This window comes from Cytobacillus sp. Bac17 (assembly GCF_024519925.1).
Classification (GTDB): domain Bacteria; phylum Bacillota; class Bacilli; order Bacillales; family Cytobacillaceae; genus Cytobacillus; species Cytobacillus pseudoceanisediminis.
On sequence record NZ_JALJRC010000004.1, the window covers coordinates 1 to 55,842 of the forward strand.

The window sequence follows — 55,842 nt, forward strand, 5'->3', positions numbered from 1 at the left end:
TCATGAACTCTTCATGGCGACCATTTTCTACTCAAGTTATCAATTTTCGGCTTCATGAACCCTTCATGGCGACCTTTTTCTTTTCTGGTTTTCGATTTTTGGCTTCATGAACCCTTCATGGCGACCCTTTCTTCCCTGGTTCTCGATTTTCGGCTTCATGACCTCTTCTTGGCGACCTTTTTCTTCTCTGGTTTTCGATTTTCGGCTTCATGAACTCGTCATGGCGACCTTTTTCTTTTCTGGTTCTCATTTTTCGGCTTAAAACTCGTCATGGCGACCATTTTCTTCTCTGGTTCTCAATTTTAGGCTTCATGAACCCTTCATGGCGACCTTTTTCTTCTCTGGTTTTCGATTTTCGGCTTCATGAACTCTTCATGGCGACCATTTTCTTTTCTGGTTCTCATTTTTCGGCTTCATGAACCCTTCATGGCGACCTTTTTCTTCTCTGGTTCTCATTTTTCGGCTTCAAAATCTCCTCACAGCTCAAGCCTACTTATCAATATAATAAGAATACTTTCCATGCCCCTGAATTTTATAATTCTTACCTAGTATCCTCTGCACCACTTTCCCGGAACCAATACCACCGCACCAATCTACTATTGTATTTGTAGTAATTTTCCTATCCGGAAACAAAACCGCAAATTCCTTTACACTTCTCAGTACTGCAGTATCCACCTTTTCTTTCGATCCACATTCCCCGCAGGTTAAGTAACCTTGAGTAAAGGGGGCTAAAAACGAAGTACACGAACTGCATATAATCCCTTTCCTCAAAAGGTCATAAGTGTATTCTGGAATCCGAACATAGGGATTCTCCTTCAAGCAGCGGGCATTTAACTGTTCAGCCAGCTTCAGGTTTCTCGATTTCGCCGCATTAGGAATAGTTTTTAATTTCTCCAGGAATCGATTAAGCTGCGAAGGAAATACTGCAGGAATATTGATAGGAGCTTGATAAAGCTGAAAGCCGGGATTAATGAATATCAGATGTGATTTGATGGGAAGATGGTAGCCGAATTCTTTAAGGAGGCCCCGTAAAAGGGTTTCGCTTCTTTGCAGCTGGAGGAGGGGATTTTTTATTTCTGTTTTGGATAGCAGGGAATACCATCTTTCATTTTCTATGTAATAGTCCCCTTCATAGTTTTTTTACTTCAAAGATGAATATAGTGCCGCCGGCGATAAGGAGAGTATCGATTTGGAAATGGGTATTGCTGTTTTCCAGCAATAGATCATTTAGAATAATGCAAGAGTCTGGCAAGTCCTGAAGCTCCCTATCAAAATGCTGCTCGCCTGCATAGCCCTTCTCTAAATGCAGATACTGATTTTCATTTTTCAAAGGCAGTTCCAGGCGGCGGGACAGAAAGCGGAGCATTTCCAGCTCCTTTGGTTCGAAACGGAGTCTGTTTATCATCACTCACATCCTTTATCAAGATAATTTAATTTTATGAAAATTCCACCTGAACTACAAGCAAAATCCCCTTGGTTATACTAGCAAGGGGATTTATAGTACATATTCAGCAAGCACACTCTGCACTTCGTATATGTTCAAGTTTTTATTAAAATGCTTTTCAATTGGTTCGTCTGATCCTGAGATCCAAATTTTTAATTCGGCCTCCAGATCGAAGCTGCCTGCGGTTTCAATGCTAAAATGGGTGATGTTTTTGTAAGGGATGGAATGATACTCGATTTTTTTCCCTGTGATTCCTTGCTTATCCACCAGAATCAGACGCTTGTTTGTAAAAATGAATAAATCGCGGACGAGCCTATAGGCTTTTTCAACCTGTTCACTCGGGGCAAGGACTGCTGAAAATTCCTCCTGAACCTCATTAATGTCCGCTTCAGATGCATTGCCGATAAAACCATCGAAAATTCCCATTTAACCAACCTCCATGATAAGGTTTAACTCCATTATACGGATCGTTCGGAAAAATTCCCAGTGATAAAGGCTCCCCTGCCAGGAAAGCCTTCAATTATTTATTCTTCTGTTGATTGATCGTCCTGTGCTTTTTTCTGTCCTTCTTCTTCTTTATCTTTTGAAATACGGCCGCAGGCAATGCGTTCTCCTGAATCTCCTGCCGGCTGAGTCATGCCATCATCTGGTCCATCATGGATAACAATGGAAGTCCCTTCCTTTGTCAACAAAGAATTTTTGTCTTCTTTTAACGTGACTTGGGGCGCCATAAAGTCAATCTTAGCCTTGCCGTCATCCTCAACAATCAGGTTGGGAAGATCACCCGCATGTGATCCTTTGGGATGAAGCAGCCCATGTTCCTTATTGTCAGGATTGAAATGATTCCCTGCCGATTTAAAGTCAGGAGGCTCGCATTTTGCTTCTTCATGGATATGGATGGCAAGTTCCCCCGGAGGAAGTCCGCTCAGACCCCCGCTCAACTTTACTCCGCTCGCCTGTTCCTGCACCTTAATTGTCCCTAATGAATCACCTGCAGCGTTAAACATTTCAACTTCCGTATTCGTAATGTTCTCTTCCCCGCAACCGGACAGAAGAAGAACAAAACCAAGCATCAGCGCTTTTTTCATGATTGAATCCTCCATCAAGACATTTTGTCTTTAGTGTTGCCCAATCACTTTATCAATAAACAAGAAAAGCGCAAGCTCCTTGCTCACCTAAGGAACGCAGACTAAGATCGCCTCGTCCTGTGGCAACGTCTGCATGACCCGCATCCTCCCAAAAGCTGTCGCTTTCGGTCATGCGATGTTTATGCTGACGAAGCCTTCCCTGTCCTGCGGGCCTCAGGCATAAGACGGTTCCTGTAAGAAGGCGTTCTTCCTTCTGAAAGGAAACGGCTTATGACCCCGAGTCCCTAGGAGCCGAAACTAGACAAGGTTGTGACCTCGAGGGGGTAGGCTGCTTGCGCTAGACAGTTATCAAAGTTATAATTTCTTAACAAAAAAAGAAGAACAGCTGCTCAGCTGTTCCCCCCTTGTCTATTTTGCCTATCGATGCGCTCTTCAAGCTCTTTCGCCTTGGCTGCTTCGCGCTTTGACACACGGATAATTAATCTCATTGTAAGAATGGCCGCAACTAAAAAGATGGCAAACGTTACAGCTGCAGGGCCATATTCTGATTTATCTTCCGGAAAATATAGAAACAGCGACAGTACATACCATTGCAACATCCTAATCAATCCTTTCTGCTAAAAGCAGTGTCCACCCGAATTATTATATCAGCAATGATTACACAGTCCAATGTTTATACACTTATTTTAAAACCTCTATCTTTTCAATGACCACATCTTCCGCTGGCTTGTCCTCTTCGGCAGTTTCAACTTCTGCGATACTGTCGACTACATCCATTCCCTCAACAACCTGTCCAAAAACGGTGTGCTTATGGTCAAGCGTTGGTGTACCACCATTTTCATAAGCTTTAATAATATCTTCCGGATAACCGGCCTTTTCCATTTGCCCTTTCAAGCTTGGATCAAGTCTCGTGTTCTGAACAATAAAGAATTGGCTACCGTTTGTATTCGGACCTGCATTTGCCATTGATAGCGCACCGCGAATGTGAAAGAGCTCGTTGGAGAATTCATCTTCAAACGCTTCACCGTAAATGCTTTCTCCGCCCCTGCCGGTTCCCTCAGGGTCGCCTCCCTGGATCATAAATTCCTGAATGACACGGTGGAAAGTCACCCCATCGTAATAGCCATCTTCACTATGCTTAATGAAGTTTTCAACCGCTTTGGGAGCCTGATCCGGGAAAAGTTTAATTTTAATATTCCCTTTTGACGTCTGCATTTCCACCAGTCTTTCATTTCCCTCAACTTCTTCTGTTAATTGCGGAAAGCTGTCCGGTGCTTCTTCACTTGCCTGGTTATCTGTTTGGCTTTCTTCAGCAGCAGAACCATTTGCCTTGTCCTCTTCTTTTTCAGTGCTTGTCCCGCATGCTGCCAGGATCAGCATCAGAAAAAGAAGCGGTGCTAGAAAACGACATTTCATTTTCTCATCCTCCTATGAAAAAACTAATCATTTTTTAGCTTACCTGATTTATTGAAAATTTGCACTTTGTTTTTTCAAGCTTCATAATAGGGCTAAAGAAAAATGAAAAGGAGAGGTTAGATTGGCAGAAGTAAAGATCGGCGATAGAGTAACAGCCATCTATAAAACAGGCAAGTATATCGGGGAAGTTACAGACATCCGGCCACAGCATTACCTGGTCAGAGTGCTTGCGGTCTTAAAGCATCCAATGCAGGGCGACTTGCATAATCCTAAAGAGGCGGACGTGATGCTTTTCCATGAGCGCCGCGCGCTTGCATACAGAGAGCAGACCAATGTGCCTAAGCAGATGGTAAAGCCCTTTAGTGAAGAAATACCAGATTATAAGGATTCGCTGCAAATAGCTTTGGATAAAATGAGAACGGAGCTGGAAGGAGATTCTTCTCCCTGGGCAGAACAAAGCATAAGGAATCTTGACTCATTGGAAAAGGATTATTTTAAGTAAAATGAAAACAAGCCAAATCATTTTGATGGATTTGGCTTGTCAGGCAAATTTATTAAACAGTTTCGAGAAGTCCACCCGATCGCCAATTGTAGTAGGTTCCGGCTTCTGCAGATATTTCTTATCTTTTTCTACCAATCTGAAAATATTGTAAGTCGTTAAGGCATCATCCAAAGCCCGGTGATGTTTTCCTGTTCCTTCCTTGCCATATTCCTGAACGGCTTTCCATAATCCTGTCTGGTTTTGATCCCCGAAGAAACGCTTATATTCCATCGAAAGATCCACTTCCCTGCCTCTGAACGGAAAGTCAACTCCAGCGTGGGTACAATTATTTCTAAGCACCTTCATATCCATATTTCCCCACGTAACAATCGTGCATGGACGGTTTCTGTTCATATCTATCATTTTTTTCACGAGTTCAAGAAAATCGATGCCCTGGTCTACCTGTTCCTGTGTTATATGCAGAAAGGATTTGCAGCGCTCGGACAATTTCGGAAACCGGACGGGAGTTACATATGAAGAGAACTCTTCACAAACTTGATTGCCGATGACTGATACAATTCCCGCTTCGATAATTTCCGGAAAAAACCCTCTGAAAGCACTGCCTTTCTCAGGCATGGTAAACTCAAAATCAATAAATAGGTATTGGTGTTCCTCCCCCATGTTTTCACCTGCTTTCCATTAGAAATTCACGCACATAATTTCTTATATTATAGCATGAAATATTTCAATTTTCTGAGTAAATTGCATTTAAGCCGGAATTTTTCAGCAGCGTCTGCCTTCTTAAAAAAAGCTTAACTCCTCAGAAAAAAAGCCGAAAAATAGGATAGAAGTTTAAAATAACGGAGGCGGATTCCTTTGCGTTCCTGGTCTGGATTTATGATCATCATTCTCTTGCTTCCTATTTTTTCTTTACTGGTATTTGCTGTCTCTGCTGAATCGCAAAAGGTTCAGGGATTTCATGAGCTGCTGGATGAAAAGCTTGAAATAAAAGAAGTCAGCCTGCCCCAGACAAGTTATATTAAAGCAGGCAACGGCCAGGTAATCTCTGAAATGGATCATCCGGTAAACAGAATCAGCCTATCGTCAGGTGACATTTCCCCTTTTCTTAAGGATGTTTTTATCACAGCGGAGGACCAGCACTTTTATGACCATGCCGGATTCGATGTTGCTGCCATTGGACGTGCCCTGGCCATCAACATCCAATCGGATGATATTGAACAGGGGGCCAGCACCATTACCCAGCAGCTGGCTCGTAATATCTTTCTGAATCATGAACAATCCTATAACCGCAAGCTCAGTGAACTCCTATATGCATATGAACTGGAGAGGAAATTATCCAAAGAAAAAATTCTGGAATTGTATATTAACGCAATTTATTTCCATAATGGAGCTTACGGAATTGAGGCTGCTTCCCAGCTCTATTTTAAAAAAAGCGCCAAAGACCTGACCAAAGCTCAAGAAGCTTTTTTGGCTGCCATCCCAAACAACCCATCTTTATATGATCCTATGAAACACTTTAACCATACAAAAGAAAGGCAGGAGCGGCTGATTGATCAATTAAAGGAAGAACAGCTGATTTCGCCAAAGGAAGCAGAGAAGATGAAAAGTGAACGGATTCAGCTTCAGGTCAAACAAAGAATAGACTTATATCCGGATTATGTTTCATATGTAGAAGCGGAGCTGCGTGAATTAATTTCTGTTAAAGAAGGCTATCAGGATAAGCTCCTAAAAGCAGGAGAGCAGGAAAAAGCATCATTGAGCGCCAAGCTTGATAAGAGAATATCCCAAATAATGGAGCAAGGCATAATCATTGAAACTGCCCTGAACCCTGCCCTTCAGGAAAAGGCTGCAAATTCCCTAAATAAGCGCCTGTCCTACAAGGATGTGGAAGGTGCAGCAGCCGTGATAGATAATGGATCACATGAAATAACAGCGCTTGCAGGCGGAAAGAATTATAAGAAATACAACTTTAATCGAGCTTTCCAGGCATACAGACAGCCCGGTTCCGCTATTAAGCCGCTGCTTGTTTATGCACCATACTTTGAGCACACCAGCGCAGTCATTCATGATCAAGTGAATGCAGGACCTTTCTGCAAAAATGGATATTGCCCCCAGAATTATGGCGGTGCCCGCTATGGATCGACAACACTCGAAAAAGCCTTTATTTATTCGTATAATACACCTGCAGTAAGACTGCTGGACGACATTGGAATTGAAAATGGTTTTCGTGATTTAGATAAGTTTGGTTTTAAAAAGGTTACAGATAAGGATCATGCCCTTTCTGCAGCTATAGGAGGTTTTACATACGGAATGACACCGCTTGAACTCACATCAGCATATACTGTGTTTGCAAATGATGGTTATTACCAGCCGGCAAGAGCCATCCGTAAAATCACTGACCTGAAAGGAAAATTGCTTTATAGCTGGGATGATTCTAAAACGCAGGTTTGGAGCGAAAAAACGATAGAAAAAATGAGGAATTTAATGGCCAGGACCGTTCAATCCGGCACTGCACGGAAAGCACGTCTGCCATTTGGATATGCCGGCGGCAAAACAGGAACCACTAATGGCTATCATGATTTCTGGTTTGTGGGCTTGACTGGCCAGTATACAGCAGGTGTCTGGGTTGGAAAGGATCGGCCCGGAAATCTGGCTGCTATCGAATCGGCTTCTCCCCAGCTGCTGATTTGGAAGGATATAATGTCTGATTAAAATGATATGTTTACTTTAAAGGAGGCCCTTTACTGCGGCCTCCTTTTACTATATCGGCAGACTTGCCATGATGCTGTTGTGTATTTTCAAAGAAAGATAGAGTATCCCTGTTAAAAGAGAAGTCCAGACCATAACCTGAAAAAAAATCACACCAGCAATGCCGGATGCAGTCAATGAAGAACTGGCTTTATAAACAAAGTAACTGAAATAAATAAAGGTAGCGGCCGCAAAAAGGATGGCAATCCCGATATAACTGAACAAACTCAGAAGCGACAAAGCGCCTCCAATAAAATAGATGGCCGAACCTTGCCTCGACTTTGTCAGACTTTCCCCTTCCAGATCTTTAGAAAAGAACAGAAGTGACAGTCCATTGATCGTATCTGCCACCAATTTCAAGGCTGCAAACACCATAAAAAAAAGGACCAGGAGGAGGACCGTCAGTGACATCTTTACGCCGCCTTCTGAAAAGAACTCTAGCATCCCCTGGAAAATTCCTGTCTTTTTCAGAAAATAAACTAACTCCATCTGGGTTTTTAATGCCAGAGAAGTACTAAACAAAATAATCGCCAAAAGCGGAAAATAACTCGTCAGATATGTATTTTTCATTTTTCCCCATCCATATTTGTCTTTCTTTACTCTAGCTATCTATTATCAGTGATTTTCATAATTTTTACAACAGCTTATCCCTTCTGTATATTTTAGTGTTTCCTAGCATAGACATAAACCATATTCTAGCAAATCTTGCATTAAATAGAGAAAAAGGGGGAAGGAAATGAAAAAAGGAATATGCTGTTTTTTGTTTGCCGTATTGCTGTCAGTTCAGTACATTATGCCTGCAAAAGCTGCTGATGCTGAAAAAGAGTTCGAGGACATACTTGAAGAACAGCTTCGCAGCACTATCCATTATTACAGCGAAGACTCCTTTTCAGTCATTGATGCATACGGGATGCAGGGGCAAGTAACAAAGATTGTTACACCTGATGACCCGCAAACATCAGAAAATGAAGAGGAAACTGAAGAATATTCATCTCACATTGGCATTGTTTTTTTGGAATTAGAACAAAAAAGAGATGGCTTATTTATTTTTAAGAAAAAAGATTTCTTTTACTATGATTATGACAAAAATGAATTCCTGACAGCATCCAATGTGCTCGGCAATGAATCAATCAGGGATTTTTTTGAAATGTATGCGGACGATATTAAAAAAAATATTACGCCCTTCTCCAAATTTCTCTTCTTATTCTTTCTTTCCTTCATCATTACGGTCCCTCTATTCATCATGATTTTTCATAACCGTGGCCAAAGTAAACTTTAAAACAGCAGTAAGAGAGGATGAGCCATTTCTCATCCTCTTCTTGTTGTCTGGCTTCAAAAGGAACGCTTAGCCAGCTTTATCATCGCACTACTAAAAGCGGCAGCTTTTGGGAGGAGCGACTGCCCCCTCGAGGGGAGTCCGCTTTTCTTATGATGCTGTCTGTATCCTCACATATTCTCTCGGTTCAAACACCTTCAGCTTTTGCTTTTTTTCAGCTTCCATTTCGTAATTTGCCGGTAATAATTCGACCACTTCTTCTTCGTCTGCCGGAATATAGAATTCCCTTTTGGTTTGGTGGTCCAATATCCAGGCGCCTGCAAACAGAAGGGCAAAGATTGTAATGGCTGCTGAAATTTTATGCTTAATCATACACAACACCACCTATGAGTAGTGTGCGTAAATTAATGTTTTTTTATACAAAGATGCTGTTTTGGGAGACATTTTTTCAAAAAAATTTTTCCTGATTAATTCGTGTTTCTACCTATTTAATAAGAATGGATAAATCCTTTACTGATAAGGGTTTGAAGAATGCACAGACTTTATTTTTAGGTTATAATTTGTTCTGAGGTGCATGAGCGGATAGTAATGATGATTATGGCACGCCTGTCTTGCCTCCCTTGGCTGGATAATATGGGGGAAGGTGGAAAAACTTTTATTAAGCGCTTTACGTATTGCGAAAAAAGTTTTATACATGCTGCGGAGGAAAAATACAGTTTTCTAAATATACTGAACTGTTAGATGCCATATAGCCGCTACATCAAGCTGCATACTAGGATACTTTTTCGAGTAACAACAATTAATTTAAAAGGGGGTAATGTTTTGTCTCTGCTTCACCTGGCAATAATTTCACCATTTTTGCTTGCCATCCTTGTGCCTATTGCGTACAAGCTGTTTAGGCAGATACATACGGGTTGGTTCGTACTTCCTCTGCCAATCCTTTTATTCAGTTATTTTATCTCTTATTTATCCATCACCTCCAATCAGCAATCCGTCACAAAATCTTTTGCATGGATTCCCGCTCTTGGGATCGATTTCACGGCAAAAGTAGACGGACTTGGTTTGCTTTTTGCTTTGCTGATCACCGGAATAGGAGCCTTAGTTGTTCTGTATTCCATCTATTACTTGGATAAAAACAAAGAAAAACTGAACACCTTCTATGTTTACTTGCTTCTATTTATGGGGGCTATGCTGGGAGTTGTCCTTTCGGATAACTTGATTGTGCTTTATACTTTCTGGGAATTTACGAGCTTTTCTTCATTCCTGCTAATCGGGTACTGGTACCACAGAGAGAAATCAAGATATGGTGCACAGAAGTCGATGATCATCACGGTTTTCGGCGGTCTTTCTATGCTTGGAGGCATCATACTTCTTTATATGATGACTGGTACTTTCAGCATTTCCGAAATTATTGCTCAATCAGATGAGATATTTTCACATGCATTATTTGTTCCTGCTTTGCTTTGCATTTTGCTTGGGGCCTTTACCAAGTCTGCACAATTTCCATTTCACATCTGGCTGCCGGATGCCATGGAAGCTCCAACACCTGTCAGCGCATATCTTCATTCGGCAACAATGGTTAAAGCAGGCATTTATTTAGTTGCACGTATGAGTCCGGTATTTGCGGAGCACTCGCTCTGGCTCTGGCTCATTGCAGGATTTGGCATTACAACATTATTCTGGGGTTCCTTCTCAGCTGTCAAACAGACTGACCTTAAAGCCATCCTGGCTTTCTCAACGGTCAGCCAGCTGGGGATGATCATGTCCCTTCTCGGCATTGGTGCTGCAGCACTTCACTTCGAAACAGTAGAAGACAGTATTTATACGGTTGCCACTACAGCTGCTGTCTTTCATTTGATCAACCATGCCACTTTTAAAGGAAGTCTATTCATGGTAGCTGGAATCGTAGACCATGAAACCGGCACCCGTGATATCCGCAAGCTTGGCGGTCTGATGAACTTTATGCCGATTACTTTTACTTTGGCGGTCATCGGGACATTTTCTATGGCCGGGCTTCCGCCTTTTAATGGGTTCTTAAGTAAAGAAATGTTCTTCACAGGAATGGTCCGTGTTCTGGAAATGGATATATTAAATTTGGATACATGGGGATTCTTGTTCCCTGTTCTTGCCTGGGTGGCAAGTGTATTCACCTTCATTTACAGCATGATTCTTGTATTCAAAACGTTCACAGGCAAGTTCCAGCCTGAACAATTAGAAAAGAAACCGCACGAAGCTCCAATCGGTATGCTAATATCACCCATTATCCTGGCTTCACTAGTGATCATTATCGGTTTCTTCCCTAATATTATTTCAAACACGCTCATCTCTCCTGCACAGGCCGCCATCATGCCTGTTGAAGGGTATGTGTATGATACTCATATATACTTCTGGCATGGATTTACACCTGAATTGTTTATGACATTGGGTGTTATTACATTGGGAATTCTGCTTTTTGTCACTCTGCCGAAGTGGAGAAGTGTGTATAATCTTTTCCCTGAGAAATTGGCGCTAAATCGTTTTTACGATTCTATGCTGGAAGTATCACAGAGGGCTTCCTTCAACTTAACAAGATTATATATGAACGGATTCATCAGAACCTATCTTGTGTATATTTTTTCATTTTTCATTGTAGCTTTGGCTACCACACTGGTTCTGAAAGATGCGTTTAAATTTGACACGGAGCATGTGGCCGACATCCATTATGCGGAGGTTCTGCTGGCATTAGTCATCGCTGCTGCATCTGTTTCCATTCTTTTTGTAAAATCCAGAATGACATCCATCATTCTGCTGGGAGCAGTCGGATATACCGTTTCATTGTTCTTTGTTATTTTCCGTGCTCCTGACCTTGCATTAACACAGCTTGTAATCGAGACTATTTCTGTCTCTTTATTCCTGCTTGCTTTCTACCATCTGCCTAAGCTTCGGCATGAGGAGCGGATGAGATTTAAAATGACGAATGCCCTTATTTCTGTCGGGGTGGGTGCGATTGTCACGCTGATTGCCCTATCTGCCCACAGCAATAAGATGTTTCCTTCCATTGCGCAATATTACGTCGAGAATACGTATAAGGAAGCAGCCGGGAAAAACATGGTAAACGTAATACTTGTTGATTTCCGGGGCTTTGATACCATGTTTGAAATTACGGTTCTCGGAATTGCAGCCCTTGGAATTTTCGCTATGATTAAACTTCGCCTGGAAGGAGGAAAGAAAAATGAAAACAAATGATATTATTCTGCAGACCGCTACGAAAGTAGTTTTGTTTCTCATTGTTCTTTTCTCTATCCATATCTTTTTTGCCGGTCATTATACACCAGGGGGCGGATTCGTCGGCGGTTTGCTGACATCGGGGGCAATCGTTCTGCTGCTGCTGGCTTTTGACATGAAAACTGTCTCAAAAATCCTTCCTGTCAATTATATTCACATGATTGCAGTTGGACTGCTATTTGCAATTGGTACAGGGGCGGGAGCATTGCTATTTAATGTCCCTTTCCTTACCCATGCTTTTGGACATGTTGACTTGCCAGTCCTGGGGGACACTTCCCTCCATACAGCTACACTGTTTGACCTGGGTGTTTTTCTGGTTGTTGTTGGCGTTACGATGACCATTATTCAAACGATAGGGGAGGATGAATAATGGAAATATTAATGGCTTTTGTAATTGGAATTTTATTCATGTCAGCTACTTATCTCATGCTGTCAAAAAGCTTGCTTCGCATTATTGTCGGAACCGGGCTTTTAAGTCATGGGGCACATATGCTGATATTAACGATGGGCGGTTTAAAAACAGGATCTGCCCCGCTGCTGGGTGAAAACGCACCCTCATATACCGATCCGATTCCCCAGGCTCTTATCCTGACGGCAATTGTAATCAGCTTCGGGGTCACTGCGTTTTTCCTTGTACTGGCATACCGTGCCTACCAGGAGCTTGGCACTGATAATATGGATCGAATGAGAGGAACTGAAGGAAATGATTAACTTTTTGATATTGCCCATCCTGATCCCTTTAGTTACGGGTGTCCTTCTCATCTTCACCGCTAAAAGAATCATGCTGCAAAGGTGGATTTCAGGCATTTCATCAGTGATTGCGATCATTTTTTCTGCCTTGCTGGTTCAGAAGGTTCGAGTTGACGGGATACAAACGCTGGATGTTTCAAGCTGGGAGGCTCCGTTTGGGATCACGCTTGTTTCTGACATGATGTCAGCTCTGCTGGTGCTGACAACCAGTATAATAGCATTTCTGTGCTTGATTTATTCATTTTGGAGCATTGGGGAAGCCAGAGAGAAGTTTTACTATTATGCTGCCTTCAACTTTTTAATTGTTGGCGTGAACGGTGCTTTTACAACAGGAGATATCTTCAACCTTTTCGTATTTTTTGAGGTTATGCTGATGGCTTCCTATGTATTGCTTGTACTGGGAGGAAAGAAGGCACAGCTTAGGGAGTCCATTAAATATATCCTTGTAAATGTTATATCTTCCGCTTTGTTTGTTATTGCTGTGGCCTATCTATATTCTGTTGTTGGAACGCTCAATATGGCGCATATATCCGTCCGCATCAGCGAAGCCAGCCAAGGGAATCCCCCTGGAATCATTACAGTGATTGCTGTGCTGTTTTTAATCGTATTTGGATTGAAAGGAGCCATTTTTCCTTTATATTTCTGGATGCCGGGCTCTTACTATGCACCGCCTGCTCCTGTTTTGGCTTTATTCGGAGCGCTCCTGACAAAAGTCGGAGTTTACTCCATTACAAGAACCTATACGTTGTTCTTTTATCATGATACTGGCTTTACCCATCAGCTCTTGAGCTTTTTGGCGGTTATGTCGATCATCGCCGGAGTCATTGGAGCAATTGCCTACTGGGATATTAAGAAAATTATCATCTACAATATCATTATTGCTGTAGGGGCGATTTTGTTTGGAGTATCAGCGATGACGACTGATTCCCTTACCGGGTCCATCTTCTATTTGATTCATGATATGATTATTAAGGCGGCTCTATTTTTACTTGCCGGCATCGTTATAGCGATAGCCGGTACAAGCAACCTGCATAAGATAAGCGGGTTGATCAAGCGCTATCCTGGTCTGGGCTGGACCTTTTTCATCGCAGCGCTTGCTCTTGCGGGAATCCCGCCGTTAAGCGGATTTGTTGGAAAGCTTCTAATTGTTAAAGGCGGTTTCGAAGCAGAACATTACTGGGGAGCAGGGATTGTTTTAATGTCCAGTCTTCTTGTGCTGTTCTCAATCATGAAAGTCTTCATCAATGGCTTTTGGGGTACACCCCGCGCCTATAAAGGGGAAGACAAAGTACCTGTCGGCAAAATGATGATTGCCCCGGTTATCCTTGTTGTCATTGCCGTTTTCTACGGAGCCGGCTCGGAGTATGTTTATCCGTATATCTTACAGGCTGCTGAAACTCTTGCAAATCCAGAAATTTATATTGAAGCAGTTTTAAAGGAGTATTGAGTATGGCATTTCAAATATTATTAAATGTGTTCCTTGGGTTTATGTGGATGTTTTTAACAGGATCATACGAACCGGTTGCGTTCCTTAAAGGATACCTTTTTGGCCTGCTCATCATCTTTACTTTCAGAAGATTTTTCGATTCACGCTTTTATCTATTAAGAGTTGTGGCGGTAATCAATCTTTTGTTTCTTTTCATCAAAGAGCTTATCTTAGCGAACATCGGGGTGCTCAAAGTATTGTTAAGACCCAAGCTTGATATGCGGCCAGGCATTTTTGCCTACCCCACTGTCCTGAAAAAGGACTGGGAAATTACAGTGCTATCGAATTTGATCACACTGACTCCGGGGACATTGGTTGTAGACGTTTCCCCGGATAATAAGATTCTTTACATTCATGCAATTGATATTGAAGATGCAGAGGAAACCATTGATTCAATCAGGAACTCGTTTGAAAAAGCAATCTTGGAGGTGAGCCGGTAATGCTGAATACTATTGTTCTAAGTGCCATCCTTATCATTTCGGCTGCCACCATCGGTTTGATTTACAGAGTGATAAAAGGGCCGACCACACCAGACCGTGTGGTTGCACTTGATGCTATTGGCATAAATCTTGTTGCAATTGTTGCATTGATTTCTATCGCCCTTAATACAAGTGCGTTTGTGGAGGTTATCCTTCTGATCGGGATCCTTGCCTTTATAGGGACCGTAGCCTTCTCTAAATATCTGGAGAAGGGGGTTATTATCGAAAATGAACGAGATCGCTAATATTGTCATTATTGTGCTGATTATTTTGGGAGCCTTTTTAAGCCTTGTCGCAGCATATGGAGTTATCAGGCTTCCTGATATCTATACCAGGAACCATGCGGCATCAAAGTCCGCTACACTGGGGGTTATGTCCATTCTGCTCGGAGCCCTGCTGTTCTTTTATGTTAAAGATGGCTTTTTCAATTCCAGAGTGCTGCTCGGAATTATATTCATCTTCATGACATCACCTGTAGCCGGGCATTTAATTGCCCGGGCAGCTTATAACTCCGGTGTAGAGCTATGGGATAAAAGTGTACAGGATGACTTAAAAGATGCACCACATATGAAAAAGGCAGGCAGCAAGGAACAATAAATGGAAAACCGCAAGAAATCCTCTTGCGGTTTTGTTATTTTTTATTTTCTTTTTATTACGGCCATTGTGCATCTGGATGTGCATATCAGCTTGTCATTTTCATCCGTTATTTTGATATCCCATACCATTGTGGTTCTTCCCTGATGCAGCACTGTTGCGACAGCCGTTACAATTCCATCCTTTTTAGCACGTATATGGTTGGCATTGATTTCAAGCCCTGCAACAGATTCCGTTTCTTTATCGCAAAGTTCAAAAGCTCCTATGCTTGCAACAGTTTCCGCAAGGGCGACAGACGCCCCTCCATGCAGCAGGCCAAACGGCTGGCGGGTGCGTTCATCAACAGGCATGGTAGCAACTACACGGCCCTTTTCAAGTGACACAATTTCCATTCCGAGTGTTTCGATTAATGTATCTTTCAACTCCATTCCCCTATCCCCCCTTTCCATATGTAAAATGTTGTCATACTATACTTCATTATATAAGAACAAACTATGTATGTCCTGTAGGACAATCAAAAAATAAGAGGTGACCGTCATGAATCGCGTTCGCGAAGGATTAATTCCAACTGTTCTCGGCACCGCTGTTACTGCGGCTGGATATGCAATGAAACAAAACCGCAGAACCAATAACATGTTATCAGATACCATCGTTGGTTTCGGGCTCGCCCATATTGTACTGGGAGCCATCGACCTGGTAGAGCACCGCAATCAGTATTAAATAAAAAAGGCAGCTTTCCAGGCTGCCTTTTTATATTTAAAGTCCCAACCCCTGATCATGCAGTTTTTCTTGCTCCTTCCCGCGCTTTCTTCTGGTGAAGCGAAAAATGAGGAAGAGCAAAGTCAAGCCTGCCAGGCTAAGCAGTAATTCTTTTTCATGTTTGATGATGGCATCAATATGATCTCCAAATACATAGCCGATCGTAAAAGTCACAGACAGCCATAACAGGGCGCCGCTATATGCAAACAAAGCGAATTTTTTAAATGGCAATTTACTGAAGCCGTATAAGAAAGGGAGGAAATTTCTGATACCCGGAACAAAATAACTGAAGGAGAGGGAAAAGGCATGATACTTCTCCATTAGTTTTAAAGAAGCATCAATCGTTTTAGACATTCTTTTACTTTTTTGAAAGTATTTCAGCAATGGCCTGCCGATCAAACGTCCGATTGTATAACAGGTTGACAGTGCAGCCAGGATGCCAAGATAAATGACAATGAAAGCAAGCAAAGGGTGAAGTGTTTTTAAAGAGGAAGAAAGTCCAACAGTCATCACGATTAATTCATTTGGCACAGGAAAAATAAAGACCCCTACCCAAAGCCAAAGAAACAGCCCCAAATATCCGTTATTCTCAATAATTTCCAATATCAGTTCCAGTTCCATCCGGGGCCTCCCATCTATGTAAGCAGTGCTCACTTATTTATATTCATTACACTAATATATTCTTCATGCGGTTCTTTTACCCCTTTTCTAATTATATCAATCCTTATAAAAATTGCCTTTCTAATGCACCTTATGCAAACCCATTTTATCTATGCAGGGTGCAAGCCACATTTTTGCGAGAAAGCATTTCATTTTGTTTTCTCATAGGAAAAGCCTTCGTTTCATATATTGGGAATGAGTGCATTAATTATTAATCGAAAGGGGCAGATCCGGATGTACCCCTATTATTATTTTCGCTACCCAAAGCCTGGATACAACCCTCAGCTTCAAAACTGCTGGAATTATCCGCATGCATATCAGTCTTATTATCATCCTGTCCATTTCTACAGAACCTTTCCAGCTGTCGATCCTCAAATGTTCATGAGCTCCGCTAAAAAAATGGAAGTCCTCATGAGGGACGCCAGTACATTGCTTGTAAATATGGCAGAGTCAAAAAAGTTTTCTTATGAACTGATGTCAGCCGCTCAGCAGTCAAAAAAGGATGCAGTCGAAAAAATGATAAAATCAACAGGAATTTCCCGAATTCCTGCGGTGTCCTATACACCTGACGGGCTCAGCCTCCATTTCGAGTCTGATAAAGAGGATTCCCAGAAATGCTGTGATCTTACATTAAAGCTGAGATGGATGTAAGAAAACATAAATAAAAAAGCTCTCAAAAGAGAGCTTTTACCTGTTCAGCGATAATAAGGGTTTCCATATGGTCCATAGCCAGGGTATCCGCCTCCGCCATAAGGAGCATATGGTGCAGCTGGCGGGCCATAGAATGGCGGCGGAGGGCCGTAAAATGGACGGGGAGCAAATAATGCTGCTCCCAGCCCCCCTCCCAGGAAACCGCCGAGCAGGCCGCCGACAAAAGGAGCTCCTAAAAAGAAGAACCTTTCGCCCCCGTTTCTATATTGGCCTCTATAATAATACATGCAGGGTAACCTCCTTAATTTTCAATGCCTTCTCTATTTAATATGCAGATGTCCGCATTTTGAGTGGGCTAACAGAAAAGCGGAAGGCGCCCGCTTTTAAAGGAACGCAGACTAAAACCGCCACGTCCTGTGGCAACGTCTGCATGACCCGCATCCTGCGGGCCTCAAGCATAAGACGAGCCGGTTAAAAGGTTGTTCTTTATCCTTTTGGACGGATTGGCTTATGACCTCGAGCCGATGGCGCCTGGAGCTGGACAACATTAGAAATGCGGAAGCGCCTTGCCCACCCCCGACAAGCACAAGACGGGCCTCACGGAAAGGCGTCCTTTGCCTTTTTGGGAGGACTGGCTGAAATGTGGAGGCGACTGTTCAGGGACGACAGGCATAAGACGGTTCCTGTAAGAAGGCGGTTTTCCTTCTGAAAGGAAACGGCTTATACCCCCGAGTCCCTAGGAGCCGAAACTAGACAAGCTTGTGACCTCGAGGGGGTAGGCGCTGGAGCTGGACAGCATTAGAAAAGCGGAAGGAGCCTTGGTAAAACAAAATCCCCTTAGCCTTTTGGCCAAGGGGATTTGATCTATTAGTTAGCTGCTTTTACTTTAGCAAATGCATCTTCGACAGAAACATACTCATAGCCAAGATCTTTCGCAACCGCTGGATATGTGATGCTGCCGTTTACGACGTTAACGCCAAGCTTAAGTGCTGCATTGTCTTCAATAGCTTTAACAACACCTTTGTTAGCAATCTGCAGTGCGTAATTGATTGTAACGTTTGTAAGAGCAATTGTAGATGTTCTTGGAACGGCACCAGGCATATTTGCAACAGCATAGTGAACAACGCCATGCTTATCGTAAGTTGGGTTATCATGAGTTGTAATGTGATCAACTGTTTCGAAAATACCGCCTTGGTCAATTGCCACGTCAACAACTACTGAACCAGGCTTCATTGTTTTAATCATTTCTTCCGTTACAAGCTTAGGCGCTTTAGCTCCTGGGATTAGAACCGCACCAATTACCAGGTCAGCATCTTTAACAGCTTGTGCAATGTTGAAAGGATTAGACATTAAAGTTTGGATGCTGTTTCCGAAGATATCGTCAAGCTGACGCAGACGCTCTGGGCTTAAGTCGATGATCGTAACTTGCGCGCCAAGCCCGATTGCCATTTTCGCTGCGTTGATTCCAACTACACCGCCGCCAATGATGGTAACTTTCCCGCGTGAAACGCCTGGAACACCTGCCAGAAGAATACCCATTCCGCCATTTGTCTTCTGAAGGAATTGAGCTCCAATCTGAGCAGACATGCGTCCTGCTACTTCACTCATTGGAGTAAGAAGAGGCAATGTACGGTTCACTTCTACTGTTTCATACGCAATAGCTGTAACACCTTTTTCAGTTAATGCTTTTGCAAGCTCAGGCTCTGCTGCAAGGTGAAGGTATGTGAAAAGAACCAAACCTTCACGGAAATAACCATACTCAGAAGCTAGAGGCTCTTTAACCTTCATAACCATTTCAGCATTCCATGCCTCTGCAGCTGTATCTACAATAACAGCTCCTACTTCTGTATAATCTTCATTTGTGAAACCGCTTCCAATACCTGCGTCAATTTCTACAAGTACTTTATGTCCGGCTTTTACTAATGCATCAACGCTTGCTGGTGTCGCAGCAACACGATTTTCGTTATTTTTAATCTCTTTAGGTACTCCAATAATCATGGAAAAATCCCCTTTCAATCTATCAAATTGATATTTACTATTGTCAGTATAATAATTTTAGTAAAGCGCTGTCATTGTTGAATTGGTAAAATAAAAGAGCCTCCATTTGTGGAAATCTACAAATGGGGGCCCTTCTTTTCGATTCTCCGGATTTTAAGTTCAAGATATAAAGAAAGTTTTGTATTTGTATTCTTCAGATCCACTTCCCCGATATCGGTTATCCTCTTTAAGCGATAATTCAATGTATTCATATGGATATGCAGCTTTTTAGCTGTTTCATTCACATTGCTGTCATGATCAATAAAGGCTTCCAGAGTAGCCAGCAGATTGGTCCGATGCTCAAGATCATATTTTTTAAGCTTTTCGATAGCCGGATGCTCATATGGTTCCAGCCGTTTCTTTTCGAGTATGGCATCAAGATAGCGAAAAATGCCAAGCTGCTGATAGCTATAAACATGATGAATCTCTTCGGGAAATTGTTCTTTAAGGCGCAGGACCTGCAGTGCCTCCTGATAGCTTTTTTCAACTTTTTCATAGTGTTGATAAGTTGTTCCAGTTGCCCCGCTAATATGACCAATGCTAAACCGCGTATTCATTTGATCGATGAAAAAATGGATAAATTCTATAAAAGCACTTTCAGAAAAAGCAGGATCTGGAGGCGCTGCCAGAATAATAAATTCATTTCCCATCGCTGCATGAAAGGTTATATGAACCTTTTGGCTCGTCGTGATCAGATAAATGATATTTTGTTCTATTTTAGAGGTAACTTCTTCTTTAAACCTAAAGACAAGTACAGCAAACGGCGATGGCGGTTTAATGCTTAACTCCTCAAACCTTTCTGCAATTTCATCATGGCTTTGGAAATGGCCGGTTAACAGCTCCCAGAAAAAATCCCGGTATCCCTCAGCTCTTTTTTTCTTTTGGGCGTTTAATCTAAGCATTTCCGTCCTTGCAGACTGTGCAGCAAGCTTAAGCAGGTTCAGCTTGCTTTCTGTCAAGAGGGTTTCTTCTTCAACTGCCCATATGTAGCCTAATACTTCATTATGATTGCGTATGGAAATGGCTACCCGATTCCCAAGTCCTATTTCCTTTATTTCAGGGATTCTAAGCGGTTCTCCGCTTTGCATCAGCTGCGGAATCACACGTTCCTTCCATAAACGATTAATCACTTTTTCAGGAACCTTTCTGCTGATAATCGTTGCGATTCTTGCAGTATCTGTCTGGTCATCATGTGTACTGTAGGCCAGCAGGCGATGGTTAACATCTTCTATTGTAACAGGGCATTCCAGGACATCGCGGATCTTATCTACCAATTCCTCCAGATCACTGAATGCCCTCTTAAACGGATCTTTTTCCATTTTATCATCACCCAATCGTAAAACTCCTTTGAACGGCAATTCACTTTTTCTATCCTATTATATTATACCTCAGGTCCCACCCGGTACTCTACCAAAGCCTTCAAGCCATTCGACAAAATTCGGGCGGTACCTGTAAACTTTTTTTGAAAGATTCCCAATAGTTTTACTTCTCCTATTTGACTTGAAGTTATATTCAGATAATTTTACAATAGGACATGTTCACAAAAAAATCATATTTTAATAGGTTTGTTCACAGCAATTGAAAGCGTTAACATCTGGGAGGCGATGAAATTTATGCTTGAGGCGCTTAATAAAATTAACGGGGTGCTCTGGGGCACACCAAGTTTGATTTTGCTTTTTGGTACTGGTGTTCTTTTAACATTCATGCTGAAAGGCCTTCAATTCAGAAGGCTGATATATGCGTTTAAATTAGGGTTTACCAAAGAAGGTCAGGCTGGATCTAATGATGAGGGCGATGTCAGTAACTTTAAGGCGCTTATGACAGCTCTCGCAGCAACAATTGGCAATGGTAATATCGCCGGTGTTGCCACTGCGATTACACTTGGCGGACCAGGGGCCATCTTCTGGATGTGGATTGTTGGTCTGCTGGGAATGGCAACCAAATATGCTGAGGCATTACTGGCAATGAAATACCGAGTGAAAAACGCAAATGGAGAGTACTCCAGCGGACCGATGTATTATGTAGAACGCGGTCTTGGCAAAAAGTTCAAATGGCTTGCAGTTGCATTTGCAATCTTCGGAGCATTTGCAGCACTTGGAATCGGCAACAGTGTTCAATCGAATACCATTGCAGCTGTTATGGACACTTCATTTGGAATAAATAATTGGATTACAGGCGTTATTCTTGCTGTACTGGCTGCTTTAATCATTTTTGGCGGCATTCAGCGTATAAGTACAGTTGCTGGATTCTTTGTACCCGTCATGGCGGTGCTTTATATTGGCGGTGCTTTAATTATCCTGGCAGTTAATTATGATCAAATCATTCCTGGTTTCCAGACTATCTTCTACTATGCCTTCAATCCGGTTGCAGCGACTGGCGGTTTTGTCGGTGTTGTTGTATCTGAAGCGATCAAGAATGGTGTTTCAAGGGGGATTTTCTCTAATGAAGCCGGTCTTGGTACAGCAGCGCTTATCGCAGGCAACGCAAAGACAGACCACCCTGTAAAACAGGCTCTTGTTGCAATGACTGGTACATTCATTGTTACAATTGTTGTTTGTACGATGACTGGATTAGTGCTTATCATGACTGGTTTCTGGGACACAACTGGCGGATTGATCTCTGGTGTGGCTCATGACGGCAGCCTTGACGGCGGGGCATTAACAAGTGCAGCCTTTGCCCATGTACTTGGAACAGCGGGTGAATATATCGTTGCATTCTCTGTTATATTCTTCGGTTTCTCAACAATCGTCGGCTGGTATGTATACGGCGAAAAATGCTTTGAGTACCTGGTTGGCACAAAAGGAATTATGGGATACCGTGCCATCTACATCTTTGCGACTGGAATCGGTGCGGTTGCCAACTTAACTACCGTTTGGGCTTTCGCTGACATGGCAAATGCATTAATGATGATTCCTAACTTGATTGCATTAATCCTTCTAAGCAAAGTGGTTGTTAAAGATACTAATGAATTCTTTGAAAACCACTATAAAGCGGCTAATAAGCAGCTTAAGAATGCTGGCTGATATATTAAAACAAACACAGGTCCTGGATCTGTGTTTGTTTTTGTTTTAAGCTGTGTTCCTAAAATATCTCCCGCTGGAATCCCAAACATTCATTTTTTTCGTGAATATAGGCAAATATTCGATAGTGATAGAGAAAATCGTCAGTTACTATTCCTTCTCCTTCAAAAGAATAAGCATCTATAAAAGCTTCTATTTTGTCTTCATCCTCTTCATCCCATACCCCGGTCAACCAGACTTTATAGGCAAGTTTGCTGTTTAAAGCGTGATATCCGCTTTCTTCAAAAAGTTCCTCTATTTGCTCCCTTTCCACCTTTTAAGCCTCCCTTCCCGTATGTTATCCATCCTTTTCTGTTTTTAACTTCTTTATGCATTTTGGGACAAGGCAAATATACAATTTTAGCACCACATGGGGTTAACTTGTCTATACTATATCGAAGTCTATTTTATTCAGAAGGATTGATTTTTAAAAAGACTAAGGGAGGGATAACGATGGAATTGAACGAGTTATTTCATTTAGGCAATAAAACAGCAATTGTAACAGGAGGAGGCCGAGGACTCGGCGAGCAAATGGCAAATGCACTTGGGGAAGCAGGAGCAAATGTAGTCATCTGCTCACGCAGCATTGAAGCATGTGAGCATGTCAGAAAAAGCCTTGAAGCAAAGGGAATTAAATCTCTGGCGATTGAATGTGACATAACCAATGACGAAGACATCCAAATCGTCATCAGCAAGACCTTAGAGACATTTGGAAGCATCGATATTCTCATTAATAATAGCGGGACATCCTGGGTTGCGCCATTTCTTGAACTGCCTGCTGATAAATGGGACAAAGTCATGAATGTGAATCTAAAGGGGCTGTTTTTATTTTCACAGGCTGCGGCAAAAGTGATGACGAAGCAGGGCAGCGGCAAAATCATTAATATTTCTTCTGTAAATGGAATGAGGGGTACACATTCCGCATTTCTTGATGCAATTGCCTACAATACAAGTAAAGGAGCTGTTATTGCACTTACAAAGGATTTAGCTGTAAAATTGGCACCTGCCGGCATTCAAGTAAACGCTATTGCTCCGGGATTCTTTCCTACAAGAATAACAAAGGTCCTGGAAAAATCGAGTCCAGTTATTCTTGGAAAAATTCCTGCCGGAAGGTTTGGAAGTGAACATGATTTAAAAGGAGCAGCTGTCTTTTTATCCTCCAAAGCATCTGATTACATGACTGGACAGGTTTTAGTCGTAGATGGAGGAATGACAGCATCCCTCTAAGTCCGTTGATTGGTTGACTTCATAGAAAGGAGAATGTTTATGTCTATTAACCATACTGAAGCCCTATTACAGGCAATAAAAAAGTTAGGGACAAAAGTGGAAAGAGAACTGAATGAATCCATTCAGAACTCTATCAACAAAGAAGAAATATTTAAAAATCTAATCACCCGTTCCGAGGTGACCGCAGCAAGCATGAAAAAACTCCAGGAAGCCATTGAGACACTATCCATCCCTCTTAATTTCCCTACCAAGACTGACGTGGCAAATGCAGCAAAATTAACTGTGCAGGCGGAAGAAAAAATGGACCTGATTGACGAAAAAGTCATAGCTTTGGCTCAATCACTAGAGGAAATAAAAAAGGCACTTGGCAGTCCTGATTTAAAGCAGTCGCTGGATCAGGAATTGCAATCTTCCAGCAGCAGTGAAAGCGCGGGAAAATAAATGGATCATAATACAGCTTCCAAAAAACTGCATGGATTCTTTAAGACCATTCTCCAGCCCCCGGAGACCCATTCAACTCCAAGGACTGCAGTTTGGAAAAGAAATAAGGCTACTCTCTGGCACTATGCCCCTTCCAGTAAAAAATACAAAATTCCAGTTTTCCTTGTATATTCGCTCGTCAATCAGCCCTTTATTCTAGATCTTTGTCCGCAGAACAGTTTAATTGAGGCTTTGACCAACAGCGGATACGATGTTTACTTGCTGGATTTCGGGATTCCCGGTTATGAGGACAAAGAGATTACGATGGACGATTATATTACTGAATACATCCAGAAGGGGGTAAAAAGAGCTTTATATCACGCCAAAGCAGAAGAAATAACCGTTATGGGCTTTTGCCTGGGCGGCACTTTTGCAGCCGTTTATGCGGCCATTGCGGATGAGCCGGTCAAAAACTTAGTATTATCTGTCGCACCGGTTGACTTCAGCATCGTCCCTGTCTTTGATAAATGGGCAGAAGAATTGCGGAATGGAGAAGGCAAGCTGGACTCCATTTTTGAAGCATGGGGACTTATACCACCCTTTGCCATCAAATCAGGAATGCGGCTTTTTACTTCACCCATTTATTACTCCCCTTATTTGTCGCTTCTGGCCAGGGCTGACGATGAAGCATACGCCTCCCGGTGGAAACGTTTCAGCCACTGGACCGATGGCCATATTCCATTTGCAGGGGCAGCACTAAAGCAAATCAATTATGACCTTTTGAAAGAAAATAAGCTTGTGAATGGCACCTTAACCGTCGGTGAAAGGAAGGCGGTGCTAAGCAATATCAAAGCCAATTTACTCGCTGTTGCTTCGGATCATGACCGCCTTGTACCAAAAGAACAGATTTTTCCGGTCATGAACCTGACTTCAAGTACTGATAAAACTTTCCATCTGCTTCAAGGGGGGCATGCCAATCTGACTTCAGAGGGAAAAGTTCCTGACTATCTGGACAAATGGCTGTCATCGCGCTCAGGACAAATATAATATTCAATTTCCCCTGTCTCTGCAGGGGATTCACTTTTAAAGGAGGTATCTTAATGATTTTATGGAATTATCCAAGTTATATTATAAGCGACCACACTATCAGTGCCTATATGGGTTTTGCTTCATATGTGTTTAAAGACTTATTCTATGTATAGCTTTTAAAAACCATGCAATTGCTGCATGGTTTTATTAATTTTAATATCTTTACTAAATTGTGTTTTTAAGTTCTGGGTTGCAAATAATAAAAAATGAACAAAAGGCAGAAGTCCCCTCCATAAAGAGCGCCTGAGAGAGAAATCTGCCCAATGACAAGAATAGAAGGAGACTAATAATGGACATGAAGATTTTTAAGGCAATCAACCGAATGTCCGGACGTATTGCTTTCATGGACTTTTTAATGATTCTTATATCAAATAGGGCAAGGTATTTATTTTTATTCGTACTGGTATGCATGTGGCTGGCAAAAGGTTCCTCCAAAACAGCCGCAAAAAAAGCTGCTGCAGCTTCCCTGATCGCTATCCTGGTTAACAAGATCATTAAAATTTGTTATTTTAAGCCCCGCCCCTTCATAAAAAACAAGGTTGGCATATTGATCCCAGCCAAAAGAGATTCCAGTTTTCCAAGCAAACATACAATGGTTTCGTTTACTGCTTCTATCGTCATTTTTTACGGCAATCGATTTATAGGTCGTATTTTGCTGTGGGTATCAGCTCTTACAGGTTTCGCGCGTATCTGGGCTGGCCACCATTACCCTTCCGATGTAATAGGCGGTGCCCTTATTGGCGGAACAATAGGCTGGATGACAGAAAAATGTTTACATTTGAATTTGAAAGAAGGAAATCAGGATGATAAAAAAATGTAAAATCCTCACTTTCTTTGCCGAATGAAAACTTGTTTTGTCAGCTGGGAAGGACTTCCCGTTATCCGGATAGAATCCATTGTGAAAACGGGAGGGGATTCAGAATGAATACAAGTGCTGCAGCCAAGTTGTTAGGAGTTTCGCCAAGCACTATTCAGCGATGGGTTAAACAACTGGGACTCCGGACGGAACGGAATGAACTAGGCCATTACTTATTTAGCGAAGAAGACATTAACCTGCTAAAGCAGGTGCAGGACCAGCTTAACCAGGGGATTATATTGCAGGACGTTACGGTAAATGGCAAAAAGACCAGAAAAGGTACGGTACAGGGCGAAACAGCTGAACCAGCCATGGAGAAAATTTATTTGAAGATCAGCGAGCTTGAGCAGCGGCTGAACGGAAAAGCGGATGATGTTGTCTCCTATCAGCTGCTGCAGCACCGCAGCGAAATAGAAGAGCTGCAAAAAGAGAATGCACGCCTGCTTAAACGGATTGAGGTTCTTGAAGCCAGGACAGCTGTAAAAAGCCGAAGCCTCCCCGCTGATACCCTTTTGGTTTTTGATCAGGAGAAGCCCAGAAAAAAATTAAAAAAGAAAAATATTTTTACTATGCTATTTGGATTTTAATGGGCATAAAAGCGTTACGGCATGTAACGCTTTTATGTTGATTAATCATCCCAGCTGAATCGCTGCTCACGGAAGGGGTCACCATAGTTGTGATAGCCGTTTTTCTCCCAAAAACCAGGTTTGTCAGTTTCAGAAAACTCGATGCCTCTAATCCACTTTGCACTTTTCCAAAAATAAAGATGCGGAATCACGGCTCTTAGTGGAAATCCATGCTCAGGAGTCAGGAGCTCACCGTTATGAGTATGGGCAAGCAGACTGGTGCTTTTTAAAAAATCTTTAATGGGGAGGTTCGTTGTCCACCCTTCTTCCGCATGGAGAACTACAAATTGGGCGATTTCTTTTATGCCTGCCCGCCTGGCAATTTCCGTGGCGGAGACTCCCTCCCAAACATTATCAAGCTTTGACCAGCCCGTAACACAGTGGATATCATTTTTGTACTGTGTCTGAGGAAGGTTCATTACCTCCTCATGCGAAAAGGATAATTCCTTTTCCACTTCCCCAAATATCTGCAGACTCCATTCCTGCATATCCTTATAGTGCGGAACATTTCCATAGTGCAGTACAGGAAAGGCAGTCGTCACATTTTGATTTGGCGGTACCCGGCTTGAGGTCTGTTTTCTGATTTTCCCGAAATACACTGAAGCCACCTCAGTTCTTTTTCCTTTATCGTACCCTACTTTTCGGACTGATAAAAGCAATGAGAAAACAGCCCCCTTTATGGAAGCTGCTGATTTTATAAGATAATCGCCGCCAGCCATCCAAACAGGATGAGCGGAATGTTGTAGTGAAGAAATGTTGGTACACAAGTATCCCAGATGTGATTGTGCTGTCCATCTGCATTCAAGCCCGCTGTTGGCCCCAATGTACTGTCTGACGCAGGCGAACCGGCATCTCCAAGAGCAGCGGCTGTCCCTACTAGAGCAATAGTTGCCATCGGACTGAAGCCAACCTCTAGTGCAAGAGGCACAAATATGGTTGCAATAATCGGGATGGTTGAAAATGAAGATCCAATTCCCATTGTAACAAGTAAGCCGACAAGGAGCATAAGCAATGCAGCAAGTGATTTATTATCGCCGATGATTCCTGCCGCCTGTTCAACCAGGCTTTCAACATCGCCTGTTTCTTTTAATACATCTGCAAATCCAAATGCAGCCAGCATGACAAATCCAATAAATGCCATCATCTTCATGCCCTCTGTTAAAAGCTGATCTGCCTCGTTCCATTTAATAGCACCGCTGATATAAATAACTAAAATACCTGTCAGCGCCCCAAAGATCATTGAATCCAGCTGCAGCTGTACAATGAGAGCTGCTGCAATCGCAACGAGAGAAAAAATAATGCCCTTTTTTGAGTAATTGCCTTTCTCCGTCTCCATTAATTCTGATGGACGATAATCCCTTTTTTTACGGTAAACAAATAATGCAATTAAAAGACCAGCTGCCATGCCGGCTACAGGAATAAGCATGGCTTTCGGAATGTCTGCCATCTCTACTGCCAATCCGCTATTCTCCATATTTTCTGCGAGTATCCCGTGGAAAATTTGGCCAAATCCCGCAGGAAGCAAAATATACGGAGCTGTCAAACCAAATGTCAATACAGATGCTATCAGCCGACGGTCCATTTGGAGCTCATTCATAACCTTCAATAAAGGCGGAATTAATATCGGAATAAACGCAATATGAATTGGAATCAGATTCTGAGAAAAAATAGACATTAATAAAATGGAAAATATGATGAGTGCTTTTGATAAGGTTTTCCCTCTGGATTCCCCGTCTTTTCCGACCTTTGCCAGGACCCAGTCCACTAATAGATTCGGAAGTCCGGTTGCGGAAATGGCTAAGGCAAATCCGCCCAATAACGCATAACTTAATGCAACCTCTGCACTGCCGCCGAGCCCATTTGAAAAAACTTCAATGGTTTTATCTATGCTTAAACCGCCTGCCAGCCCGCCTGCCAATGCACCAGCCACAAGGGCAAGAACCACATTGACACGCAGAAGGCTGAGAACAAGCATGATTAAAACTGCAAGTATAACTGCATTCATGATGATACCCTCTTTCTGTACTTATGTCCCATTATACTTTACTATGCTAAATTGGTAGAGAGCTAAAACACAATTATTAAACTATCATATTTCCACATTTTGTGTCAATGATTTTAGGCAGATTCAGAAATGGGAGTTTACGCCAAGACGCTGTTTTGGCCGATAAATCGACGGTTTTAGCCCCGTATTTTTGGTAAACCGGCCGATAAAGTTCATTTTTAAAGTGCCAAGTCAATTTAGGCTAAAAAACTGCATAAAAAAACTCCGGATCTCTCCAGAGTCTGTTTCATCGTTATTTTACTTCAAATCTTTCAACAAGCAGTGCTAAAGTACGCACCATAACGCCTGTAGCGCCGTCTGGTCCAAGATCATGGCTTTTTGATGTTGTGGCTGTACCGGCAATATCAAGATGCACCCATGGTGTGTCCTCGGCAAATTCGCCGACAAATCCTCCGCCCATAATGGCATGGCCGGCACGTCCTGGCGAATTGTTAAGATCCGCAACTTTGCTGCTTCTGATTCTTTCTTTATCTTTTTCAAAGAGAGGCAGGCGCCAGATTGGTTCGCCAGCTTCATAGGATGCTTCCAGCACCTGCTCAAACCACTCTTCATTATTGGTTAATGCACCTGTTGTTTCTTCCCCCAGTGCAACAATGACACCGCCAGTCAGAGTGGCAACATCCACCAGGTAGTCCGCTCCATGATGCTTTGCATATGTTACCGCATCAGCAAGAGCCAGACGCCCTTCTGCATCCGTGTTAAGAACTTCAATGGTTTTCCCGCTCATGGATGTGATGACATCATCCGGCTTAAACGCTGTTCCGCTCACCATATTATCTGTAGAAGGAATAACAGCGACAACATTTTGTTCAGGCTTCAGTTCGCCGATGACTTCCATTGCGCCAAGCACAGCCGCCGCTCCGCCCATATCGGTTTTCATACCGACAATGCCGTCCTTTGGTTTAATGGAATAGCCTCCTGTATCAAAGGTAATTCCTTTGCCCACCAGGCCGATGACATCCTTCCATTCTTCCTTGCCCTGATATTTAATGACAATCATCTTAGGAGGCTCTGCTGATCCCTGATTTACTGCCAATAGAGCACCCATGCCAAGCTTAAGCATATCCTCTTTTTCAAGTATTTCCACTTCAAATCCGTATCTCCATGCCAGTTCAGAAGAGTAATTTGCCAGATCAGTGGCGGTCAGCATATTGCCTGGCAGGTTGACTAATGTACGGGCTGAGTTCGTTCCTTTTCCGTGTGCATACCCTACTGTAAGGGAGGCCTTTACATCTTCCTCATCTGCGGCTTCGCAATAAACAGCAATACTTTCAATATCTTTTTCGGGTTCGTTCGATTTCTGTTTGTAATCTTCAAACTTATAGGTGGAAAGCGCAAACGCCTCGCTGGCTGCATGGGCTGCATCAAGCGCATCTAAATTTCCTCCAATAAATGTATCAAGGTAAACACCCGCATTTTGAAGCTTGGACGATTTCACTTCCTTAAATGCCCTGCCCAATGCTTCACGCAACCCTTCAAAGCTGAATTCTTTTTCTTTTCCAAGGCCTACTGTAATTAATCGTTTGGCCCCAATTTTTCCAAAAGTATGTATTTTTGCAATGGCTTTTTTCTTGGCAGAAATATCTCCGCTTTTTACCAAATCTGTCAGCTGGCCGTCAAATTGGTCATCTGCACGGGCCAGTACACCTTCAAGCCTGGCTGGTTTATCGAAGACACCAACGATCAGGCATTCCTGTTCGGCTGAGAAGTCAAATTCTTTCTTTACTGAAAACATTTCTGGCACCCCCATAATATCTTTATCATCTTATTATATCGAAAATACTGAATTATTTCGACTATCTAATTTTATGGCATTTCTATTTTTGCTAATCTTCCAAATATAGGACCAGCTGCGGCAGCTTAGGAAGAGTTTCTATCATTTCAAATGGCAGCCGATCGATATTTTCCGGAAAAATAGTAAGGCATTCTTCAATAAACCCATACACATGCTCAAGATTAATCCCCCAGTGTTTAGGCCGGTAAGACTGCAAGTATTCCTGCGCCGCCTGCATCATCAGCCTTGCTCCTTTGACATTGCCGTATTCATAATGATAAATGCTGACACTCATTTGCAGCAGGCCTTTCAGAAATAAATTGCCTTTGTCCGTCATCCACATTTCCTCAAGAAGATCATGGCATGTGTAATAGTCACCTTCATTGAAACTGACAAAGAATTCGTAGTATTCAAGAGGATAATCTTCCATGAAACCACCCCATATTCAGGACTTCCTATCACTATCATTTTAACAAAAAGAATAGAGACTATCCTATATATACAATCCTTAAGTATATTCTTTAATTATTGGGTAAAGAAAATAGAGACAGAAAGGAGAATGTTATGGATCCTCTATTATTTGCCGCCTTCTCAGCAGGATATATCCTGCTGTTCTTCTGGGCGCTAAGCACTGTTAAGGACAGCGGCCTCATTAGTGCTGTCTTCCTGCTTCATGTACTTCTGGGGTTAATTTACGATAACGGAATTCTGGCTGCTGGCCGTTTTATCGGGGAGGGCAATACTTTAAAATATCTGAATTATGCCCGTTTTTGGATTCACGCCTTTTTCACGCCACTGCTTGTACTCTACTCCTGGAATACTTTAAAACAAGCAGATCTAGAATGGGCCAAAACAGGCACATTTAAATGGATTGCCTATTTGCTTACTGCAGGATTAATTATTCTGGAACTTGCTGCTGAGGTATTCGGACTTAAACTGGAAGCAAGGCGGGAATATGGTGTTCTCAGCTATTCAGATACAGAGGCACCAGGCGGCCCTCCCGTTATGGTACTGATCGTATCTGCTGTGCTGCTGGCGGCATCTGTTGTTATTTGGCGCAAACAGGGCTGGTTCTGGTTTTTTGCCGGAGCTGTATTGATGATTATCGGAAGCGCCATTGATATTCCAATTGAAAGTGCAGCTGCAGTGAATGCCTTTGAGTGGCTTCTTTTGTATTCCCTGACAGCAACTTCGTATTTTCAAAAAAAGCATCGTTTAACAAAAACTTAAAATAGATCAGCTTGCAGGAAGGAACAATCTGTTGGAGAATATTAGTTAGTATAGCTTTCGGCAGTTCCTTAAAAAATGCCTATTCGAAGCTGCAGCGGGAGTATCATACACTCAAGAGGTGGTCTCATATGGAGTTATTGACAAATTTTCCTTTATGGTCTGCATTGGCAGCCATCTTCTTTGCCCAATTTGTAAAAGTGCCCATTCAATTCATTGCCACCCGGAAAGTGGATTGGTCCCTTTTGACAAGTACTGGAGGGATGCCCAGCTCACACTCAGCAGCAGTAACTGCCCTTTCAACCGGGGTTGCACTAGAGACCGGAATGGAATCCGCTGTTTTCGCTGTCTCAGCCGTTTTTGCCATTATCACAATGTTTGATGCTACCGGAGTACGGCGTCAGGCTGGTGAACAGGCGATTGTACTAAACCAGCTTGTAGCCGACTTCAATAAATTCGTTGAAGAAGCAAAGACATGGCAGAAGAAAGAAGGCCAAGAAAAACAGAAAGAATTGAAGGAGCTGCTTGGCCATAAGCCGATAGAAGTTCTATTTGGCGGCCTGACTGGAATCCTATTGACTTTAGCTCTTCATTATTTATTTTCGTGAGGGTGTGATTTAATTTGAAAATCCTTTCTTTATGCCCAAGCAACACGGAATTAGTGGAATACTTGGGATTTACTGATATGCTCGCGGGGGTGGACGATTATTCGGATTGGCCGGACCGAATATCCAGGCTGCCCCGGCTGGGCCCTGACTTGTCTATTAATATGGACAAAGTGGAGAAATTAGAGCCTGATCTTGTGCTGGCATCCCTTAGTGTACCCGGCATGGAAAAGAATGTAGCAGAGCTTGAAAAAAGGCAGATTCCCCACATTGTTTTAAATCCTCAAAGCCTGGCAGATATTGAACAGGACCTGATTCTGACTGCAGAGATAATCGGAAAGCCAGAAAGAGGTATTTTGGCTGCTGAAGAGTTTGCGGCACAAATTGAGGCACTTAAGCTCATCTCAAGCAGAATTGTAAATAAACCGAGCCTCTATTGGGAATGGTGGCCCAAGCCTGTATTTACACCCGGCAAAGTCAATTGGCTGACGGAAATCAGTGAAATTTCCGGTGGAATGAATTTATTTAGGGATATTGAGCTTGCGAGTGTCCAGACCGATTGGGAAGATGTCCTGAATCGGCAGCCGGATTATATCTGTCTCGCCTGGGTCGGTGTCAGAAGAGAAAAGGTAAATCCGGATATTGTCCTGAAACGTCCAGGCTGGAGTGAAATGGAAGCAGTTAAGCAGAACAGAATTCTGGTTCTGGAAGAAGAACTTTTTTGCAGGCCTTCACCTCGGCTGATTGAAGGAGCCATAAAATTAGCTAAAAAAATCCACCCGCAGGCATTTTCTAAGATATAAAAATAAAAAGGCAAATCCGATTATTCCCGCGGATTTGCCTGCATTCCGTATTTATTTTTTCTCAGATTTAATATATTGCTGTCTAAAAACCTGCATGGATTCATTTTCATTCAGTAACATTAATTCTTCTTCAGTCAGGGTACCATCGCCCATTTCAACGATGTAAACATCGAGTGTTTTCTTTCCCCAGTTATTATAAACATCATCTACCGTTTCATAATAGAGATCCAATTTATTCCCCTTAATAGCACCGCCTTTATCGGCTACAACACCATACCCATAACCCGGGACAAACAGGATCGTTCCAATCGGAAAAACATTTAAATCTGCTGCAACTGTAGAGTATAAATCTCTTTTAACTTTAACCCCTGAGTATGTAATTCCAAAGGACGGGTGATCCGGATTTTTGCCTGTCGACTCGTAAAATGCCGTATATCCAGTAGCTATTACTTGTTTTTTCTGATACTGCGACCAGTCAATCGATTCTTCCAGTGTCGGCGGCTGCTCAATTGCTACAGCTTCACTCGCAGAAATCTTAGGTTCCAGACTCACTGCCTGCTTCAAAAACTTAAATGCTACGCCAACCGATTTTAATGTATGGTCAAACTTTGAATTTCCATCTTCGCCAGCTTGTTCAGCATCACTTTGATGCAGCTGAACAATTGATCGGGCTTCCACTCCGGAAATCGAATGGAATGTTGTCAATAACGCGCCTATAAATAAGGCTGACATTACCGAACGTTTCATCCATATTTTTAATTTGCTCATCTATTACACTCCTCCCAAAGTTATTCATTTCCCATCTTCGAGAGAAATATTCATAACTTATGGGAGCGGAAGCCTCCGGGCATCCGTTTTTAGACAGGCTAAAGCCAGTAATAGCATAGGGTTGGGCGATTTGATCACACTAATCAAAAAAAATAAAAAATCCCTGCCGTCAGCAGAGATTTCAAATCAAATTTAAAACATCCGATATCCTTTTTTACGGAGCAGCCTAATGGTAATTCCGGCAACGATGGCGCCTGCCATTCCGCTGCTTAATATGAGGATGTCAGCCAGAGCGAGGCTGGACAACTCAACGCCAAGACTGGAAAACGATTCTCCCGGGTCCTGAAAATACTCAATAAAACGAACTTTATCGATGATAAAGATAGCGATAATTGGATAAATAATGGCCATGATCCAGGACATTCTTAACAGCATATTTAATATAAAACCTATCCCAAAAAACAGCACAAAAAATAGAAGCATTGAAATAGGCAAAACGAAAATCGTCATTTGCATGAACTTATTTCCTCCCTTAGCACATCAATATTTAGTGTACTTTAATGTAGATTAGGGAGTCAACAAGAAAAGTAGGCGGGCCAGCACACCCGCTATTTAGAAAACTGGAAGCGCCTTGCCCATCCCCGAAACCTCGAGGGGGTAGTCTACTTTTGTTAGACAGTTATCTAACTTCAGAAATTATACATTCTTATCCTTTGAAAAGAAAAACTTCGCATTCCGCGAAGTTTTTGGTTTATTCCTTTTTCTTTCCTGTACCACCGCAGCAGCTGCAGGTTTCAGATCCACCTAACAATAATTGGAAATACCCTTTCCCAGAACAATACATACACTCTTTATTTTCATAATTCTTAGCTGTCATTTCATTCATCTCCTTTTAGATTTCGTAACTGAATTTTCTGATAATATACCAAGGATATGAAGAAATGAAAAGCACCATATTTCATGAAAAACTACCGTTGGAAACGCATACAAGCATAGTTTGCTTCATATTTCTCGTTCTATCTCTAAATTTCAGAAAATTATAAAAATAGTTTATATGCAGTGTATCCAAAAGTATCTCCGGGATTAATGCCGTTAATTAAAGGTTTTATGGAGGAATCAGAAGGATCTAATATGTATTTTAAAAGAACTGATGCATCCGGGTCTTCAGCAAGCTCTTTCGGATCGCGATACTGCACATCAAAAAGTTCACTTTCCTGAACTTTTAATGATTGTCCAGGCTCAGCTTCCAGCAAAAACAAAACCATATTATCACTGACCTCCCCTTTGAGAACACCTGTACGCAATCCAAGCAAGCCTTTCACTGAACATTTAATTCCTGTCTCTTCTTCAACTTCACGAACTGCAGCTTCATCAGCTGTTTCGCCCGGCTCGACAAATCCGGCAGGCAGAGACCATTTGCCTTTAAGGCCTCCGTATTTCTTTTTAACGACAAGCCAATAACCTTCAGGTGAAATAACGAGCCCTGAAACCGCCAGCCAGACCTTTCCCCGTTTATGTTCCACTCCCATCCGATAACCTCCTTTTTAACTAATTCTATCACGAAAATTTGTCCATTAAAAAAGGGACAGACTAAATAGTCCATCCCATTACTATATATGATAGCCGATTTATTAAAGAACGTTGAATTTACCTTTTTTCAATACAAGTGAAGGCCCGCCAACCATGTAAAGAGCACGGTTATCGATCATCTTCTTCATGAATGAAGCTTTTGTACCAACCATTTTCTTGCCGAATGCAACACCGATGGCATCGTGTTCACCAAGAGAACATACAGTACCTTTAATATCTGGAGTAAATGTTTCAAGTTCAGTTTTATTGCGGATTAAAGCAGTAATGTTTCTTGCACACACTTCACCCTGCTGCATAGCGATTTGCGCAGTAGGAGGGTATGGACGGTTAATTTCTTCATTGATGATTAATGAGCAGTCTCCGATGATAAACAAATTATCATGGCCAGGAGCACGCAAATCAGGCTGTACTTTTACACGTCCGCGCATTGCTTCAATACCGGAATTCTCAATAATAGAATTTCCGCGTACACCTGCAGCCCAGACAACAGTTGCAGCTTTGATTTCTTCTACTTCATCTTCGCCCTTGCCAACAATGATGCCTTCAGGAGTAGCTTCCTTAATAGCTGTTCCAATCATGAATTGTACGCCTTTTTTCTCTAAGTGAGAAACAGCGTAATTAACAAGCTCAGGATCGAAGCCAGGAAGAACCATTGGCGCTGCTTCCACGCAAATGATTTTCACTTTGTGGTAGTCCACATCGTACTCTTTGCAAAGCTCAGGAACACGGTTTGCCAATTCTCCAAGGAATTCAATGCCGGTAAAGCCTGCTCCGCCGACAACAATTGTCAGGCGCTCGTCTTTTTTCTCGGCGTCTGTATTGTAAGTAGCAAATTGATATTCAATATGCTCGCGGATCTGACGCGCAGCATTTACATTGACAATAGAAAATGCATGTTCCTTAAGTCCTTTAATACCGAATGTTTCCGGCTCAGCTCCTAGGGAAACAACTAGATAATCATAGTCAATTTCGCCACTTTCCAAAATGACTTTCTTTTCTTCTGTTTTAATTTCCAGAGCAGTTCCCTGAACGAATTCAACTTTGTTGCGGTCAATAACATCTTTTATATCATAGCGTACACGATCGTGATGAAGTGTTCCGGCTGATGCTTCATGCAGCCATGTTGTTTCATAATGGTAGTCATTCTTGTTCACTAAAACGATTTCTGCTTCGTTTGTTCCTACAGATTTCTGCAAACGGGTTGCAACCATCAAACCGCCGTAGCCTGCACCGAGGATAACAATCTTTGGCTTTCTCAAGTGTATCACTTCCACCTTTTTTAAGTATTTTCTAATGTTTTCTTATCTTCCACTGCTTTATATTTTTTATAGCAAAAAACATAAAAAAACTTTGTGATGTTATTCACGAACTAGTTCAAAAAAACTCAACAAAATTGTCATAAAATATTAACATTATTCCTCCATTACATCTTATTCTACTTCATATAGTTTTTCAAGCCTAAAAAAATAGACGAAAAACTTAAAAATTTTAAGAAAAATTAAAGAAATATACGTGTTTTTAATTCAGGATCTCCACTTGAAATCTTCCGATTATTCATAATATTTACCTCGATTGATGAGGTTTTAAACGATTTATGTTAGAATAAAGAGTGGAATTTCAATACATACGCGGGGGGATATTGCATGAAAGAAGATCAAAAGGTGTATGACATAACCATCATTGGCGGGGGGCCAACTGGTTTATTCACTGCTTTCTACGGAGGCATGAGACAAGCATCAGTAAAGATTATTGAGAGCTTGCCGCAGCTTGGGGGACAGTTATCTGCTCTTTATCCTGAAAAATACATATATGATGTTGCCGGCTTCCCGAAAGTCCGCGCCCAGGAATTAATTGATAACCTTAAGGAACAAATGGCTAAATTCGAGCCTACTGTATCACTTGAACAATCTGTTGAAAAATTAGAGAAACAAGCTGATGGAACATTTAAGCTTACAACCAATAAAGAAGTGCATTACTCAAAAACCATCATTATCACTGCCGGCAATGGCGCGTTCCAGCCTCGCCGTCTAGAACTTGAAAGCGCAGCTCAATACGAAGGCACGAACCTTCATTACTTTATTGATGATTTAAGTCAATTCGCCGGCAAGAAAGCAGTTGTATTCGGAGGCGGGGATTCTGCAGTAGACTGGGCATTAATGCTTGAGCCTATCGCTGAAAAAGTAACGATTGTACACCGCCGCGATAAATTCCGCGCGCATGAGCATAGTGTAGAAAATCTGCAGAACTCTAAGGTCGAAATCAAAACACCTTATGTGCCTGCTGAGCTTATCGGTGACAGCGAAGGAATCAAACAGGTTGTCCTCGAAGGTGTTACTTCAAAGGAAAAAGAGGTATTCGATGTTGATGCTGTGATCGTAAACTACGGATTCGTTTCCTCCCTTGGCCCAATTAAAGAATGGGGTCTTGAAATTGAAAAGAACTCCATTGTTGTTAACTCAAGAATGGAAACAAATATCGAAGGCATATATGCTGCCGGTGATATCTGCACATACGATGGAAAAGTGAAGCTTATTGCCTGCGGTTTCGGTGAAGCGCCAACTGCAGTGAACCACGCAAAATCCTACATCGATCCAAAAGCGAAAGTCCAGCCAATGCACAGCTCTTCCATGTTTGGCAAATAAAGAAATGCGGAAGCTCCTTGCTTACCCAGATACATCGAGGAGGCAGGCTATCAGCTTTCTTTCGATAAAAAAGGACGGCCCTTCGGGGACCGTCCTTTTTTGAGATTACAAAGATATAGTTCGAAATTATTCCAGTAACTGTCTAGAAGCGTTAAAGGCAGTATTTAGCACTCTTCCGGAGTACCTGTATTTGAAGCGGTACGGAAAGATGACCCACAACCACAATTTGCGATTGCATTAGGATTATCGATTGTGAATCCGCCGCCCATCATCGATTGTTTGTAATCAATTTTTGTGCCTTTTAAGATAGGGGCGTCTTCCTTGCTGACAAGAACCTGGATACCATAATGCTCTGACTGGATATCATCCTCCTCGACTTCATGGGCAAACCCCATTCCATAGGAAAGTCCGCTGCACCCGCCTCCTTTAACGGCTACACGCAAGAATGCATCTTCTTCCTCATTTTGTTTCATCATTTCTTTTATATGCAAAGCTGCTGCTTCTGTTATATCCACAACTTGTTCCATGTTATTCCCTCCTGTACACGTAAGGATATTTCTATATATATAGTATATACAGTAAAAGGTATGTGCTCAACTTAAGAGGCTTTTTCTTTTTATTGCCTTTTCAGAACACTGTTTAACGAATAGTTCTTTATACCCCTAAACCAAACAATACATGATACAATAGTCATATTCATTATATTCGGAGGTGGCATTCTATGCAGCTATTAAAGCCTACTTATGATAAAAATTGCGGATGCAGAGTCTGCAGAGAGAGTTTCACCACAAAAAAAATCCGCACCCGATTTGTAAAAGTATTTAATTATGACAGTGATTTTTGCCCAATTTATTCTGATGAAAGCATGAATCCTCTTCTATATTATATTAACACTTGCCCACATTGCGGCTACTCAGAATCAGAGGACTTTTCCCCTTATTTTCCGCCTGGAGCCCTGGACATGATTAATTCTAAAGTTGTAGATGCCTGGATACCCCAGGATTATTGCCAGGACCGTACCATCCCTGTTGCAATCAACGCCTATAAGCTGGCTATTTATTGCGGTACTTTAAAAAGGGAGAAGCATATTATTATGGCTGGTTTATATATCAGGCTGGCCTGGCTTTTCCGGAGTATAAAAAATGATAATCAAGAACAGAGATTTTTGAAACTTGCTCTAAAAGAATATTCGGAGTCTTATATGTCAGATGATTTTAAAGGATCATCTATTTCTGAAACGAGGATTTTCTATCTGATCGGAGAGTTATCCAGAAGGACACATCAGTCTGAACAGGCTGTTAAATACTTTTCAAAAGTAATTGAACTGCAAAGCCGCTCCACTGAGCCTAAATTAATTGAAATGGCAAGAGAACGCTGGCATGAGATGAGACAGGAACAAAAAACTGCCGGCAACTAAGGAAAGCAGAAGAATCTTGCCCGCCCCCGGCAACTCGAAGGGGCAGGCTGCTTGCGCCAGACAGTTATTCAAGTGGTTACTTTGTTACTTTTGACACAAGAAAAAGGAGCGAAATTTAATCGCTCCTTTTATTAAAACATTGGATTTTCATCCAGATATTGATATATATTTTCAACCAGTTCATCTGGCGTTTCTCCAGTAACCACTTCTCCGTTCACAAGCGCAAAAAGAGTGCTTGCACATTTGCCGCAATACCCAAGACAGCCATATTCTATGACATCCAGGTCATAATCCTTTTCCAGCTTTTCAAGCGCTTTTTGAGAGCCGCTGGCCAAATTGCTGATGCAAAATTCGATGATTGGCTTAATCACATCTTTCACCTCTCTACCCTGTTAATGCTACCTTTTTTACTTGAATTCTGCAAGAAATGGATTCCATTCTCTCCTTTAAAGTGCACATATTTACCACTTCATGTCGTTTATTGTCAAGTTTCCTGCTGATATGTGTTGTGATTTTGACACAATTTCGTTATACTTTTTATGGGTTTGAGGTTATTAATATCATTTATTTATTTTTTTAAGATAACTAATTAACGTTATTTGAGTTCGGCGAAAGTAAACAGTACGGACATAAAGGGGAAATATACTATGAAAAATCTTGTGATACTTGGCGGAGGTTATGGCGGTATGAGGGCGCTTGCCCGCCTTTTGCCTAATCAGCTTCCTGATGATGTCTCCATTACACTAATAGATCGTGTTCCTTATCATTGTTTAAAAACTGAATATTACGCTCTTGCTGCAGGCACCATTTCCGATCAGCATGTGCGTGTATCATTCCCTGAACATCAAAGATTGACCATTAAATACGGTGAAGTGACGAAAATCAGCATAGAGGAAAACAAGGTTTATCTTCAAGGCGAGGAGCCTGTTTTATATGATGATATAATAATAGGCCTTGGTTGTGAAGATAAGTACCATAATGTTCCGGGAGCCGACATTCACACATATAGCATTCAAACAATTGAAAAATCCAGAAGAACGTATGAAGCTTTAAATAATCTATCACCAGGCTCTGTTGTTGGAATTGTGGGTGCAGGATTAAGCGGAGTAGAACTGGCTTCAGAATTAAATGAAAGCCGTCCGGATTTGAAAGTCAAATTGTTCGATAGAGGGAAGCATATACTCTCTGCATTCTCTGAAAGATTAAGCACATATGTAGAAAATTGGTTTCTAGAACATAATGTAGAAATTATTAACCAATCAAATATTACTAAAGTAGAAGAAAAAACCCTTTATAATCATGACGAAGCCATCCACTGTGATGCCATCGTATGGACAGCCGGCATCCAGCCGAACAAAGTGGTTCGCGATATGAATGTGGAAAAGGATCAGCAAGGACGGGTAGTTTTAACCAAGCATCACAATATCCCTGGAAATGAACATGTCTATGTCGTAGGAGATTGTGCAAGCCTTCCGCATGCACCAAGTGCCCAGCTTGCTGAAGGGCAGGCAGAGCAAATCGTTCAAATCCTATTGAAACGCTGGAAAGGTGAGGAACTCCCTGAAACATTGCCAGTAATCAAACTTAAAGGAGTTCTTGGATCATTGGGCAAAAAGCACGGATTCGGTCTAGTCGCAGAACGCCCTATCACAGGACGTGTTGCCCGCCTGCTAAAATCGGGGATTTTATGGATGTATAAATACCATAACGGATAAGAGGGCCCATTGCGGGCTCTTTTTTTTACGTTTGAACCAAAGTAGCGCGGATAACGATAGAGATCGATTTATATTTGCGCCATTACTTTTGAAAAATTAATTTGAAAGGAAGTGACCGATAAAGTAAAAATCTGACCGATATTCTGGTATAAATACTGTAGAGATGAAAATTCAACTTCAATATCCAGCAGAATCAGCTGAAACTCTTACCAAATAAAAAAATGAGCATCCCTTTCGATGCTCATTTTTTATTAAACTGCCTGGTATCCGTACTTTTCCATTTCCGCATAGATTGTTTTTAATTTCGGATTGCCTTCACCAACAATTTCATCCTCAATCAGGACAACCGGGTAAAACATATCCTCCTCAATCACTCTCAAGGCGAACTCTTTTTTGTTCTCTTCTTCGGGCGGATTATGAATGTCAACATACACAATTTTAAAAGGCTGGTTGGCAAATTTGCGGGATACTGCCGCTTCCAGCCATTCATATGTCTCCTTGGATGATGGGAGATTCACACAGCTTGGACAAAGCTGTTCTGCACCATACACAGTGATTTCAATTTCTTTTTTCAATCTTCTCTCCCCCTATGCAAAACTTGTTCTTACCTTCATTTTACAACATTAACAAAGAGCAAACCTAATAAAATATTCTCCTAATGAGTGGAAATTACGCTCTTGGAATAGATTTTTAAGACTGATTTGATTATAATAAATATATGGAAAGGAGTCGATTTCACATGGCAGAACAAACGACTATGACTGAACAAGTTCAGGAAGTATTAGATAAATTGCGCCCATTCCTTCTTCGCGATGGCGGGGACTGTGAATTGGTGGATGTTGAAGATGGCATCGTTAAATTGCGCCTTCTTGGTGCATGCGGCAGCTGCCCAAGTTCAACGATTACGTTAAAAGCCGGTATTGAGCGCGCTCTTTTAGAAGAAGTACCTGGTGTAGTCGAAGTAGAACAAGTATTTTAATTTTACCTTACAAAAAGCGATGTCGGCATGACATCGCTTTTTTTATTTATACTGTATGGCCTATTTCCAGTTCAGCTAGGCTTTTTTTTAAAACAGTGACGCCTACCTGATCAATTTTGAGGGAAAGGATTTCCATTTCCGGAGAAATCCGCTGAAGCCCTTCAGCCACTGCAGGAGCACTTTCTGGCTCTGCAAGGCAGAGAACCGCCGGTCCGGCACCGCTTAAGGCAACTCCAAATGCTCCTAGACGAGGTGCTTCCTTTTCAATAACCTCCAAATGGGGAACCATTTTCTTGCGGTAAGGATGATGAAATAAGTCAGCACTCATCATCTTGCCTGCCAGGGAATAATTCCCGCTAAGCAGTGCTGCAACCATGACATTGCCGACTGCCCCAGCCTGTACGGCTTCTTTAAAAGACCATGCTTCAGGCAGGACGCCTCTGGATTCCTTTGTAAGGAGCTCTTCTTTTGGCACCACTGCTATAACATCAAAACTTATATTTTTAATGCTTTGGACAGAAACCTCTTCCTCTGACATGCAGCCAATGACAAGGCCTCCGAGAAGGGAAGCTCCTGCGTTATCCGGATGCCCCTCCATTCGTGATGATAGCTCCAGCTTTTCATACTGGCTCAGCTGAAGATCACAAAGCGCGTCAGCTAATTCAATTCCCGCTACAATGGCTGCAGCGCTTGATCCAAGTCCGCGTGTAAGGGGGATATCACTTGAAATCCGGGCTTTGCATCCTGGAAGCTCTCTTCCATACTTCTTTGCCGTATCCTTTGCAACTTGAAAAATAAAATTCGATTCATCTGAAGGGTAGATGCTTAGCGGCTCTGATAAAGGAATCATTTCAAACTTATCTGCCCTCTCGGCTTCAAGCGTCAAATATAAATTTAATGCGAGGCCGATCGAGTCGAAGCCTGGCCCGAGATTTGCAGTGCTGGCTGGTACTTTGATGACAACCATTTCACCTTCGCTCATGTGTGAACGGCTCCCTTGATATGATCCGCTACTGCTTTTTCATCATTAGGCAGCAAAACTGGCTTCACAGGGCTGCAATCAATGGCTGTATTAGGATCCTTAAGTCCGTTCCCAGTCAGGATGGCCACAACCTTTGTTTTATGCGGAATCTCCCCATTGCGAAGCTGTTTATATACTCCCGCAAGCGAAGCACACGAAGCTGGCTCAGCAAAAATCCCTTCAGAAGAAGCAAGTTTACGATACATGCAAAGAATCTCTTCGTCGCTGACTTCATCAATCTTCCCATTTGATTCTGACAATGCTGCATTGGCTAAGTGCCAGCTCGCAGGATTTCCGATTCGGATGGCTGTAGCAATCGTCTCGGGATTTTCAAACACACGGTTATGAACGATGGCCGCTGCACCTTCAGCCTGTACTCCATGCATTTTTGGAAGACCAGTGCCGCGTACTTCACTATATTCTTTAAACCCTTTCCAATAGGCAGAAATATTGCCTGCATTGCCCACAGGCAGGGCAAGGATATCCGGGGCGCCTCCAAGCTGGTCGCAGATCTCAAAGGCCGCTGTCTTCTGGCCCTCAAGACGATATGGATTAACCGAGTTTACGAGAGTAATAGGTTCTGTTTCGCTTATTTTCCGAACCATTGCCAGTGCCTGGTCAAAGTTGCCTTCAATAGATACAACTTCCGCTCCATACATAACAGCCTGCGCCAGCTTTCCCATGGCGATCTTTCCTTCAGGGATGACAACCACACATCTCATGCCGGCTCTGGCTGCATATGCAGCAGCTGCTGCAGAGGTATTGCCGGTGGAAGCACAGATAATGGCATCACTTCCTTCTTCTTTCGCCTTTGCAACAGCCATAACCATGCCTCTATCTTTAAATGACCCGGTTGGATTAGCTCCTTCCGTTTTCACATAGAGGTCAATGCCCCAGTCTCTTGAGAGTTTATCCAGCCTGATCAGGGGAGTGTTGCCCTCATTTAAGGTAAGCATTGGTGTATTTTCATTAACAGGCAGTAAATCTTTATATGTTTTTAAAAGGCCTTCCCATCTCATACTCTGGCGCTCCCTTCCACACGATACGAACTTTTAATTGTTTGGACTGCCGGCAAATCTCTTAAACTTACTAATATATCCTCATAATCCTTAAGAGATGCCTGGTGGGTAACCAGTACAATCTCAGCAAGCCCTTTTTCTTTTAAAGGAAGCTGCAGGATTTTTTCGAAGCTGACATGGTGCTCTGAGAATATGGATGTGATGTTGGCAAAAGTCCCTACCTCATCTTTAACATGCAATCTTAAGAAATACTTCGAATAAATTTCATCTGAACCTTTTAATTTCTTATCATATTGAGGGGCTACCGCGCTTTTACCATTTACCCCAAGACGCATATTTTTCATGACACCCACGAGGTCCGATACCACTGCTGTAGCTGTAGGCAGACTGCCCGCCCCAGGTCCGTAGAACATCGTTTCCCCTACCGCTTCACCGTATACATATACAGCATTGTATTCATCCTGAACCGATGCAAGCGGGTGAGACTCGGACAGCAAAGTCGGCTGAACGCTTACTTCCACCTTCTCCCCCTCCCGATGAGCAATCCCGATCAGCTTCATGGTGTATCCAAGCTGCTTGCCGTACTGCAGGTCCTCTTCTGTAATATCTGTAATGCCTTTAACCTTTACATCATCAAGGTCAATATTCATGGAAAAACCAAGTGTTGACAGAATCGCCATTTTCCTTGCTGCATCAAGGCCCTCCACATCTGCAGTCGGATCGCTTTCCGCATATCCCAGCTCCTGCGCTTCTTTCAGAACTTCCTCATAAGCGCTCCCATTCTTGCTCATCTTTGTCAAAATAAAGTTTGTTGTCCCATTCACAATTCCCATCATTTTTGTAATTCTGTCTGAAGCCAAACCATCTACCAGCCCTCTTAAAATGGGAATGCCGCCGGCCACACTTGCCTCATAAAAGAGGTCACACCCGTTTTGCGTAGCAGCAGCCAGCAATTCGGGTCCATAAACAGCCATTAGGTCCTTATTTGCCGTCACCACATGCTTGCCATTATCCAAAGCTTTCTTTAAATGATTTCTTGTTTCTTCTATGCCGCCCATTACTTCAATTACTACATCTATATCAGCATCATTTAAAATATCTTCAGGATTTAGCGTCAGCAAATTCCTGTCCACTTTAACTGCTCTTTCTTTATCTGCATCTTTAACAAGAACTCTCTTTACAACAACCGGACAGCCGACTTGGTGCATGAGTTTATCCTGATGTTTCTCAATGATTTGCACCACACCCGATCCAACTGTTCCTAATCCTAATAAACCGATTGAGATTGATTCCACGCTAGCTCCCCCTTTAGTGTTCACTATGCAAGTACATTTGTATTTGTATAGTAGACATTATAGGGGTCAAGCGGCGTTTTTACAATAGGCAATTTTCCGAAAATAATGACTGGAAGCGCTTAACATACTGATTTATTGCGATTTTATTTTTTAAATTTTTTTATCTAATCAATAAAGGCACCCTGCTTTGGGGTGCCTTCATCACTTTATTCGACTGGTGTTTTTGGTTTCTTTCCTGAAAGGACTAGATCAATGTTTTCCACACACAGCTGCATCATGGCATAGCGCGTTTCTATGCTGGCACTTCCGATATGGGGCATAGCCACTACATTTTTCAGCTCCAGCAGAGGATGGTCTTCGCCAATTGGCTCCTCCGCAAAAACATCCAATCCTGCCGCTGCAATCTCTCCTGCCTTCAGTGCTTCATATAAATCATGTTCATTTACAACCGGCCCTCTTGAGGCATTTACAAAAACGGCCTTGCATTTCATCTTCCGGAATGCATTTCGGTTAAATAAATTCCTTGTTTCTTCTGTCAAGGGCGTCAGGCAGACAACGAAATCTGAGCGTTCGAGCAATTCATCAAAGCTGACATATTGGGCTCCCAGTTCCTGTTCCGCATCCGGCTTCCTCGAACGATTGTGATATAAAATCTCCATATCAAATCCAGCTGCACGCTTTGCAACTGTTTTTCCGATATTTCCCATCCCTACAATCCCGATTGTTTTATGATGCACATCCTGCCCTGCTAAAAGCAGCGGACTCCAGCTCTTCCAATTGCCTTTCTTGACAAACTCAGCAGCCTCCACCATTCTGCGCGCAGCAGCGAGCACAAGCGCAAACGTCAGGTCGGCAGTTGAATCATTCAATACCTCTGGTGTATTGGTCACCGTGATTCCGAGCCTTTTTGCTGTCTCAACATCCACATTATCATAGCCGACAGCCATATTGGCTATGATCTTCAGCTTCCCTCCTGCTTCCAGAACTTCCTCATTCACCGGCTCTGATAGCATAGTTAAAAGGGCATCTGCTTTTCTCGCCTCCTGTAAGAATACATCGTAAGGTACCGGCACATCTTCCCGATCCCACATTTCAACTGTGTACTTTTCTTTTAAAATGGCAATAACATTTTCAGGCAGCTTCCTGCTGATAAATACGTATGGTTTCATTAAAATATCCCCTCTTTACATTCTCAAGCTTATGTTCCTTTCGCCAAGTAAGGGGCATTTCCCTGCCTATTTTCAGCTCTTGATCCAATTCACCAGAGGAATCCTGAGTTTTTTGATGGGGACCTCGGCAAATTCGAAAAATCCCCCCAGAAAACGCTCATGATCGTCAGACTGCCAAAGATACTTCTGCAGGCGCTCCTGAAGCACAAGCTTCTGCTGTTCAGAATCTGCACCATAATAATTTTCTATTGTTTCGAAATAATGGAGAGGAAATAATAGACGAGCATAGTATAGCCGCCATGAGAAGGAGGATAATGGCCCTACACTTTGATATTCCGATAAAAATTGGCGCAGATCCGGCTGATACGTTTTGATATTATGGAAATATTTCTCTCTCGTCCATTCCGCCAAATCTCTGGATGAATGATCAAATACCCAGTCAAATGGATTTTTCATATAATAACTGTCTCCCCAGGTGGCAGATGTTAGTCTTATATGACATACGGTTCCGCTGTCTGCCATTTCTGGTTCGTCATCAAGCTCAGTATCCACAAGATATTGTATTGAATTTTCAGCAAGCCCCATATAGTATGGAAACGACTCTAAAAACATTCTCTCAAAATCGTTTTCAGGCTTTTGGAAAAGCATCTCATTCCATACCTTTTCCATTTGATCCAGCCGCTGTTCCCAGAGCTGTTTCCACTGCCCGATTCTGCTAGTTTTTTTCACGGGAAACGAAATGCTCCTGCCTCTGTAATGGAACTTTGCCAGCTTTCGTCCAAACTGGCTTTGTTTTCTGCTCAGTGTATGCCGGTTAACCAGAATGCAAAAGCGGCTATCGTTCCAATCAATTGATTGTTTACCTTCCTTTGTTTTCATAAAAGTGCTTATGTTCCTATCCCCGCAATTGGTAAGGTGTTCTGCCATTTGGTCCAGTTCTTCGAGTTCTTCTTCATCTGTATGCCCCGCAGGCACAAGCAAATAAAGCTGTCCCTGCTTTCGGCATGCATCATATTTTCCGATTCTCATCGTATCCTCTGCTTCTATCCCAAATTGTTCTTTCAAAAGTTTTCTAAACATTATACCACCTCATTTTAGAGAGATCCTTATGGAATATATATGATAGAAGACTTTAAAACTTGTTGTTTTCTTGGATAAGACTGTGTACCATGGAAATAATACAGGAAATGAAATTTTTCCGTTTCAGCGGCATCGGGCATATTTGATAAAAAAAGGGTATATACATAGTGAAAAGAATCTAAAAGTGCATAACACAGGACCTTAGCTAGGCCTGGACATTCCCGCAATTATTTAATAACCAGAAAAGGTGAAGCCAATGAATGAAGAAAAAAAAGCAGTTAACGTTACAGAGCAGACAGCACGTAAATGGCTCCATGAAAGAGGGGTAGAAATTCAGGATATAGCTGATTTAGTGTTCTTCCTCCAAGAGAAATATCACCCCAATTTACAAATGAAAGATTGCATTCATAATGTTGAGCGTGTTTTATCAAAAAGAGAAGTTCAAAACGCCATTTTAACGGGCATTCAGCTTGATATGCTGGCCGAGGAAAAGAAACTCTTAGAGCCGCTGCAGTCGATTATCGCTACAGATGAGGGTTTATATGGAGCGGATGAAGTACTGGCATTATCCATTGTAAACGTATATGGTTCCATTGGATTTACCAATTTTGGATATATCGATAAATTGAAGCCTGGCATCCTGAAGGATCTGAACGATAAGAGTTCAGGAAGATGCCATACCTTCCTCGATGATATTGTCGGAGCTATCGCTGCAGCCGCTTCGAGCAGGCTGGCACACAGTGCCGAAAATGCGGAATAAAAAAGGATGGAGAGCTTTTCTCCATCCTTTTCTATTTAAAGTCCCAATCCGCTAATGAATCGAGCACAAAGTCAGGCTTTTTGTCATAACCTTTCAATAGCTCTTTCGTTGTTACACCTGTATGGACAAGCAGGGTATCCATACCGGCATTCATTCCTGCTAAAATATCCGTATCATAGTTATCCCCAACCATCAGGGTTTCTTCCTTAGCTGTTCCCAGGACCTTTAAAGCCTGCTCCATGATGATCGATTCCGGTTTTCCGATAAACACCGGCTCTGTTTGTGTCGATACAGTAATGACAGAGGTTAGTGACCCATTACCCGGAAGCAGCCCTCTTTCTGTCGGAATAGCAATGTCCCCGTTTGTGGAAATGAATGCTGCTCCATTCCGGACAGCCAGACAGGCGATGGATAGCTTTTCATAGTTAATGGAGCGGTCAATCCCCACTACGACGTAGTCCGCATGCTCCTCAGCAAAGCTTAGCCCCTTTTCAGCCAGCGCTTCCCGTATTCCTTCTTCTCCAATCACATAAACTGAAGCATCGGTTTGCTGTTCATATATGTAGTTGGCAGTAGCCATGCTCGTTGTAAAGACCTGCCCTTCTTCGGCAGGAATGCCGAACTTCACAAGCTTCTCTGCTACCTGGGCTGGTGTTCTGGAAGAATTATTCGTCACAAACAAATAGGGAAGATCCAGTTCCCTAAGCTTATTGACAAAATCAGCTGCCTCACTGATCAGCTCTGTCCCGCGATACATGGTGCCATCTAAATCGATTAAGTATCCTTTATATTTTTTCACAGCCATCACTCCCAAATGATCTATGCTTTTATTAATATCCCCATTTTTCAACTGAGCTATCGCCCATAAAAGCTATCTTAAAGGAACGTGGTGAATTGTGCAATTTTTCACGATTGCAAGGATGAATAATAAAGTAATTCCCGCAAAAAAACTCCTTGAACAGGGGCCCCCGCCTAATCTTGCTTTATTATATAATGACAGCACCCATCACCTGCAGCCATACAGGATTTGATATCAACATGATCAGCAGAAAGAAAATCTTTGATAAACTCTTTTTCAGACCTGCAGATTTGTTTAAATTCTTCTGCTGTTTCAATATATGGGCAATTAAACTCTTTGAGGTGGACTTGGCCTTCCTCTATTAGCACTTCCGGCATAAAGCCTTCAAGCAGGAGAAGGTCCTCAAGAACTTGAAGCTTTTCTGAAAAAGATTTCCCGGCCGTCTGAATCTCATACTGCTGTACGAGGCGGTTTTTCCTTCTTGAAAACAACTCTGTAATTAAATGGCCCTGCCCCATGCTTTTAAGTTCTGTTAATAATTCAACACTTAACTGCTTGTATTTTTTCGGAAACAGATCTTCGCCCTTTGCTGTTAGCTGATAAAGCTTTGAAGGGCGCCCTTTTGTTTGCCTCTGGATTGCAGATCTAATAAAGCCATCTTTTTCAAGAGCCTGAATATGCTTTCTGACGGCCATTTCTGTTATTCCCAGCTCTCTGGCCATTTCCAGTATGGAAAGCTTCCCGGTTGTTTTAATTAACCTCAAGATCTCTTCTTTTGTTGAATTTTCTCCAACATGCATGACATTCACCGCCCTTCTCTTTATTCAAGCCTAATATGCTCCCTAGGAACAAAAGCGGAAGCATCTTGATCAGATGAACTCCAACTAAAAACCGCCACGTCCTGTGGTGAACGTTGAAGCCAGCACATCCAGTGCAAGTCCGGCAGGCATAAGACGAATCAAGCAGGAAACCTCCCAAAGCAAGCTTCGGTCGGGCGATGAATCGCTGACGAAGCGTTCCTTGTCCCGATTTCTTGAGTGATTTGGCTTATGACCCGAGGGGCTAGGCGCTGGAGCTAGATGCAGACAGCCTTTCCACAGAGTTATTCATACAGTTCCATTTCATAGTTTCCCATACAGAGAAAAAGATCGGATTTCTCCGATCTTTATTGAGGTTTAAAAGCAGAAACCGGCCCCAGTTCATTGGTTAGATACTCCCTGACCCTGCCCGGAAACTCTTTAATCATGGACATATGACTGCTTATAGCTGTTATTAGCCCCCCATGATTGACGTCTGTGTAATTTTGGACGAGCATTTTACGATATGTAATGAACTGTTTAAAGCTATTGCTCATTTCTTTGCTGATGACCTTTTCGTCGTCAAGAATATCCACGATATCATCGTAGCTGCCTGGATCCCTCATGATAAAGCCGTCAATCATCGTATTACCAGTATCAAGGATAGCTTCGATCATAATTTGGGCAATCCGTTCCAAGGCTGCCTTTTCAATAGGGGATGTCCACTCTTTCACTTCTTCAAAAAGGGAGATTTGCTGTTCCAGATAACTAAGTGTGTCTTCGATCTTTTCCCTGTCTACGAAATACATAATGCTTCCTTCCTCCTATGAAGATTTCAGGCTCTTGGTTAAAGTATCCGGCCGAGCGTAGAAATATCCCTGAGCTAAATCGACATTGTTTCTGGAGAGAACCGATGCCTCCCCTTCACTTTCAATTCCCTCGGCAACCACCAGTGAACCCGCTTCTTTCGCCACTAAAAGGAGACCCTTCAGCATGGATTCTTTTACCCTGTTCGTATCAATGCCTTTAATGACGGAACGGTCGATTTTTATAATATCCGGCATAATCTCACTTATGGAATTTAAACTGGCATAACCTGCACCGGTGTCATCCACAGCCACCCGAAATCCTAATGTTCTTAATACCTTTATATTGTATATAAAGTTTTCAATACCTTCAATGGGATCACGTTCAGTAATTTCAAGTGTGATCTGTTCAGGGGGAATATCTTTATAGCCGGTGAGCATTTTCTTTACATCCCTCACAAACCTTTCATTCCCTATTGTAATCGGGGTGAAGTTAATAAATATATCCTGATTGCAGCCTGTCTTTTTTATCTGTTCAAGTGTTTTCTCAAGTACGATTAGCTCCAGATCATAAAGGCTTCCCGTCTGCCGAGCAATGCTAAAAAGCTGTAGAGGGCTTTCCAGGGAAGTGCCGCTCGGACCTCTTGTGAGCATTTCCCAAGCCTTTATCTCGCCTGTAGCCACATTAATAATCGGCTGCGCCAGCATTTTAATATCCTTTTTCGCTACAATTTTATTTATTTTGTACATCATTTCATTAAACTCGGATCTGACCCTTTTTTCGGCCATTGCGAGTGCATGCTGATGGGCTTTGTAGACTGCTTCCTGAACAGACGAATAATACTTCTTTTCAACAAACATATATCCCGCATCAATAACCGGCTTTATATGAGGTGTATCATTATGTATGTATTTTTCAGCTTCTTTGACAATTTTTTTCAGTGTTTGATCAATTTCTGTTACACAATCCCTGCTATGGTCCACTTTCAATATCAAGGCAAGGCCATCGCTATAATGATCATGCACGATAATGATTTGATTATCTTCAAGTTCCCGCTGAATGACTGCCAAAAATATGATCTTAATGTTTTTTATAAACTGTCTGAAAGAAAGCTCACCCAGCTGTTCGGACAGGTCTTGCCAATTTTTAAAATTAAAAACAGCAACGGCCACTTCAAACCCTTGTTTCAGCGCCAGATTTACTCCTTCTGCAATCGGGTCACGGATAATGAATTGGGGAGGGAAATACTTTATCTTATTTAAAGGAAGCATAAGTTTGCCCCAATTTCCAACCGGCTTAAATCTTTTTATGTAATGGTGGACCATACCTTTCATTCCTCTCAGCTGCCAGCTTTATTTTTGTAGTGGCTATAAGCCTTTATTACTATGCTACCCTACCAGCTATTGTATCACAATATTTCGAATTGAGTATTTTTTCCTTTAATAGAAAAAATATATATTTAGCCAATAAAGGGTGAAAAGAGAATAAAAAGATTCATCCCCTTCGAACATAAACCCAACAAGGACATGCTATAATCGGTATATAAAACAACTGAGGAGTGTTATATTTGGCAGAACGCTTTTTCTTATATGATGATCTCGAAGAAACAAAAACCAGATTTGTCAGCTTTATGGGAGAAAACCAGCGATTCGATTTGGCTATTGTTCGTTCCGATCGCTATTACGGCAAACAATTGGTCCTTGATATCCAGGGAAGCCGATTTGCCATTATTGGAGAAGATGATTTAAAGGAAGAAGGCTATCTTGAGCATGTTTTTCAGCTTTCTGAGGAAGATGCAGAGGAGCTTAAGTCATTTCTCATGGAAATCGTTTAATATACGATAATAAACAGATACTAAGGGAGAACCTATTTTTGTGGGTTCTCCCTTTTCTTTAAAGACCCTGCTGCATATAAACTTCCTAAGGAGTGATAGCATGGACGATAAAGAAAGACGCACATACACCGATTTCTCAAACGTGGAAACGCAAAGGAATTTCCTTATTCCCGAGGACTTGCCTGAAGGTGCCTATGGCTCTCCTAGAAATGCGGATGAGCCGGTAGAGAACAAAAGCACCCCATGGCAGGAGGGCCAGCGCTATTACAGTGCCTTCAATTATGAGTTCAAGTCCCTCCATCAGAACTTGCCGAGGCAAATGCCAGGGGCGCATCCGCCGCATGATGACCCTGATAAAAATGAAGAACCGCCATATACAGAGACTTAAAAAAGCGTACACCCACAAAGGGCTAGGCAGCATCAAAAAAGGGCAGGGTTACCCCCCTGCCCTTTTTAGCTTTTCACTTTTTTCACAACAAAATAGGCACATCCGAAATTACAGAATTCGTAAAGATACTCGGTCAGAGTACTTATTTTTGTATCAAATGAAGCCTTTTGGTTCTGATCATCGAAAAAGCCGCGGAGACGAAGCTGACCATATCCCCAGTCGCCAACAATATAGTCATACCTGGATAAAATTTCGCTGTATCTCCCGCGAAATGCTTCCTCATTAAAACCATCCCGTTCTTCCTGAATCACTTCATAGCAGATATTATTAATGCAGACCAATTTATTCACCTCAACTTAAAAAGCATATGTACCAGTATTATATTGGAAATCACAGGATATGAAAACAAACCAATATTTGTCCTAATTAAATTATAACTGATTCCCCATCAATTACTAAGAGAAAAAAATTCAGCAGTGGCAATTCTATAGATGAGGAGGTGTTTATAGTGAAAAAATCACTAATCATTCTTGGCATTAGCGGCATGGCTGCACTGACTGCCTGTCAAAACAATGCCGCAAAAGAAGATATCTATGAAGAAACCGGTCACACCATAAATGTAAATGACCAGCGTGCTGATTTATACAACAGGGATATGGGCAACGGGCGAAACGGCCGAAACAATACCGGTGAAGACTTCGGATATGTGCGCCATCAAAAAAGCCCAATTATGGGAGACAACGTTTCAGCGGATCACTATGCTGCCATTGACCGTGAGCAGGTTGCAGATATTATCGGAAAATATTGCACTGAAGTTCCGAACGTGGACGATATTTCAACTCTTGTAACAGATGAAGAAGTCCTGATCGTATATAACACTGACACAAAAAATCGCAATCAGACAGCTGATCAGGTGAAGAAGATGGCCATGTCTGTAGTCCCAAGATGGTATCATGTCTATGTAAGTGATGATACTTCATTAAGGAAAAATGTTGAAAACTATGCAACAGTTGATTCTGATGGACGTAATGCTGAAAATGGCATTAACCAGTTAATTAAACAAATGCTTAATTCTCCTCAAGGAGAAAGAATGAGTGAAAGTGAAAATGAAAACGGTGAAATGCAAGGCGAAAGAAACGATGATATGGATAAAGATGATCTTGGGGAAAACGTCAAGAAAGCAGGTAACCGTTAATCATTCAGCAGTATGAAAAAAGAGTCCAGCGATGGCGCTGAACTCTTTTTTTTATCTTATGCTTCCTGGATTTCCTTTTCTCCCATAAGCTGCTTTTGTTTAGATGCCGCATTTACCTGTTCATCAGCATGATAGGAAGAGCGGACAAGCGGGCCTGCTTCACAATGGCTGAATCCTTTGCTCATTGCAATGTCCTTCAGCTCCTGGAATTCTTCAGGTGAATAGTATTTCAAAACCTTAAGATGTTTCTTGGATGGCTGCAGATACTGCCCTATTGTCATAATATCAACATCATGGGCACGCAGATCATCCATTACCGCAATTATTTCCTCTTTTGTTTCGCCAAGCCCGATCATCAAGCTGGATTTTGTAGGAATATCTGGCTGCATCTCTTTTGCACGCTTTAAAAATTCAAGAGAGCGCTTATATTTTGCACGCGCTCTTACTCTTGGAGTCAGGCGCTCAACTGTTTCGATATTGTGGTTAAGAATATCAGGCCGGGCATCCATAAGCATTTTCAGATTATCATACACACCGCCCATGTCTGAGGGCAATACTTCAATCGTAGTGAACGGGCTTTTTCTTCTGATGGCACGGACCGTTTCTGCGAAAACAGCAGCACCGCCGTCCTTTAAGTCATCTCTTGCTACAGCTGTTACCACTGCATGCTTTAAGTTCATTAGCGCTACGGAATCTGCTACGCGTTCCGGCTCCTGAAGATCCAATTCAGTTGGCAGGCCCGTTTTGACAGCACAAAAACGGCAGGCACGCGTACAAACATCCCCAAGAATCATGAACGTGGCCGTTCTTCTTACTGCCCAGCATTCATGAATGTTGGGGCACTTAGCCTCTTCACAAACAGTATGCAGATTTTTTTCCCTCATCATTTTTTTTAGGCCAGTATAATTTTCATTTGTGTTTAACTTTATTTTCAGCCATTCAGGCTTGCGCAAGTACTCTTCTTTTTTGCTCATTTTCCCACTCCTTAAACTGAAGCTAGACGGAAAGAAAGGCGCAAGCGCCTTACCCTTGGCTTGAGGCCTCGAGGGGGTAGGCGCTGGAGCCAGACAGTTATCTGACTTCAGAATTAATACATTCCTGCCTATTAAAAGCCTGTCATAAGCAAATTCCGACTAAGCTGATTAGGCTTCACCTGATGCCACTTTATCATAATGAATTGAAGAGGACAAGCCGAAGATTCTGGTATTACCATTAATTGATATTTATTAAATTATCCATTCCTCACAAACTAAATAAGCAGACCATAAAAGAAGGGAGGATTTCCGTGCGGATATTATTTACCGCAGCTGCGGCCTTATCGTTATTTCTGATTTCCTTATGCACAGTCAGCGCCCAAGAAAATCAAGCTGATGTATATAAACAAAGAATGACCTTATATAAAAAAGTTGAAGCTGTTACGAACATCCCCTGGTATTACCTTGCGGGGATTGATCAGTATGAACGGAATGTCCGGCAGTCCAGAAGGGATATTCCCAAAGCAGAAGGCATTACAGGCATCTATTTCAAACCTGAAGAGTGGGCGGGAATATTGAACCCAGATCCATCCGATGAGAATCCTACATCCATACAATTTTTCAATGGAATAGGAATGGACGGGGACGGGGACGGAAAAGCCAGCTTGAAAAGTGATGAAGATGTTCT

68 protein-coding genes and 1 pseudogene (1 of these 69 only partly in view) are annotated in these 55,842 nt (G+C 42.2%); 30 read left to right on the forward strand and 39 right to left on the reverse strand.

Annotation, left to right across the window (positions count from 1 at the left end; all coding sequences use genetic code 11):
- Positions 1–115 precede the first annotated feature (115 nt).
- The 7 genes from NR125_RS07875 to NR125_RS07905 form a co-directional block, all read right to left on the reverse strand.
- A complete protein-coding gene (locus NR125_RS07875; protein ID WP_256814954.1) occupies positions 116–250 on the reverse strand; it encodes a hypothetical protein in 135 nt (44 codons plus the stop codon).
- 239 nt (positions 251–489) lie between these two features.
- Entirely contained in the window at positions 490–819 is a 330-nt protein-coding gene (locus NR125_RS07880; RefSeq protein WP_256814955.1) for a hypothetical protein, read from the reverse strand.
- Positions 820–1,129: 310 nt separating this feature from the next.
- On the reverse strand, positions 1,130–1,405 hold the full coding sequence (locus NR125_RS07885; protein WP_256814956.1) for a nuclease-related domain-containing protein: 276 nt from the start codon (positions 1,403–1,405) through the stop codon (positions 1,130–1,132).
- Between the two features lie 90 nt (positions 1,406–1,495).
- On the reverse strand, positions 1,496–1,870 hold the full coding sequence (locus tag NR125_RS07890; protein WP_009331643.1) for a PH domain-containing protein: 375 nt from the start codon (positions 1,868–1,870) through the stop codon (positions 1,496–1,498).
- A 98-nt stretch (positions 1,871–1,968) separates the two neighbouring features.
- Positions 1,969–2,532, reverse strand: a complete 564-nt coding sequence (locus tag NR125_RS07895) for a superoxide dismutase family protein (protein ID WP_009331644.1) — start codon at positions 2,530–2,532, stop codon at positions 1,969–1,971.
- Between the two features lie 389 nt (positions 2,533–2,921).
- Positions 2,922–3,131 carry a hypothetical protein gene (locus NR125_RS07900; RefSeq protein WP_009331645.1) on the reverse strand — a complete coding sequence of 70 codons (210 nt, stop codon included), beginning with the start codon at positions 3,129–3,131 and terminating at the stop codon, positions 2,922–2,924.
- An 82-nt stretch (positions 3,132–3,213) separates the two neighbouring features.
- Positions 3,214–3,948: a peptidylprolyl isomerase gene (locus tag NR125_RS07905; RefSeq protein ID WP_251156292.1), complete on the reverse strand. Its 735-nt coding sequence runs from the start codon at positions 3,946–3,948 to the stop codon at positions 3,214–3,216.
- A gap of 121 nt (positions 3,949–4,069) precedes the next feature.
- Here NR125_RS07905 and kapB point away from each other — a divergent pair, with 121 nt between their 5' ends.
- A complete protein-coding gene (gene kapB, locus NR125_RS07910) occupies positions 4,070–4,450 on the forward strand; it encodes a kinase-associated lipoprotein KapB (protein WP_009331647.1) in 381 nt (126 codons plus the stop codon).
- Between the two features lie 39 nt (positions 4,451–4,489).
- Here the strand turns inward: kapB and kapD are convergent, their stop codons facing one another.
- A complete protein-coding gene (kapD, locus tag NR125_RS07915; protein WP_009331648.1) occupies positions 4,490–5,110 on the reverse strand; it encodes a 3'-5' exonuclease KapD in 621 nt (206 codons plus the stop codon).
- 216 nt (positions 5,111–5,326) lie between these two features.
- Between kapD and NR125_RS07920 the strand changes: the two genes are divergently transcribed.
- Complete coding sequence (locus NR125_RS07920; RefSeq protein ID WP_256814962.1) at positions 5,327–7,162, forward strand: transglycosylase domain-containing protein; 1,836 nt, start codon at positions 5,327–5,329, stop codon at positions 7,160–7,162.
- A 48-nt stretch (positions 7,163–7,210) separates the two neighbouring features.
- Here the strand turns inward: NR125_RS07920 and NR125_RS07925 are convergent, their stop codons facing one another.
- Positions 7,211–7,768 (reverse strand): DUF5366 family protein, encoded by a 558-nt coding sequence (locus NR125_RS07925; protein WP_256814963.1) that lies wholly within the window; start codon positions 7,766–7,768, stop codon positions 7,211–7,213.
- 166 nt (positions 7,769–7,934) lie between these two features.
- On the opposite strand from NR125_RS07925, the gene NR125_RS07930 reads away from it, so the two are divergent.
- Positions 7,935–8,477 carry a hypothetical protein gene (locus tag NR125_RS07930; protein WP_256814964.1) on the forward strand — a complete coding sequence of 181 codons (543 nt, stop codon included), beginning with the start codon at positions 7,935–7,937 and terminating at the stop codon, positions 8,475–8,477.
- A 147-nt stretch (positions 8,478–8,624) separates the two neighbouring features.
- On the opposite strand, the gene NR125_RS07935 is transcribed toward NR125_RS07930, so the two are convergent.
- On the reverse strand, positions 8,625–8,846 hold the full coding sequence (locus tag NR125_RS07935; protein WP_256814966.1) for a hypothetical protein: 222 nt from the start codon (positions 8,844–8,846) through the stop codon (positions 8,625–8,627).
- Between the two features lie 450 nt (positions 8,847–9,296).
- Between NR125_RS07935 and NR125_RS07940 the strand changes: the two genes are divergently transcribed.
- The 7 genes from NR125_RS07940 to mnhG are packed head-to-tail and all read left to right on the forward strand — an operon-like array spanning position 9,297 to position 15,050.
- Positions 9,297–11,699 carry a Na+/H+ antiporter subunit A gene (locus tag NR125_RS07940; protein WP_019380052.1) on the forward strand — a complete coding sequence of 801 codons (2,403 nt, stop codon included), beginning with the start codon at positions 9,297–9,299 and terminating at the stop codon, positions 11,697–11,699.
- On the forward strand, positions 11,686–12,108 hold the full coding sequence (locus NR125_RS07945; RefSeq protein WP_009331654.1) for a Na(+)/H(+) antiporter subunit B: 423 nt from the start codon (positions 11,686–11,688) through the stop codon (positions 12,106–12,108). The genes NR125_RS07940 and NR125_RS07945 overlap by 14 nt, the downstream gene beginning before the upstream one ends.
- Positions 12,108–12,449, forward strand: coding sequence for a Na(+)/H(+) antiporter subunit C (locus NR125_RS07950; RefSeq protein ID WP_071156700.1), 342 nt, complete (start codon positions 12,108–12,110; stop codon positions 12,447–12,449). Before NR125_RS07945 ends, NR125_RS07950 begins: the two co-directional genes overlap by 1 nt.
- Entirely contained in the window at positions 12,442–13,935 is a 1,494-nt protein-coding gene (locus NR125_RS07955; protein ID WP_256814967.1) for a Na+/H+ antiporter subunit D, read from the forward strand. The genes NR125_RS07950 and NR125_RS07955 overlap by 8 nt, the downstream gene beginning before the upstream one ends.
- A 2-nt stretch (positions 13,936–13,937) precedes the next feature.
- Complete coding sequence (locus NR125_RS07960; RefSeq protein WP_009331657.1) at positions 13,938–14,414, forward strand: Na+/H+ antiporter subunit E; 477 nt, start codon at positions 13,938–13,940, stop codon at positions 14,412–14,414.
- A complete protein-coding gene (locus NR125_RS07965; RefSeq protein WP_009331658.1) occupies positions 14,414–14,698 on the forward strand; it encodes a Na(+)/H(+) antiporter subunit F1 in 285 nt (94 codons plus the stop codon). Before NR125_RS07960 ends, NR125_RS07965 begins: the two co-directional genes overlap by 1 nt.
- Positions 14,682–15,050 (forward strand): monovalent cation/H(+) antiporter subunit G, encoded by a 369-nt coding sequence (gene mnhG / locus NR125_RS07970; protein ID WP_009331659.1) that lies wholly within the window; start codon positions 14,682–14,684, stop codon positions 15,048–15,050. Before NR125_RS07965 ends, mnhG begins: the two co-directional genes overlap by 17 nt.
- 41 nt (positions 15,051–15,091) lie before the next feature.
- Here the strand turns inward: mnhG and NR125_RS07975 are convergent, their stop codons facing one another.
- Positions 15,092–15,475, reverse strand: coding sequence for a hotdog fold thioesterase (locus tag NR125_RS07975; RefSeq protein ID WP_009331660.1), 384 nt, complete (start codon positions 15,473–15,475; stop codon positions 15,092–15,094).
- Between the two features lie 109 nt (positions 15,476–15,584).
- Here NR125_RS07975 and NR125_RS07980 point away from each other — a divergent pair, with 109 nt between their 5' ends.
- On the forward strand, positions 15,585–15,767 hold the full coding sequence (locus NR125_RS07980) for a hypothetical protein (RefSeq protein ID WP_009331661.1): 183 nt from the start codon (positions 15,585–15,587) through the stop codon (positions 15,765–15,767).
- Between the two features lie 36 nt (positions 15,768–15,803).
- Here the strand turns inward: NR125_RS07980 and NR125_RS07985 are convergent, their stop codons facing one another.
- Positions 15,804–16,427, reverse strand: a complete 624-nt coding sequence (locus tag NR125_RS07985; RefSeq protein ID WP_256814971.1) for a DedA family protein — start codon at positions 16,425–16,427, stop codon at positions 15,804–15,806.
- A gap of 234 nt (positions 16,428–16,661) precedes the next feature.
- Here NR125_RS07985 and NR125_RS07990 point away from each other — a divergent pair, with 234 nt between their 5' ends.
- Entirely contained in the window at positions 16,662–17,117 is a 456-nt protein-coding gene (locus NR125_RS07990) for a YuzC family spore coat inner layer protein (RefSeq protein WP_256814973.1), read from the forward strand.
- A 44-nt stretch (positions 17,118–17,161) separates the two neighbouring features.
- Here NR125_RS07990 and NR125_RS07995 read toward each other — a convergent pair whose 3' ends face one another.
- From NR125_RS07995 to NR125_RS08005, 3 genes are all read right to left on the reverse strand, one after another.
- Positions 17,162–17,404 carry a hypothetical protein gene (locus NR125_RS07995; protein WP_256814975.1) on the reverse strand — a complete coding sequence of 81 codons (243 nt, stop codon included), beginning with the start codon at positions 17,402–17,404 and terminating at the stop codon, positions 17,162–17,164.
- Between the two features lie 580 nt (positions 17,405–17,984).
- Positions 17,985–19,115, reverse strand: coding sequence for an alanine dehydrogenase (gene ald / locus NR125_RS08000; protein ID WP_019380047.1), 1,131 nt, complete (start codon positions 19,113–19,115; stop codon positions 17,985–17,987).
- Positions 19,116–19,231: 116 nt separating this feature from the next.
- Positions 19,232–20,488, reverse strand: a complete 1,257-nt coding sequence (locus tag NR125_RS08005) for a PucR family transcriptional regulator (protein ID WP_256814976.1) — start codon at positions 20,486–20,488, stop codon at positions 19,232–19,234.
- Between the two features lie 279 nt (positions 20,489–20,767).
- Here NR125_RS08005 and NR125_RS08010 point away from each other — a divergent pair, with 279 nt between their 5' ends.
- Positions 20,768–22,177, forward strand: a complete 1,410-nt coding sequence (locus NR125_RS08010) for an alanine/glycine:cation symporter family protein (protein ID WP_009331668.1) — start codon at positions 20,768–20,770, stop codon at positions 22,175–22,177.
- A gap of 58 nt (positions 22,178–22,235) precedes the next feature.
- On the opposite strand, the gene NR125_RS08015 is transcribed toward NR125_RS08010, so the two are convergent.
- Complete coding sequence (locus tag NR125_RS08015) at positions 22,236–22,487, reverse strand: hypothetical protein (protein WP_009331669.1); 252 nt, start codon at positions 22,485–22,487, stop codon at positions 22,236–22,238.
- 179 nt (positions 22,488–22,666) lie between these two features.
- Between NR125_RS08015 and NR125_RS08020 the strand changes: the two genes are divergently transcribed.
- The 5 genes from NR125_RS08020 (at position 22,667) to NR125_RS08040 (ending at position 26,392) form a co-directional block, all read left to right on the forward strand.
- Entirely contained in the window at positions 22,667–23,440 is a 774-nt protein-coding gene (locus NR125_RS08020; RefSeq protein WP_009331670.1) for an SDR family oxidoreductase, read from the forward strand.
- A gap of 39 nt (positions 23,441–23,479) precedes the next feature.
- Entirely contained in the window at positions 23,480–23,881 is a 402-nt protein-coding gene (locus NR125_RS08025; protein ID WP_019380042.1) for a hypothetical protein, read from the forward strand.
- A complete protein-coding gene (locus NR125_RS08030) occupies positions 23,882–24,907 on the forward strand; it encodes an alpha/beta fold hydrolase (protein WP_251156290.1) in 1,026 nt (341 codons plus the stop codon).
- Positions 24,908–25,238: 331 nt separating this feature from the next.
- Entirely contained in the window at positions 25,239–25,769 is a 531-nt protein-coding gene (locus NR125_RS08035) for a phosphatase PAP2 family protein (protein ID WP_192907824.1), read from the forward strand.
- A 101-nt stretch (positions 25,770–25,870) separates the two neighbouring features.
- Entirely contained in the window at positions 25,871–26,392 is a 522-nt protein-coding gene (locus NR125_RS08040) for a MerR family transcriptional regulator (protein ID WP_019380038.1), read from the forward strand.
- Between the two features lie 41 nt (positions 26,393–26,433).
- Here NR125_RS08040 and NR125_RS08045 read toward each other — a convergent pair whose 3' ends face one another.
- From NR125_RS08045 to NR125_RS08060, 4 genes are all read right to left on the reverse strand, one after another.
- Positions 26,434–27,030: a sulfite oxidase-like oxidoreductase gene (locus tag NR125_RS08045; RefSeq protein ID WP_071156720.1), complete on the reverse strand. Its 597-nt coding sequence runs from the start codon at positions 27,028–27,030 to the stop codon at positions 26,434–26,436.
- 95 nt (positions 27,031–27,125) lie between these two features.
- The gene (locus NR125_RS08050) at positions 27,126–28,436 is read right to left on the reverse strand and encodes a Na+/H+ antiporter family protein (protein ID WP_009331676.1); all 1,311 of its coding nucleotides are present in this window, start codon (positions 28,434–28,436) and stop codon (positions 27,126–27,128) included.
- A 292-nt stretch (positions 28,437–28,728) separates the two neighbouring features.
- A complete protein-coding gene (locus NR125_RS08055) occupies positions 28,729–30,231 on the reverse strand; it encodes a leucyl aminopeptidase (protein ID WP_256814981.1) in 1,503 nt (500 codons plus the stop codon).
- A 91-nt stretch (positions 30,232–30,322) separates the two neighbouring features.
- Positions 30,323–30,700 carry a DUF309 domain-containing protein gene (locus tag NR125_RS08060; protein WP_009331678.1) on the reverse strand — a complete coding sequence of 126 codons (378 nt, stop codon included), beginning with the start codon at positions 30,698–30,700 and terminating at the stop codon, positions 30,323–30,325.
- Between the two features lie 134 nt (positions 30,701–30,834).
- Between NR125_RS08060 and NR125_RS08065 the strand changes: the two genes are divergently transcribed.
- The 3 genes from NR125_RS08065 to NR125_RS08075 all read left to right on the forward strand — a co-directional run bounded on the left by NR125_RS08065 (position 30,835) and on the right by NR125_RS08075 (position 32,905).
- Positions 30,835–31,500 carry a hypothetical protein gene (locus NR125_RS08065; protein WP_256814983.1) on the forward strand — a complete coding sequence of 222 codons (666 nt, stop codon included), beginning with the start codon at positions 30,835–30,837 and terminating at the stop codon, positions 31,498–31,500.
- A gap of 128 nt (positions 31,501–31,628) precedes the next feature.
- On the forward strand, positions 31,629–32,105 hold the full coding sequence (locus NR125_RS08070; protein ID WP_009331680.1) for a divergent PAP2 family protein: 477 nt from the start codon (positions 31,629–31,631) through the stop codon (positions 32,103–32,105).
- A gap of 14 nt (positions 32,106–32,119) precedes the next feature.
- Positions 32,120–32,905 carry a cobalamin-binding protein gene (locus NR125_RS08075; protein ID WP_256814984.1) on the forward strand — a complete coding sequence of 262 codons (786 nt, stop codon included), beginning with the start codon at positions 32,120–32,122 and terminating at the stop codon, positions 32,903–32,905.
- Positions 32,906–32,956: 51 nt separating this feature from the next.
- Here the strand turns inward: NR125_RS08075 and NR125_RS08080 are convergent, their stop codons facing one another.
- From NR125_RS08080 to NR125_RS08100, 5 genes are all read right to left on the reverse strand, one after another.
- Positions 32,957–33,673, reverse strand: coding sequence for a 3D domain-containing protein (locus NR125_RS08080; protein ID WP_009331682.1), 717 nt, complete (start codon positions 33,671–33,673; stop codon positions 32,957–32,959).
- A gap of 192 nt (positions 33,674–33,865) precedes the next feature.
- On the reverse strand, positions 33,866–34,189 hold the full coding sequence (locus NR125_RS08085) for a YuiB family protein (protein WP_009331683.1): 324 nt from the start codon (positions 34,187–34,189) through the stop codon (positions 33,866–33,868).
- 235 nt (positions 34,190–34,424) lie between these two features.
- Complete coding sequence (locus NR125_RS08090) at positions 34,425–34,550, reverse strand: YuiA family protein (protein WP_019380032.1); 126 nt, start codon at positions 34,548–34,550, stop codon at positions 34,425–34,427.
- 160 nt (positions 34,551–34,710) lie between these two features.
- The gene (locus NR125_RS08095) at positions 34,711–35,202 is read right to left on the reverse strand and encodes an NUDIX domain-containing protein (protein ID WP_009331684.1); all 492 of its coding nucleotides are present in this window, start codon (positions 35,200–35,202) and stop codon (positions 34,711–34,713) included.
- A gap of 102 nt (positions 35,203–35,304) precedes the next feature.
- Positions 35,305–36,522 (reverse strand): NAD(P)/FAD-dependent oxidoreductase, encoded by a 1,218-nt coding sequence (locus tag NR125_RS08100; RefSeq protein WP_009331685.1) that lies wholly within the window; start codon positions 36,520–36,522, stop codon positions 35,305–35,307.
- Between the two features lie 384 nt (positions 36,523–36,906).
- Between NR125_RS08100 and NR125_RS08105 the strand changes: the two genes are divergently transcribed.
- Entirely contained in the window at positions 36,907–37,905 is a 999-nt protein-coding gene (locus tag NR125_RS08105) for an NAD(P)/FAD-dependent oxidoreductase (protein ID WP_009331686.1), read from the forward strand.
- 164 nt (positions 37,906–38,069) lie between these two features.
- Here NR125_RS08105 and NR125_RS08110 read toward each other — a convergent pair whose 3' ends face one another.
- Positions 38,070–38,432 carry a HesB/IscA family protein gene (locus NR125_RS08110; protein ID WP_217033929.1) on the reverse strand — a complete coding sequence of 121 codons (363 nt, stop codon included), beginning with the start codon at positions 38,430–38,432 and terminating at the stop codon, positions 38,070–38,072.
- Positions 38,433–38,626: 194 nt separating this feature from the next.
- On the opposite strand from NR125_RS08110, the gene NR125_RS08115 reads away from it, so the two are divergent.
- Positions 38,627–39,322, forward strand: coding sequence for a DUF2225 domain-containing protein (locus NR125_RS08115; protein ID WP_256814985.1), 696 nt, complete (start codon positions 38,627–38,629; stop codon positions 39,320–39,322).
- A 131-nt stretch (positions 39,323–39,453) separates the two neighbouring features.
- On the opposite strand, the gene NR125_RS08120 is transcribed toward NR125_RS08115, so the two are convergent.
- Entirely contained in the window at positions 39,454–39,693 is a 240-nt protein-coding gene (locus NR125_RS08120) for a YuzB family protein (protein ID WP_009331689.1), read from the reverse strand.
- 276 nt (positions 39,694–39,969) lie between these two features.
- Between NR125_RS08120 and NR125_RS08125 the strand changes: the two genes are divergently transcribed.
- On the forward strand, positions 39,970–41,037 hold the full coding sequence (locus NR125_RS08125; RefSeq protein WP_009331691.1) for an NAD(P)/FAD-dependent oxidoreductase: 1,068 nt from the start codon (positions 39,970–39,972) through the stop codon (positions 41,035–41,037).
- Positions 41,038–41,288: 251 nt separating this feature from the next.
- Here NR125_RS08125 and NR125_RS08130 read toward each other — a convergent pair whose 3' ends face one another.
- Positions 41,289–41,612: a YuzD family protein gene (locus NR125_RS08130; protein ID WP_009331693.1), complete on the reverse strand. Its 324-nt coding sequence runs from the start codon at positions 41,610–41,612 to the stop codon at positions 41,289–41,291.
- A 182-nt stretch (positions 41,613–41,794) separates the two neighbouring features.
- Between NR125_RS08130 and NR125_RS08135 the strand changes: the two are divergent.
- Positions 41,795–42,016: pseudogene (locus NR125_RS08135) on the forward strand (NifU family protein); the annotation flags it as partial.
- A gap of 46 nt (positions 42,017–42,062) precedes the next feature.
- Here NR125_RS08135 and thrB read toward each other — a convergent pair.
- The 5 genes from thrB to yutH all read right to left on the reverse strand — a co-directional run bounded on the left by thrB (position 42,063) and on the right by yutH (position 47,600).
- Positions 42,063–42,998 carry a homoserine kinase gene (gene thrB, locus NR125_RS08140; RefSeq protein ID WP_071156684.1) on the reverse strand — a complete coding sequence of 312 codons (936 nt, stop codon included), beginning with the start codon at positions 42,996–42,998 and terminating at the stop codon, positions 42,063–42,065.
- Positions 42,995–44,056 (reverse strand): threonine synthase, encoded by a 1,062-nt coding sequence (gene thrC / locus NR125_RS08145; RefSeq protein ID WP_009331702.1) that lies wholly within the window; start codon positions 44,054–44,056, stop codon positions 42,995–42,997. Before thrC ends, thrB begins: the two co-directional genes overlap by 4 nt.
- Positions 44,053–45,351: a homoserine dehydrogenase gene (locus tag NR125_RS08150; protein WP_256814988.1), complete on the reverse strand. Its 1,299-nt coding sequence runs from the start codon at positions 45,349–45,351 to the stop codon at positions 44,053–44,055. Before NR125_RS08150 ends, thrC begins: the two co-directional genes overlap by 4 nt.
- Before the next feature lie 206 nt (positions 45,352–45,557).
- Positions 45,558–46,520, reverse strand: a complete 963-nt coding sequence (locus tag NR125_RS08155; RefSeq protein ID WP_256814989.1) for a 2-hydroxyacid dehydrogenase — start codon at positions 46,518–46,520, stop codon at positions 45,558–45,560.
- Positions 46,521–46,592: 72 nt separating this feature from the next.
- Entirely contained in the window at positions 46,593–47,600 is a 1,008-nt protein-coding gene (yutH, locus tag NR125_RS08160; RefSeq protein ID WP_009331708.1) for a spore coat putative kinase YutH, read from the reverse strand.
- 256 nt (positions 47,601–47,856) lie between these two features.
- Between yutH and NR125_RS08165 the strand changes: the two genes are divergently transcribed.
- Positions 47,857–48,360 carry a phosphatidylglycerophosphatase A family protein gene (locus NR125_RS08165; protein ID WP_009331709.1) on the forward strand — a complete coding sequence of 168 codons (504 nt, stop codon included), beginning with the start codon at positions 47,857–47,859 and terminating at the stop codon, positions 48,358–48,360.
- 31 nt (positions 48,361–48,391) lie between these two features.
- Here the strand turns inward: NR125_RS08165 and NR125_RS08170 are convergent, their stop codons facing one another.
- The 4 genes from NR125_RS08170 to NR125_RS08185 form a co-directional block, all read right to left on the reverse strand.
- Positions 48,392–49,159, reverse strand: coding sequence for a TIGR01457 family HAD-type hydrolase (locus NR125_RS08170; protein WP_019380024.1), 768 nt, complete (start codon positions 49,157–49,159; stop codon positions 48,392–48,394).
- A 173-nt stretch (positions 49,160–49,332) separates the two neighbouring features.
- Positions 49,333–49,959 (reverse strand): helix-turn-helix transcriptional regulator, encoded by a 627-nt coding sequence (locus NR125_RS08175; protein ID WP_019380023.1) that lies wholly within the window; start codon positions 49,957–49,959, stop codon positions 49,333–49,335.
- Between the two features lie 365 nt (positions 49,960–50,324).
- Positions 50,325–50,765, reverse strand: coding sequence for a DUF86 domain-containing protein (locus NR125_RS08180; RefSeq protein WP_019380022.1), 441 nt, complete (start codon positions 50,763–50,765; stop codon positions 50,325–50,327).
- A 15-nt stretch (positions 50,766–50,780) separates the two neighbouring features.
- Positions 50,781–52,097: an EAL domain-containing protein gene (locus NR125_RS08185; protein WP_256814991.1), complete on the reverse strand. Its 1,317-nt coding sequence runs from the start codon at positions 52,095–52,097 to the stop codon at positions 50,781–50,783.
- A gap of 233 nt (positions 52,098–52,330) precedes the next feature.
- Between NR125_RS08185 and NR125_RS08190 the strand changes: the two genes are divergently transcribed.
- Together NR125_RS08190 and NR125_RS08195 are read left to right on the forward strand one after the other, a co-directional pair.
- Positions 52,331–52,597 (forward strand): DUF3055 domain-containing protein, encoded by a 267-nt coding sequence (locus NR125_RS08190; RefSeq protein ID WP_009331714.1) that lies wholly within the window; start codon positions 52,331–52,333, stop codon positions 52,595–52,597.
- A 100-nt stretch (positions 52,598–52,697) separates the two neighbouring features.
- Positions 52,698–52,985, forward strand: coding sequence for a hypothetical protein (locus NR125_RS08195; protein ID WP_009331715.1), 288 nt, complete (start codon positions 52,698–52,700; stop codon positions 52,983–52,985).
- A 65-nt stretch (positions 52,986–53,050) separates the two neighbouring features.
- Here NR125_RS08195 and NR125_RS08200 read toward each other — a convergent pair whose 3' ends face one another.
- Positions 53,051–53,326: a YutD family protein gene (locus NR125_RS08200; RefSeq protein WP_009331716.1), complete on the reverse strand. Its 276-nt coding sequence runs from the start codon at positions 53,324–53,326 to the stop codon at positions 53,051–53,053.
- 167 nt (positions 53,327–53,493) lie between these two features.
- On the opposite strand from NR125_RS08200, the gene NR125_RS08205 reads away from it, so the two are divergent.
- Positions 53,494–54,180 carry a YhcN/YlaJ family sporulation lipoprotein gene (locus tag NR125_RS08205; RefSeq protein WP_009331717.1) on the forward strand — a complete coding sequence of 229 codons (687 nt, stop codon included), beginning with the start codon at positions 53,494–53,496 and terminating at the stop codon, positions 54,178–54,180.
- A 56-nt stretch (positions 54,181–54,236) separates the two neighbouring features.
- Here the strand turns inward: NR125_RS08205 and lipA are convergent, their stop codons facing one another.
- Complete coding sequence (lipA, locus tag NR125_RS08210; protein WP_009331718.1) at positions 54,237–55,154, reverse strand: lipoyl synthase; 918 nt, start codon at positions 55,152–55,154, stop codon at positions 54,237–54,239.
- A 311-nt stretch (positions 55,155–55,465) separates the two neighbouring features.
- Between lipA and NR125_RS08215 the strand changes: the two genes are divergently transcribed.
- On the forward strand, positions 55,466–55,842 hold the start of the coding sequence (locus NR125_RS08215; RefSeq protein WP_009331719.1) for a M23 family metallopeptidase. 616 nt of this gene lie beyond the right edge of the window; only the first 377 of its 993 coding nucleotides appear in the window; it begins with the start codon at positions 55,466–55,468; its stop codon lies off the right edge, out of view.

Coding starts and splice junctions, on each gene's coding strand:
- NR125_RS07990 (WP_256814973.1), top strand. CDS start 16,662: ATGAGTGCATTAATTATTAATCGAAAGGGGCAGATCCGGATGTACCCC.
- NR125_RS08115 (WP_256814985.1), top strand. CDS start 38,627: ATGCAGCTATTAAAGCCTACTTATGATAAAAATTGCGGATGCAGAGTC.
- NR125_RS08040 (WP_019380038.1), top strand. CDS start 25,871: ATGAATACAAGTGCTGCAGCCAAGTTGTTAGGAGTTTCGCCAAGCACT.
- NR125_RS08025 (WP_019380042.1), top strand. CDS start 23,480: ATGTCTATTAACCATACTGAAGCCCTATTACAGGCAATAAAAAAGTTA.
- NR125_RS08125 (WP_009331691.1), top strand. CDS start 39,970: ATGAAAAATCTTGTGATACTTGGCGGAGGTTATGGCGGTATGAGGGCG.
- NR125_RS08030 (WP_251156290.1), top strand. CDS start 23,882: ATGGATCATAATACAGCTTCCAAAAAACTGCATGGATTCTTTAAGACC.
- NR125_RS08065 (WP_256814983.1), top strand. CDS start 30,835: ATGGATCCTCTATTATTTGCCGCCTTCTCAGCAGGATATATCCTGCTG.
- NR125_RS07975 (WP_009331660.1), bottom strand. CDS start 15,475: ATGGAGTTGAAAGATACATTAATCGAAACACTCGGAATGGAAATTGTG.
- NR125_RS08155 (WP_256814989.1), bottom strand. CDS start 46,520: ATGAAACCATACGTATTTATCAGCAGGAAGCTGCCTGAAAATGTTATT.
- NR125_RS08175 (WP_019380023.1), bottom strand. CDS start 49,959: ATGCATGTTGGAGAAAATTCAACAAAAGAAGAGATCTTGAGGTTAATT.
- NR125_RS08050 (WP_009331676.1), bottom strand. CDS start 28,436: ATGAATGCAGTTATACTTGCAGTTTTAATCATGCTTGTTCTCAGCCTT.
- NR125_RS08020 (WP_009331670.1), top strand. CDS start 22,667: ATGGAATTGAACGAGTTATTTCATTTAGGCAATAAAACAGCAATTGTA.
- NR125_RS08185 (WP_256814991.1), bottom strand. CDS start 52,097: ATGAAAGGTATGGTCCACCATTACATAAAAAGATTTAAGCCGGTTGGA.
- NR125_RS08195 (WP_009331715.1), top strand. CDS start 52,698: ATGGACGATAAAGAAAGACGCACATACACCGATTTCTCAAACGTGGAA.
- NR125_RS07885 (WP_256814956.1), bottom strand. CDS start 1,405: ATGATAAACAGACTCCGTTTCGAACCAAAGGAGCTGGAAATGCTCCGC.
- NR125_RS07955 (WP_256814967.1), top strand. CDS start 12,442: ATGATTAACTTTTTGATATTGCCCATCCTGATCCCTTTAGTTACGGGT.
- NR125_RS07920 (WP_256814962.1), top strand. CDS start 5,327: ATGATCATCATTCTCTTGCTTCCTATTTTTTCTTTACTGGTATTTGCT.
- NR125_RS08035 (WP_192907824.1), top strand. CDS start 25,239: ATGGACATGAAGATTTTTAAGGCAATCAACCGAATGTCCGGACGTATT.
- NR125_RS08060 (WP_009331678.1), bottom strand. CDS start 30,700: ATGGAAGATTATCCTCTTGAATACTACGAATTCTTTGTCAGTTTCAAT.
- NR125_RS07985 (WP_256814971.1), bottom strand. CDS start 16,427: ATGGAACTGGAACTGATATTGGAAATTATTGAGAATAACGGATATTTG.
- thrC (WP_009331702.1), bottom strand. CDS start 44,056: ATGAGATGGGAAGGCCTTTTAAAAACATATAAAGATTTACTGCCTGTT.
- NR125_RS07925 (WP_256814963.1), bottom strand. CDS start 7,768: ATGAAAAATACATATCTGACGAGTTATTTTCCGCTTTTGGCGATTATT.
- NR125_RS07980 (WP_009331661.1), top strand. CDS start 15,585: ATGAATCGCGTTCGCGAAGGATTAATTCCAACTGTTCTCGGCACCGCT.
- NR125_RS07995 (WP_256814975.1), bottom strand. CDS start 17,404: ATGTATTATTATAGAGGCCAATATAGAAACGGGGGCGAAAGGTTCTTC.
- NR125_RS07945 (WP_009331654.1), top strand. CDS start 11,686: ATGAAAACAAATGATATTATTCTGCAGACCGCTACGAAAGTAGTTTTG.
- NR125_RS08070 (WP_009331680.1), top strand. CDS start 31,629: ATGGAGTTATTGACAAATTTTCCTTTATGGTCTGCATTGGCAGCCATC.
- NR125_RS08110 (WP_217033929.1), bottom strand. CDS start 38,432: ATGGAACAAGTTGTGGATATAACAGAAGCAGCAGCTTTGCATATAAAA.
- NR125_RS08105 (WP_009331686.1), top strand. CDS start 36,907: ATGAAAGAAGATCAAAAGGTGTATGACATAACCATCATTGGCGGGGGG.
- NR125_RS08055 (WP_256814981.1), bottom strand. CDS start 30,231: ATGTTTTCAGTAAAGAAAGAATTTGACTTCTCAGCCGAACAGGAATGC.
- NR125_RS07890 (WP_009331643.1), bottom strand. CDS start 1,870: ATGGGAATTTTCGATGGTTTTATCGGCAATGCATCTGAAGCGGACATT.
- lipA (WP_009331718.1), bottom strand. CDS start 55,154: ATGAGCAAAAAAGAAGAGTACTTGCGCAAGCCTGAATGGCTGAAAATA.
- thrB (WP_071156684.1), bottom strand. CDS start 42,998: ATGAGCGAAGGTGAAATGGTTGTCATCAAAGTACCAGCCAGCACTGCA.
- NR125_RS07935 (WP_256814966.1), bottom strand. CDS start 8,846: ATGATTAAGCATAAAATTTCAGCAGCCATTACAATCTTTGCCCTTCTG.
- NR125_RS08010 (WP_009331668.1), top strand. CDS start 20,768: ATGCTTGAGGCGCTTAATAAAATTAACGGGGTGCTCTGGGGCACACCA.
- NR125_RS07905 (WP_251156292.1), bottom strand. CDS start 3,948: ATGAAATGTCGTTTTCTAGCACCGCTTCTTTTTCTGATGCTGATCCTG.
- NR125_RS07960 (WP_009331657.1), top strand. CDS start 13,938: ATGGCATTTCAAATATTATTAAATGTGTTCCTTGGGTTTATGTGGATG.
- ald (WP_019380047.1), bottom strand. CDS start 19,115: ATGATTATTGGAGTACCTAAAGAGATTAAAAATAACGAAAATCGTGTT.
- NR125_RS07900 (WP_009331645.1), bottom strand. CDS start 3,131: ATGTTGCAATGGTATGTACTGTCGCTGTTTCTATATTTTCCGGAAGAT.
- NR125_RS08095 (WP_009331684.1), bottom strand. CDS start 35,202: ATGGGAGTGGAACATAAACGGGGAAAGGTCTGGCTGGCGGTTTCAGGG.
- NR125_RS07930 (WP_256814964.1), top strand. CDS start 7,935: ATGAAAAAAGGAATATGCTGTTTTTTGTTTGCCGTATTGCTGTCAGTT.
- NR125_RS08085 (WP_009331683.1), bottom strand. CDS start 34,189: ATGCAAATGACGATTTTCGTTTTGCCTATTTCAATGCTTCTATTTTTT.
- NR125_RS07950 (WP_071156700.1), top strand. CDS start 12,108: ATGGAAATATTAATGGCTTTTGTAATTGGAATTTTATTCATGTCAGCT.
- NR125_RS07875 (WP_256814954.1), bottom strand. CDS start 250: ATGAGAACCAGAAAAGAAAAAGGTCGCCATGACGAGTTCATGAAGCCG.
- mnhG (WP_009331659.1), top strand. CDS start 14,682: ATGAACGAGATCGCTAATATTGTCATTATTGTGCTGATTATTTTGGGA.
- NR125_RS08080 (WP_009331682.1), bottom strand. CDS start 33,673: ATGAGCAAATTAAAAATATGGATGAAACGTTCGGTAATGTCAGCCTTA.
- NR125_RS07895 (WP_009331644.1), bottom strand. CDS start 2,532: ATGAAAAAAGCGCTGATGCTTGGTTTTGTTCTTCTTCTGTCCGGTTGC.
- yutH (WP_009331708.1), bottom strand. CDS start 47,600: ATGTTTAGAAAACTTTTGAAAGAACAATTTGGGATAGAAGCAGAGGAT.
- NR125_RS07965 (WP_009331658.1), top strand. CDS start 14,414: ATGCTGAATACTATTGTTCTAAGTGCCATCCTTATCATTTCGGCTGCC.
- NR125_RS08180 (WP_019380022.1), bottom strand. CDS start 50,765: ATGTATTTCGTAGACAGGGAAAAGATCGAAGACACACTTAGTTATCTG.
- NR125_RS08090 (WP_019380032.1), bottom strand. CDS start 34,550: ATGACAGCTAAGAATTATGAAAATAAAGAGTGTATGTATTGTTCTGGG.
- NR125_RS08165 (WP_009331709.1), top strand. CDS start 47,857: ATGAATGAAGAAAAAAAAGCAGTTAACGTTACAGAGCAGACAGCACGT.
- kapD (WP_009331648.1), bottom strand. CDS start 5,110: ATGGGGGAGGAACACCAATACCTATTTATTGATTTTGAGTTTACCATG.